The organism is Methylocella tundrae (genome assembly GCF_901905185.1).
GTDB classification, from domain to species: domain Bacteria; phylum Pseudomonadota; class Alphaproteobacteria; order Rhizobiales; family Beijerinckiaceae; genus Methylocapsa; species Methylocapsa tundrae.
The window spans coordinates 54,633-111,780 of sequence record NZ_CABFMQ020000013.1 but is presented as its reverse complement, the minus strand read 5'-3'; the positions used below and the strand labels follow the sequence as shown (position 1 = coordinate 111,780).

Genomic DNA, 57,148 nt, shown 5'->3' with positions numbered 1-57,148 from the left:
GCCCTTTGGGCGCTCAAACGCTATGCGCCGATCGCCGCCGCCGACCCGCCGGACGGCATCGTCATCGACGTTTTCGGCGCGGCGCATCTCTTTGGCGGCGAAGACGCCATGGCGAGGGATATGGTTGCGCGGATCGAAGCTTCTGGCGTCGCCGTCCGCGCCGCGTTCGCCGACAGCTGGGGCGCCGCTCATGCGCTGGCGCGTTTTTCCGCGCGTCCAATCCTCGTCGTCGCGCCGGGCGAGAGCGGCAAGGCGATCCTCGATCTGCCGATTGCCGCCCTCCGCCTGCCGAAGGATATCGTGGACGGCCTTCGCGTCCTCGGTTTTGAGGCGATTGGGGAATTGGCGGCAAAACCCCGGGGCCCGCTCGCCCTGCGCTTTGGTCCCGAACTCGGCCGCCGCCTTGATCAGGCCTTGGGACGGCTTAGCGAACCGATCGATCCAGCGCGGCCGCCGGAGCTTATCGAGGTTCATCGCGCCTTTGCCGAGCCGATCGCCGCAGTGGAAACGCTTCGCCGCTATGTGGGCAAGCTCGTCAGCGCGCTTTGCGAGGCGCTGGAGGCCAAAGGGCTCGGAGCGCGGCGCCTCGATCTGGTCTTTCATCGCGTCGACGCGCGCGTCAAAGCCGTCCGCATCGGAACGGCGCTGCCCATTCGCGACGTAAAGCGTCTGACCCGCATGCTCTGCGACAAGATCGAGACTGTCGATCCCGGTTTCGGAATCGAGTTCATGAGCCTCGCCGCCTCCGTCGCCGAGCCCCTGGGCGCCAGACAGCTGATCTCGTCGCTGACGGAGGAACCGGAGGCCGATGTCTCGGGCCTGATCGACACGCTCGCCAATCGCGTCGGCGGAGGCCGCCTCTATCGGTTTGCCCCGGTCGCCAGCGATGTCCCGGAACGCTCGATCCAGCGGATCGCGCCCTTGGCTCCCGATGCCGGGGAGGCATGGCCAGGCCATTGGCCGCGGCCTTCGCGCCTGCTGCCGGCGCCGGAGCCGATCGACGCCATTGCGCTGCTTCCCGATCATCCGCCGGTCAGCTTCACCTGGCGCGGCGTCCGCCGCCGCGTCAAACGCGCCGACGGCCCGGAGCGCGTCTTCGGCGAATGGTGGAAACGCGACGCCGAGCTGGCGGCGGTGCGCGATTATTTTCAGGTCGAGGACGAGGCGGGCGAGCGCTACTGGATCTACCGCGCCGGCGACGGCGAGGACGCCTCGACCGGTTCGCAGCGCTGGTTCCTGCATGGAGTGTTCGGATGAGCGCCCCCCGCTATGTCGAACTGCAATGTACGTCGCATTTCAGTTTTCTGCGCGGCGCGAGCTCCTGCGACGAATTATTCGCGGAGGCGGCGAAGCTCGGCATCGAGGCGCTCGCGATCGTCGACCGAGACAGCCTGGCCGGAATCGTTCGCGCCCATGAAGCGGCGAAGGCGACCGGAGTTCGCCTGGTCGTCGGCTGCCGCCTCGATCTGACGGACGGCATGTCCGTCCTCGTCTATCCGACCGATCGACCCGCCTATGCAAAACTTTGCCGGTTGCTATCGCTCGGCAAGCGGCGCGGCGGCAAGGCGCGATGCCAGCTCGACTGGTCCGATCTCATCGCCTATGGCGAGGGCCTGATCGTCATCCTCGTTCCCGGCGAGGCCGATGACGCCTGCGCGCGACAGCTGCGCCAGCTCGCGCAAGCCTTCGGCGACCGCGCCTATATGGCGCTGACGCTGCGCCGGCGGCCGAACGATGCGCTGCGGCTCCATCATCTGTCGGAGATGGCGGCGCGGGCAGGGGTTGCGACCGTCGCCGCCAATGACGTGCTCTTCCATGTCCCGGGCCGGCGCATGCTGCAGGATGTGGTCACCTGCATCCGGCACAATTGCGCCATCGATGACGCCGGGTTCCGGCGTGAGCGTCATGCCGATCGCTATTTGAAGCCGCCACAGGAAATGGTCCGGCTCTTCAGCCGCTATCCGCAAGCCCTGGCGCGCACGCTCGAAATCACGGAGCGCTGCCGCTTCTCGCTGGCCGAACTCGCCTATCAATATCCGCAAGAGGCCGCGATCCCCGGCCTGACGCCGCAGCAGGCGCTGGAGCGACTGGTTTGGGAAGGCGCGACCGAGCGCTATCCCGAAGGCGTGCCGGACAAGGTCGTCGCCATCCTGGAGCATGAACTGCGTCTGATCGAGAAGCTGCGCTATGCGCCCTATTTCCTGACGGTGAATTCGATCGTCCGCTTCGCCCGTAGCCAGGACATTCTCTGCCAGGGCCGCGGCTCCGCCGCCAACAGCGCCGTCTGCTACGTGCTCGGCATCACCTCAATCGACCCTGAGCGCAATGACCTTTTGTTCGAGCGTTTCGTCTCGGAGGAGCGCCGCGAACCGCCGGACATCGACATCGATTTCGAGCACGAGCGGCGCGAGATCGTCATGCAATGGGTGTTTCAGACCTATGGCCGCGATCACGCCGCGCTCTGCTCGACCGTCATTCGCTATCGCGCCAAGGGCGCGCTCCGCGACGTCGGCAAGGCGCTTGGCCTGCCCGAAGACCTCATCAAGATGCTGTCGTCAGAGGTTTGGGGCTGGTCGAAGGAGGGCGTCGAGCCAAAACACGTCGAGGGGCTCAATCTCAATCCCGGCGACCGGCGCCTGCGCCTGGCTCTCGACCTCGCCCGCGAGCTGATCGGCGCCCCGCGGCATCTCTCGCAACATCCGGGCGGCTTCGTCCTCACCCACGACCGGCTCGACGAGCTCGTCCCCATCGAGCCGGCGGCCATGAAGGACAGGCAGGTGATCGAATGGGACAAGGACGACATCGATGCGCTGAAATTCATGAAGGTCGATTGCCTGGCGCTCGGCATGCTGTCCTGCATGAAGCGCGGCCTCGACCTCCTCGCCGAGCATAAAGGCGTCGCGCTCGACCTCGCCTCGATCCCGGCCGAGGATCCGAACACCTATGCGATGATCCGCAAGGCCGACACAATCGGGGTCTTCCAGATCGAAAGCCGCGCCCAGATGGCCATGCTGCCGCGCATCAAGCCGCGCACCTTCTATGATCTGGTCATCGAGGTGGCGATCGTCAGGCCCGGCCCCATCCAGGGCGACATGGTGCATCCCTATCTGCGCCGCCGCGAGGGCAGGGAAGCAGTTGTCTACTCCACGCCAGAGTTGGAGAAAGTGCTCGGCAAGACGCTCGGCGTGCCCTTGTTCCAGGAGCAGGCGATGCGGGTTGCGATCGAATGCGCCGGCTTCACCGCCACCGAAGCCGACGAGCTCCGGCGGTCGATGGCGACATTCAAATTCACCGGCGGCGTTTCGCATTTCCGCGACAAACTGGTCGGCGGCATGGTCGCCAGGGGTTATGAGCAGGCGTTCGCGGAAAAGACCTTCAGGCAGTTGGAGGGTTTTGGCAGTTACGGCTTTCCCGAAAGCCACGCGGCCTCGTTCGCGCTCATCGCCTACGCTTCGTCCTGGCTCAAATGCCATCATCCGGATGTGTTCTGCACGGCGCTGCTCAACGCGCAGCCGATGGGCTTTTACGCGCCCGCGCAAATCGTGCGCGACGCCCGCGATCACGGCGTCGAGGTTCGTCCCATCTGCGCCAACGCCTCGCGCTGGGACTGCACGCTGGAGCCGGCCGGCGAGGACCGCTTCGCCGTTCGGCTCGGCCTGCGCATGGCAAGGGGCCTTTCCAATGCCAACGCCGCTGCGATCATCGGCGTCCGAGCCGACCGCCCCTTCGCGTCAGTCGACGATCTGTGGCGGCGCGCCGGCGTTCCCGCCGCGTCCCTGGTGCAGATCGCCGAGGCCGACGCCTTCCAGCCATCTCTGAAACTCGCCCGGCGCGAGGCGCTCTGGGCGATCAAGGCGTTGCGCGACGAGCCGCTCCCTCTCTTCGCCGCGGCGTCGGCGCGCGAAGCCAACCCCTTGGCGGAACTCAATGAGCCGGCGGTGGCGCTACGTCCGATGACGGCTGGCCGCGAAGTCGTCGAGGACTACGGCCATGTCGGGCTGACGCTGCGTGCTCACCCCGTCTCATTCCTGCGCGACGACCTGCATCGAAAGAGCATAGGAACGTGCTCCGAGGTGATGCAGGCGCGCGACGGGCGCTTCGTTCAAACCGCCGGGCTTGTCCTCGTCCGGCAGATGCCAGGCTCCGCCAAAGGCGTCATGTTCATCACCATCGAAGACGAGACCGGCATCGCCAATCTCGTCATCTGGCCAAAGCTCTTCGAACAGCAACGCCGCATCATCCTCTCCGCCGGCATGCTGGCCGTCGCCGGCCGCGTTCAACGGGAAGGAGAGGTTGTGCATCTCGTCGCCAGGACTCTGACTGACCTGTCAGCAGCGCTAGCGGCCATCGGCGACCGCGATTCGGTCTTTCCGCCGCCGCACGGGCGCGGCGACGAATTCCATCGCGGCGGCCCCGGCGTCGATCCGCGCGAGCGACCGCAACCCGGAGCAAAGAGCCGCGACATTTACGTCGAGGATCGCCGCCTCGACACGATAAAGGTGAAGGCGCGGGATTTTCGCTAGGGCGCAGGCTGCGGCGCATCGACCAGCCGTCGACCGGTTCCTGGTCGAAACCGCCGGCGTCGTTCGCAAGCATATGCGCCGCTCTCTGCTATTGCAGCGAAGTCGCGGCTTTCGGGGAAGAAGCCACGCCGGCCGCCTCGTTCGTCCTGGGACCGATCAGATGCAAGCCCATCCCATGCGTCCTCAGCCAGGATTCGGCGGCGGCCACGTCTTTGGAGAGGCTTCCCACGGCCTTCCAGAACGCGGGGGAATGATTCATGTGCAAGAGGTGCGCGACCTCATGCGCCGCGAGGTAATCAAGCACGAAAGGCGGCGCCATGATGAGGCGCCAGGAGAAATTCAGTTCCCCCGACGACGTGCACGACCCCCACCGGCTGGTGGTGTCGCGCAGGGTGATGTTGCGGACGCGGACGCCAAGATGAGCCGCGTGGCGCGCGACGGCGGCCTCAAGATCGCGTCTCGCCTCGCGCACTAAAAAATCGTGGATTCGCCGCGATACGAAGCAGGCCTCGGAGTTCACGCAAATCAGAGGCTCGGCGCTCGCCCCAAAGGAGTCCTCCACGGTTTGGATCCAGACAACGCCCCGCTTCGCGGGTCGATGTTCGATCCTGTGCGGAACGCCGCGCAGCGGCGCCAATTCACCGGGCTCGAGGTGAAGCTTCTCCGGCAACCGACGCAGTCTGGAGCCAATCCACGGCGCTTGCCTTTCGGCAAAGCCTTTTGCGTCGATGAGTTTTGCGCACGCCGGAATCGTTAAGACGACATCCCGCGTCGCAGCGCGAACTCTCAATATAAAGCGGCGAGCGGCGGCGGAGCGCTTGAGTTTGACCCGATAGGTCGCACCGGCGTGGGATACGTCGAAATGCGCGACGTCGGAAACGCGGGACGAGCCCTTTCCTATCAAGCGCGCCAGATCACTCGCCACCGGATTTGGGGCGCAATCTCTTTCACGGAAGAGTCTTTCATGCGCGCTCACGCGGCCGCTCGCCATTCAGGTTCAACTTCGCCCGCTGGCCTTCGGCCACGCGCGCTAAAAGCGGCATTTACCGGGAGACAGCTGCTGTTTTGAGCTTGGATAGGGCGCGAATGCTTACGCGGACGCTAGCCGGTTTCGCCGCGCCCTTGATCATCTCGCCGGTAGCGGGATTGCGAACCAGAGTTCCAGCCCGTCGAGCCGGCACTTTGCGCAAAGACACCTTCAAAAGACCTGGCAAGGTGAACTCGCCAACACCGCGGGGATGTACCGAGCCAAGAAATACCGCTTCCAATGTCGCATAAACCGCTGCGGCGGTCTTGCGCGGAAGATCGTTCTGCGTCGCAACAAGGTTGATCAGCGCCGACTTCGTAAAGGTTTCCTTGACCGGACGAACAGGCGGCGTCCCGGTTACGCTCGCCTTACTAGTCGCCGCGGGCTTACTTGTTTTCGCCTTAGCCATAAGAGCTCTCCGTGCTTCGCGTGAATTTTCGCATGCAGAGCATGCACCAGCCGACTCTTGCTAAGGATTTAGGGTTAATTCCCAATTAACAAATTCTGCCGCTCCATGCCTTTTCGGACCGTGACCCAAAAGAGACCTTCCGACTTGTAGCAACAGCGGCTTCGCGCCCATGCAAGCCATTCAGGGCGGTGAGGGCCGCTCCCAAAACCGGTCATTCGTTCCCGTTGCCGAGCCCAGCCGATCCGGCCGCTTCGAAGCATCCTGATCGACAGCAAACCGGCGCTGTTGCACCTTTACGGAGAGAGCGGTGCGCTCCCCGCCATGCAAGCTGTAAGGCCTTCCAACTAGCGCCCGCACCACGCGCGTTCAGCGTTCGTGGAAAGCCGGCGCGCGGCGGATCAGGCGAAGGTTAAAGCGTGCGACAACGCTCTCGTCCAAACCTTCTGGAATATCCAGATGGGCATCGGTCAGTTGCGCGAGCTGGTCGCAGAGTTCGACCCGCGACAATTGCAGAAGTTCGATCAGCGATGGCAATTTCATGTTTCCTTCCTTTTCGGCCGCATTAGCGCGGTCGTCGAGGCCGGTTGCACCGGCTCTTAGGGGCGGCGCACCGCCTGCGGCCGGAACAGCGTGGAGGGGGGCGTTTACACTTGCAGCCGGCGCCCCGGGCCAGTGCGAGACGCCGAAACGAACGCCCTGCGGACGAAAGGGAAAACTGGAACCGCCCGCACGAACGGTTAGACTTCGTGACACGTGGCGCGGCGGCGGCCCCGACGGAGCTTTGACGATGGCGATCCTTGAGGAGCGCGGACTGTTCTGGTGGGCCGACGAGGCGGTCCCCGAAAAACAATTCGCGCCGGATTCCTGCGTTGCCGGGCTTCTCATCATCGACGACGACGGCCAGACGCGGCTGGAGCTGGACGGTTATTTCCCGAGCAAGCACGGGCCTATGACGCCGATGATGCGGGGCGGCCAGCTCATCGACAAAGACATCCAAGGAGTGCTTAGGACGTCGAACAAGCGCGTACTCCTCACTGGACTTATAGGCAACGGCGGCCAGTTCACCGCCAGCGGCATGTCCTACGAGCGTTATATTGCCGGGCTGTGTCTCGTGGCTGATGGATTTGCGAAGCCGCCCGCCACGCGTGCCTTTAAGGAAATCATTGTTCCGCTCACCGGCTTTGAAGAGTGGCTGCGGCTCGCCGCGATCAAGGTCACGTAATCGAAGCGTATGGTCTCGGTCAAATACAAGCGACCAAAGGATGCCGTCTATCCAACCGCCGACGGGAAGCTGTCGATTCATTTCGAGAGTGCCGAGGATTCGTCGGGACCAGTCTTTGGCATGGCGCTTTCCCTGAAACAAACGGCGTCCGCTGTGCTCCGCTTCAGGAAGCCGCTCGCCCTCAAGGACCTCATCGCGCAGTACAAGTTGCTCGAAGATTTGCTATTGATGCTGACGGGCTCTGATCACACCCTCGATTGGCCGTGGATTGCGGCGGGCAAGATCGCGCAATACCGGCTTTATTTCCCGAAGCCCGGGAGCAAGGCGGCGTCGCCGCCGCCCAAGGCGCATGAGTGCATCACCAACTTCATGCAGTTGCGCGAGCGGTTCGGCGAAATCTGGTCCGATTGGAAAAAGAAGCGCGAGGCGTTCGGTCCAGGTTTCTATCTCTATCTCGGCACGCGCCGCGGCGTGAGGCTCTATATCGAAAACCGCTTCATAAGCCTGGTCTTCGGGCTGGAGGCCTTTCACCGCAGGAAATATCCGCCAACTGGGGAGACCAAGCTCGACGAGAAAATCAAACGGATTGTAGCGCAGGTCAGCCTTGCGAAGGATCAGAAATGGTTAGCGGACGTGCTCGAGCGCGCCAAAGACCAACCGCCGCTAGGACAAAGGCTTTACGAGACGTTGCGCGAGGTGCCGCTCGGCCTCGACGAGACGCGCCTCAGGAGCTTCTGCGAGGTATGCGGAAAGCTGCGCAACGATATTTCGCATTTCGGTGGCCAGCGCCATAACGAAACGCCGTACAACGATTTTATCCTCGATCTCGAAAGCAAAGGCCAGGCGCTCGCGACCCTCTATCAGGCGTTGCTGCTTTATGAAATCGGCATCGACGCCAGGATCATCAAAGCATGGATGTTCGATGGCTTTGGTTCGCTTCCGATCAAATACCATTTTGTGAAGGCGCACCTACTGGACAAGAGTCTGCTTGATCCGCAGCAGTGACGGAAGGTGCGGTAGCGACACCTTACGCTCGTCCGCGCGATCTAGAGGGACTCCAGCCGGCCGCTGTACAGGTCGGCGAAGGTCTCAGCCATCAGTTTTTCGCGCATGTTGGTGGCGGTGCGCACAATCACGTCGAGCACGGACGCTATGTTGTCAAAACGGTAGGCCGTCGACCGTGCGCGCAGGTCAAGGAAGGCCCGGGCGTACTTTTCCTTACCGACGAGCTCTCCCTGGTAAGCCCCGATCTTGGCATTGTAACTCGACCAACGCACAGCAGCGTCAGCCGGGAGATCGAGATAGCACTCGATGGCGGCTGCTCGGCTGTTGATGTTCTCAAGATGCCGTCCGTTCGGGCCGACCGTAGTGAACGCCTTAAAGCAAGCCAGTTCGGGCAACTTGATGACAGCCAAGTTTGCCGGAAGATTGAGCTGCCGCGTCCGTTCAAAATTGGCAGCGCCTTCAGCGTCATTGTCATAAACAACGATGACGTTGTTCAGCACCCGGATGCTGATGAGGCCCTGGACGAAGCGAAACACGTTGCCGGTTCCAGTAAAGGGGTAGCCTTCCTCCATATCGACGAAATCGAAAAAGTCGGCGATGTGAGGTCTTAGGAGGCGAAACCCGTTGCCTATAATCGCCGCGTCAGAGCTTCCCTCGGTGACAATCAGAAAGCGCGACGACTGATCGACGGGCTTCACAAAATCGCTGCGCTTCGCCCAGCCTCCGTCTTCGACATCATTGAACGCCCATTGCACGTTCAGGCCGCGTGCCGTTGGATTTTCCGCAAGCAGGTGGAGGATGGTGTAGGCACTGAGGTTCTCCATGCCTTCCGCGATGCATCCGAGTTCCATTGGGCCGGGGCCACTCGCTTTAAGGCCGAGCCGCGGAAGGATTTGGCGCCGGAAGAATTTGCCGAAATCCTCGCTCCCTTCGCCATAATTCGGAGACAGCGAGCTGACATCAATGGATGCCAAGGCCTCGCGCAAATCAGAGAACGAAAACGTGGTAGCATCGAAGCCATTGAATTCGGCCAACGCCGCAAACTCGGCGTCGCATACCGAATGGGTGTGGCCGAGCAAATTGATCCGCTCGATCACCTGCGCAAGCGGCTTCGATAAGCCTTCCTTTAGCTCGGTGATCACCTCCCAATCGGGCGCGCCGTCCGCGCCCTCAATCTCTTGTCCCGCGTAATAGTAGGGAATTTGCGCCGTATCATCGGACTGAAACAGCGCGCTGTGATCGACGAAACCATTGTTCTTTCCCCAATCGACTTCAAGGCGGCCGACCGCGAGGCTGATCATCGATCCCATAACGCAATCCTCGACTCAAAGCCGTGCCGCATACTCGGCTGGCACCAGATCGTAACCCTGATCGGCGACGCCAACAACGATTTCAAAGCTGCCGGTTGTCGCATATCGCGGCGGAATTCCGCCTGCGCCTGACAGCAGGTATAGGCTCTCCACTCGCGCAGAGTCCGTCATAGGTCGAAACTGACCGCGGGGCGCTCCTGAAAACCACCGTTCGCAGGAACAAGCCGATCGGCGGCTTCCCCTGGCTCGCGCGAGAAAGCCGCCATTCCGATTCCGGCCCGCCGCTTCTGTTTCGCGCCCGTTCCGGACCTTGTCGGGCCGCAAGGATCGTCCGCCAAGCCGACGATCGCCAACTGCCCTACTCAGCTCTCCAGAACCCTTGCGCGCAAGCCAGAATGACCGGTAGCCCCTTGGCGATGAAGGTCAGGCGGTCGGCCGGCGACATTTGGCAGAGCCGGTTGGCCTGCTTCTGCTCGATCTCTGGTGCCTTAGGGTTTGCCATCACACGCGCCTTCTCGTCACTTGATGGGCTCAAACGACAGGGCGTAGGCTCCCGGGGAAATCCGTGCCTGGAAGATCGCCACATCCTTGTTCAGGGCACGCGCTGCCGCAACGAGCTCGTCGCGGTCACCCGCAGCTACACGATGGCCGAGATAGAGTTCGGCCAGTTCGGTCGCATAGTAAGAGATGAACACGGCCGGTTGCCCTTCCGGGACATAGGATGGGATGACGACGCGTAGTTCCTCCTCGTAAGCCCATTGGGTGCTTTTCACGGCCGTCAGCGAGCGGGTGAAGGCGCGCATAGTTTCTGGGGTCGGTGCAGGCATGTCCCCCACCAGTGGGTCGAATGGTTTATAAAAACTCGGCCGGATGTCACTGTAGGTGACGGGCTCGAGCAGGCACAGGAACGAGTCCCGTGCAGCATCCGGCCGGAACCCGAACACCACCCCGCGGTGCTCGTCAGCATAGTGCGACCACATAAGCAGGTTGCTGTTGCTCCGTGTAGCGCAGAAGATCCCGGAGTTCCTGAACTGGGCGACGATCGCGGCCTTCTGGATTTCGAGGGCTTCGCGCTCTGTCTTCAATTGAGGATACATCTCCTCGACGGCTGACGAGGCGAAGAGCGCAAGCAGCTCATCACGCTGTGCGACCGTTCCTGCGTTCATGGCGGCTGATGCAGCAATGGCCTCCTCTAGCGGCACGCCGATCCGCTTGGCGAATTCCGCGGGGTCACGGGACAGTATGTCGACAAAGGTCACCGCGGCCGCCTTGTAGCTGTCCTTCAGCTCGACGTCGAAAAGGTCGTCGATATAGGCGTCGAACGGGTCGTTCATCTCGGTCGGCCGGCCGATGCGAAGGGTGCGGTTGGCGATGATGAGCCGCGCCGCTGCCGGGCTCGTGTATTTGTAGACGATGTCAGGTAACTTCAGATGGGGCACACTCAAAATTACACTCCGCGTTTGTCCCAAGGGGGGCAGCGTCCGATATGACAGACGTCCGCTTCTAAGCCCTTTCCGAAGGTCTCTTATCGGCCAGCTGCTACTATTTCGCGCCCATCTTCGCCGTTCACGAGCCAAACTCGCCTTCCCGAAAACGGCCATTCGTTCGGGTTGCCTCGGAGACACGTTTTGCGCAATTTGTGCGGCCGAGCCTGAGCAGCGCTCCTGACCCTGAGCCGACACTGAGAACGTCCGGTTCCAGGCGTTTTGGCAGCTGGACCTTCCCGGACACGCAGAACGCCAGCTTTGCGGCAGCCTCCCAGAGGTTATTCTGCGAATATCCCGATAAGGGATTACAATCGATTTCTTGGCGATCTTTTGGGGATTTGGGGAAATGACCGTGAAATATACGATCTAATGCAAGAATGAAGGAATGTCAGGCGAATGCGGATAACTCGGCTAAAAAGTTAAAAACTTTCGATCGGTCCGGTCGCTTGACGTCGAGTTGGGCGAAACAAACGTTCTGATTGGGCTGCGAAGCCGTATGGCCGCCACGACTAGGATGGCGGCCAGCTCTTTAGGGTCTTTGGTGAACGCGTCATGCTGAAACGACTATCCAATCGTGGCGAAATGTATGTGCACGACCTCTTGGTACCTGCCGCCGACCGTCATAACGCGGAAATCTATCGGAAAGTGCGAATAGCCGACGTTGTTGACATCAAACATTTAACCTCAGACCCTCTCGGACGCCTTGCCCTGATGGGGCATCTCGATTTCGTCGTCACCGACCGCAATCATGATCCGCAATTCGCCATTGAATTCGACGGTGGAGGTCACGAGAGCAAAAACGACCACCTGAAAGACGAGATATGCCGGCAGTCTAAGTTAGCACTCTTCCGCCTCACGCAGAACTCCACCTGTGTCCAAATTCGAGAGGCTTCCTTTGTGGCTTACCTCGTGGATGTCTGGTTCTATGGCCAAGAGTTCGCGCGGATGCAGGCAACGGGCGAACTCGGACCCGATGAGCCGTTCATGATGTCCGCATTTCTGAGGCCCAATGCGAAAAACGTCTTTGACAGCGAATTCTATTACGTATTGAGCGCCATGGCGCGGCTGAAGCAATTGCTTAACACGGGCAATCCCGTGGAGCATTTAAATGCGGCGTCAATTTCGATGACCGGACCCGAAGGGCAATATGCGGCCTTCGCCCAACACGGCAATTTTTGCGGGAGCTATCGCATCGCTGTCCGCACAATCAGTTGGGGAGATCTGGACGCCTTCTCGGCCACGCGGGAACTCAGCGAATTCTGCCATGCGCTGGCCTATCACGATCTATGTGAAGATATCAAAGCGTGCCGATCTGAGCCTCCCCTTCCACGCCCGGTCATCGACATCCCGAAGGAAATCGCCTACCTGAAATCGAAAGGCTTTCGCTTAGTGCTCGGGTTCTGCACACCTGATGACTGGTAACGCGCACGCATTTGAACAATTGGGGCCGGTTTGTAGGGCGCGGAAGGGTCGCGCATAGAAACAATGGTCAATCATTTACTTATATGTAAGCCTGGCGTAGGGGGACAGCAACTGACGTCGCGTCATGGCGGCGTCGCGCCAATCTAGGTCATTCTCGTGCTATTTTGGCGTGATCCGAAACGGCCATTCAAAATAGCACGAAGACGATAAACTGGAGTGTTCGATGGAACTCGTGACCTTGGCACACGCAACCCTTAATAGGATCGGGTCGGCGTCCGCAACGGGAATGGTGAAACACACAGAAGTGCGCCCGGTGAGTGAGGTCCCCGACGGAAGTCCTGAAGCGTTGCGAGAGCTCGTAATGACGATCGCCGAAGAACACGGAGAGCCGCGTGAAAGCTTACAAATGATGCGGCAAGAGAACGGGTGGCACTACACCCAGCAACGCGACGCCGTCGTTTTCAACATCCAAGGGCGGAACGTGCAATACAGCACGCCTTACGCAATTTGCTACGCGCATCCGGCGTTGAAAATCGGCGAGAGGTACTTCAAGCTTGACGAAGTGAAGTGTTGACCTGCGCGCCCCAGATCGCGGGCCTGAAATCAATCATATTCGATTCCAGCCTGTCTGACGAACTCGCCCCACAGTGTTTCCGCGGCCTGCTCCGGCGTTGTCCTCTCCCGGTCGCGCCCGGACGACATCCCGTAATGGTCCATATTTAGGAAAAGCTGGTAATCGTCGTTAGTGACCCGAATCGAGCCGTTTGAGGTATTCCTCTCGGCATGAGGCTGGTTGACGTAGCTGATGTCGCCAAACCCGACGTTCCGGGACTTGCAGTTGTGGACCGTGATGTGAGCCTCACCTCGCTGGCGCTTCGCCCGGTTCACCACGGAGCAGGTGAAGGCCGTCGCGTCGATGTCCTCAAACTTGGAGCGCAAATCATCGCCGATTTGGGCTAGCTCGGCGCACGAAGCACGGAAGTAGTCCCGAATGGTAGTGAACGCCCGGTCCGCATACTCGGCGCGTTGGATGGAGTCGAAATCCTGCTTGATGCGAGGCCGTCGCGCCTGACCCGGCGACGCGATCCCGTCAGCCGGTGCGCTCGTCCCGTTCCCGGGGACCTCGATGAGGCGTCGCAAGCCAACCACCACGTTCAGATACGCGTTGTTCGGGTTGGTGAAGCCGGAAATCGGTTGACCATCCTTGGGAAGAGCTGCGAAGTCCTTGAATGGGGACGAAAGCCAATCGCAGGGCTCCAGGATGACTGGCACAATCCGCATTCGCCCTGCCGCGGCTAGCTCGAGCGCTCGGGCGAATTCCTTGTCATAGCAGTATTGAGACGCGAGATAGTCCGGGCTGACCAGCGCCAAGAAGATTTGGCTCCGCTCCAGCTGGGCGCTAATCACGCCGTCGAGTCGGTCGCCAGCCAGAATGGCATGGTCGCTCCAGGTGGGCAATGTGCCTTCTCGCTTTAGGACTGCAAGATGCTTGTGCAACCGTTCGAGCGCTTTCTCGTCGGCATGAGAATAAGATAGAAAGGCCTCTGCGACCATAATGAGACTCGCGTTGGAGGATCAAGCGCTGACTTTAGCCCATCGCCGTTTGCGGCGCACCTGACCGGCTCCGGCGGGCTTAAGGCTACGCAACAGAGGCCTATCGCCACAGTGGAACCAGGCGTCGTTCTTGGTGGAAGCCGCCTACGTCGTCGACGAACCCGCCGGTTGCAGTCGGCGCATCCGGAACGCATGCTTCCGCGATAACGGGCTAATATCACGCTTCGGGCAGCTTGGGCATGTGAGCTTCGGACCGTGGCAAACTGTAACGATGTCGGCCTTTTACCGCTCAGCGCCTGAAAGCTGTCAGTCTCTTTCCGGCCCGCTCCTGCCGTTAGGATAGCACGCCCCACAGTCCCGTCATGGCGCGAACCCGCCCGGCATACCGGACGGGTCTTTGGAAAGCCGCCGAGGCCCGCCAACGTCAATGGCTTGAAGGTCCGCGGCATCCAAGTCCCGGATCTCCACGTCGACGCGATCAAGGCGAAGGCGCGAGAATTTCGCCAGACCACCCGCTGTGCATTCAGCGCGCTGAATGTCTCGTCGGCCTGGCAAGGGTTCCGTGTCGCGCCCGCTATCCCAGGGCTACAAGCGCCAGAACCCGCCCTTCTTACTCCGCAGCTTCCGCCCGTTGATTGCTCGCTTCGGTTGACGCCGCAGGGCGCCGGCCGCGCGCTTTCGGCAGCGACCATTTGCCGTCCGTGTTTTTGGCGAGGCCCCGCTTTTTCAGCGCTTGCAGCGCAAAGGACACCGTTCGATTGTTGATGTCCCGGCCTGTAGCCTTGACGTGTTCAGCAATCTCGGCGGCGGAAAGCGCGCCATGCCGGTCGATTACCTCGGCGATCGCGCTGCCGATGGTCTGGCGCGCCTCGGCCGGCGCCTTTGCCTTCGGCTTGCCCTGGACCTTCGGTCGAAGGCTCGCCTTCGGCACGGGCTTCTGTTTCGCCTTCGGACCGGGTTTTTGTTTTATCTTTGGCTCGGGCGCCGTTCGCACCTGTCGCGCCGAACTCTTTTCAAGGGCGAGGAGTTCGCGCTCGGCGATGCGAAGATCAGCGATCTTCGTCTCCAGCTCAGCGATCTTCGTGTGGATTTGTTCGACTGCGGTGGGCATGATGCCTTTCCTTATGTTGATCGGGCGACGGCCGGCTTCCAGTTCGATTGGACTGAGATGACCAATCATGGAGATCACGAAATGGCGCGCGGCTTTTCCTGACTCAATTATCTTCCGCGCCCGGCAGGAGTTCTTCGTCAAGTGATTCGATCAGTTCGCACAATTTCTTTTTCGAATCTACAGCCTACTCCAAATCCGCGGAATTTTTTCACACCGAAGTTCAAAAAGGGCGTGAAAAGTCAGCTGCGCGATCGCGCAGCTCCCTTAACAGTCAGTCGCAAATTTCTGTAGAGGGTTTTAGCGCCAAGGCGATGAGGCCGGACTTCGGTCGGACGGCGCACCACAATGGATGTGGGGCGCGCGAGGCGCGTTGCCCGTCTTTGAGACCACGACCAGCTATCCAATCGGACGCCGCGCATCGAGCTTTCATCCGGCAGGCAGGCGCAGAAGCGCATTAACTTCGAAGCGCCGGCAAAACGCTTCAAGCTGAAGCGCCGCGCTAAACCGGAGCGCGACAGCGCGTCAAAGACCTGAACGGCGGCTGCATCGCGCGGTCGAGCGCGTTCTGTTGTCATGCCTCAGCGCTGTCTTTCGGCGCGCACTGGGCGTCAATCGGCTTTCCGTTGCGGCGACACAGCAGCTTTGTCGTCGCGCTTTTCGAACCGAACGACAACGCCGGGGGCGCGGCTGCGCGCGCTGATTCGGCTGCGGCCGGTTCCGGTCAACACGTAATGGCCACGGCTGTCGTCCCAGCGCATCAGATCGGCCTGAATGGCCCTCTCACGGAGCACCATCGTCATCGGATCTTGAACGTGAGCCGGCGCGATGTCGCCATGCGCGTCGACCTTCGTTAAGGCCTCGATCAGTCTTTTTTCCAAGGGGTCTGTCATTGCGGTTTGAACATGATAGCGCATAGCACTCTGGGCAAGGGCGCCGGCTTAAGCTCTGCAGGGGCTCAACAAGTACCCCGAACGCCCGCCAACAGGCTTGCCCCGGGCCTTCCCGCGGCTCAGACGCCAGCCTGCCACCTCAGCCTCGATAATTTCGTTGGTCTCACAATTGCGCCACGCATCCTCCGCGCGGCGGCAGGGAAAGGGAACCATATAGGTTCCGTTGTGATCCACGCACAGCAATTCGACCGGCGATCCCTCGTCCGGAAATCGGTCGACGATGAACTGCGCGATCCTGTCATTCAAAGAGGTCAAGTTCTGGCGCCTGTTGCCTGGAAGATGAAACTTAGCCCAAAGTCAGCGCGCAGCCTGGCGCAAACGCCGCTTCCATTTCTCGCCGGCGATAAGCGCCGTCTCGAAAACCCAACGCTCTTGAATCGGTCTGCGCTCGCGGCGAGGCCTTGAGACGATCGATATTTCCGGCGATGAACTCTCAGCAGGCAGTTCCTCGGCAACTCTCGCAACTTCACCTTTGGGTTGGAGGGTTCGTTTCTGGCGCCCGGCGGGAGATGATTTTTCGGCCTTCCCCGGCCCGCGACCACGGCGGATTTTTTCATCCGCGTTGCCAGATCGCACCGCGGGCGCATCCTCCGCGGCGACAAGACTCTGCAGTATGCGGCCTGCGGGGGCGTTCGGTGACGAAGTGGTCTCGGGCGAGGGGGCTGCCGAACCGCCTTTGCGAAACACCGCGTCGGCGGCTTTCAACGCAGCGCTGCGTTCATCATCATGATTGGCCTGGCGAGTCGCGAAAACGCCGAGATCCAGGAACGACGGCTTGGAGCCATCAATCTTGGCGTCGCCGATAGGGCCTGGATTAGCAGCCGGCGATTTGGTCGAACGATTCTTAAATTCCTTAATGAAGGGGCGGACGGTATGACGCACTGGACCTCTGGATGTGAAATGCCCCCCTGATGAGGAGCCAAATGGACGGTTCGGCCCCCGCGACGGCGTGGATACGATCGGTCTCGCATGAAGGAATTGCCTGTGCCTGGACGGCCACAGTTACCCGTCCGGCGAAAGCATAGCGCTTCTTTTCTGACGCGAAACGTGCATTCCCTGACGCGGAATGAACGAAAAATGCAGTCAACAGAAGCGCACCTCAAGCATCTAAGGATTTGCAAGGAAACGCAATGGTTTTTATGGGGACCAACGCAACAAATATCGCAACGCATCAAGGTCGCCTGGGAAGAATTCGGCTGAATGGTGATGTGTTTCGAAGGTTCTCCGTTCAAGTTGGGGCTCCGCGAGTTGAGTGATGAAGTTTGAGCCTCGCCGCCGCTCGCACTAAAGCATAATCGACGCCATCCTGCGGGAAGAGCCCGCTTTCTGAGTCACCTGCCTGTTGAAACCGCCGCGCCGACGTCGTTGGATATAAGCTGTCCGTCGGCTTCCCGCGAAGGCAAAGCATCTTGAAGCCCCTAGCCCCCGCCGCTCCCTCCCGTGAAACGCTCGTCGGCTCCGTCGAGCGGGTGACGTTTCACAATGAGCAAAACGGCTTCGCGGTGCTGAAGGTGAAGGCGCGCGGGCGGCGCGATCTTGTCGCCGTCGTGGGCCACGCCGCTTTCATCTCGGCCGGCGAATTCATCCACGCCGTCGGCGTCTGGTTCACCGATCGCACCCATGGCCTGCAGTTCAAGGCCGATACGCTCAAGACGACGGCGCCGACGACGGCCGAGGGCATCGAGAAATACCTCGGCTCCGGCATGGTGCGCGGCATCGGTCCGACGCTCGCTAAAAGGATCGTCGGCGCCTTTGGCGAAGCGACATTCGAAATCATCGAGGCCGCCCCCGAAAGACTGAGGGAGGTCCCCGGCATCGGCGAGTTCCGCGCCGGGAAGATAGCCGCGGGCTGGGCCGAGCAAAAAGCCGTTCGCGACATCATGGTCTTCCTGCACTCCAATGGCGTCGGCACGTCGCGGGCGGTGCGCATCTTCAAGACCTATGGCCACGACGCCATTCAGGTTATGACCGAGGATCCCTATCGGCTCGCCCGCGACATCAAAGGCATCGGCTTTCGGACGGCCGACGCGATCGCCATGAAGATGGGCATGACGAAGGAGGCACCGCAGCGCGTTCGGGCCGGGATCTCGTTCGCGCTGCAGGAGGCGACCGACGAGGGCCACTGCGGACTTCCGGTCGAGGCCCTCGTCGAGCTCGCGACCAAACTCCTCGAAGTCGACAAGACGATCGTAAGAGCGGCGCTGGATCATGAACTCTCCCATGATGAGATCATCGCGGATGCGATCGGCGGCGAGCCCTGTATCTTTCTGCGCGGCCTCTATCTCGCCGAAAAGGGCGTCGCCGAGCGGCTGCTCTCTTTGGCGCGGGGCTCCCCGCCCTGGCCGGCGATCGATGCCGGCAAGGCGATCCCATGGGTCGAGAAAAAGACCGGCAAGACGCTCGCCGCCTCGCAGCGCGCCGCGCTCGAGATGGCGCTTGGCGCCAAGGTCGCGGTCATCACCGGCGGCCCCGGCGTCGGCAAGACGACGCTGCTGGACGCCATCCTGCGCATCCTCGCCGCCAAGGGCGTCAAAATCCTGCTCGGCGCGCCGACCGGGCGCGCGGCGAAGCGAATGACGGAGCAAACCGGCATCGAGGCGAAAACCATCCATCGCTTGCTCGAGATCGATCCCATCCATGGCGGCTTCAGGCGCAACGCGGAGAATCCTCTCGCATGCGACCTGCTCGTCATCGACGAGACGAGCATGGTGGATATTTCGTTGATGTGCGCCGTGATGAAGGCGGTCCCGCCAAAAGCCGCCCTTTTGCTCGTCGGCGACGTCGACCAGCTGCCCTCGGTCGGGCCGGGCCAGATCCTCTCCGACATCATCAATTCCGGAGCCGTCCCGGTCGCTCAATTGACCGAAGTGTTTCGCCAGGCCGCGGAGAGCCGCATCATCGTCAACGCCCACCGGATCAATCGCGGCGAAATGCCTGAATGGCCAAAGCGCGGCGAAGATTCGGATTTCTGGTTCGTCGATGCCAAAGATCCCGAAGACGGCGCCGCCAAGGTCGTCGAGTTGGTGCGCGACCGCATTCCGCGCCGGTTCGGCCTCGATCCTATCCGCGACATCCAGGTCTTGTGTCCGATGCAACGCGGCGCTCTGGGCGCACGTTCGCTTAATGCCGATCTTCAGAAGGCGCTCAATCCGAACCCGCCCGCCCGCATCGAAAAGTTCGGCTCGGTCTTCGCGCCCGGCGACAAAATCATGCAGACCGAGAATGATTACGACCGCGACGTCTTCAACGGCGATCTTGGGACGGTGGTGCGCATCGACGAAAACGAAGGTCTTCTCGTCGCCGGCTTCGACGGCCGCGAGGTCAAATATCCCTTCGGCGAGCTCGATGCGCTGCTTCCCGCCTATGCGATGACGATCCACAAGTCGCAAGGCTCAGAATATCCGGCCGTCGTGATCACCCTTGCGACGCAGCATTACACGATGCTGGCCAGAAACCTGGTCTACACCGCCGTCACGCGCGGCAAGCGCCTCGTCGTCATCGTCGGCCAGCGCCGGGCAATGGCGATCGCCGTGCGAAGCGGGGCGGGGCGCCGCCGCTGGACAAAACTGGAGCAGTGGTTGAAGGCGCCGCGAAGGACGTGAGGGGAGGTTCGCCCAGCGACGAGCGCTCCGCGGCCCTGCCGCCGGCGGGCGCCGGGCGCTTCGCTGCGATGCTATCCGCAATAACGCCGCGCGATCTCGTGGACGATATGTTTTGCGACGTCGGCGCTTTAGGGGGCGAATGCCAAGAGGCGCCGCCGGATCGGGCGACCAGCCGCGCCTACCTCGGGCCGAAAACCGCCGTTCGATCGGTCTGGCCCCAACCGAAGGCTATATCGCGAAGGGTGCGCCAGAAGCTTGCATTCCATCGTTCGGGACGGCTGTCGTCAGAAAGGCGCTGCCGATCGCCCCTTAAAGCGTGGCTTTTTTGGCTCGCGGGCGATGGTCACATTGGCCGGCTCTCTGCCCCCGCCGCCTGGTCCGGCTGCCGCTCGCCTGGCTCCCTCCGAGATTAGCGGATCAGTCCGGCGCGGATGGCTTTCGTTACCACATGGATGCGATTGACCGCTTTGAGCTTGAAACGCGCCGAATCGAGATGCGACTTTATCGTCTCCGCCGAAATCCGCATCAAAGTCGCGATGTCCTCGAGCGTCTTACCTTCGGCCGACCATTCCAGCGCCTCGACTTCGCGCTTGCTGATGACGTTGAGATCGACCGAGGCGTCCTCGACATTCAGTTGAAAGGCTCGCTGGTGCACGTAGTGCGCGATATGGACCAGATCCCGCACGAGTTCGTAGCGGCGGCCGGGCCAGTCGCGGTCGGATTCGTGGGACGTTGCGAAGAAAAGCGCCCAGTGCGAGTTGGTTGGGCCGCGAACCGGGATCGTCAGCCCCTGGTGCCCGCCGCCTGCTTCTCGGGCTTCGACGAACAAGCGCCGGACTTTCTTGTCGAGCTGCGGCAGTCGCGCCCAGTCCACCGGCAAAAGGGAGCGCGCACCGAAGGTGATCGTCGGATCAACAAAGCCGATATTTTCGGCCCTATAATGATCGGTCCAGGCGCTGTCGTAGGTCGTGCTCGTGAATGGGTTGACGACTGAATGTCCTGGGAACGACGGCGAAAGATAGGCGACGTTGGCGAGCCCGTAACGGTCTCGGATGAATTGGATGAATTCGCCGATGGATTGATCGGTAAGCTCAATTTCGAGATGAAGTAGAGTCTGAATGCTGAGTCGTCGAGACCGGTCACATTGACTCCTCCACGCTCCGCCTACTTATCGCCGATCGGTCCCTGCGGCTTGCTGGCAAGACCCAAATTAGGGCGCCAGCTGATCGCAAACTCTTTTATCAAACACTATGGCGTGAGTGTGTTCTTGTGGGCTCGCGCCGATTGCCACCGGTTGCTACCGTGGACGACGACCACGCTAAATCGAAAATGTATAGATTTTAGTCAACGCGGCGCGCGCGGAAGTTGGTCTGGCGTGGAGGGCTTCTGTTCGGAGTCGAGCCTCTGGAGCACGGCGAGGAGTTCGCCAGGCGTGTCAGCGGCTTTCGGTGGAGGAAAACATTCCTGCAATCCCTCGCGGAGGAGGCTTCCCATTGCCGGCCTGGGCGGGAGTTCGTTCGGTACTCTTGCGAAACGCGACGCGGCATTGTGGATCGGTTGCCGTGGGCGCGGAAGATGGTTTCGTTGGGAAGATGACATTTGGCGGAGCACCTTGATCTCGAATGCGTTGAATCGAGGATCTTTGATGCCTGCGCGAATGCGAAACCGTGCGTCTTAATCAAGACAGTCTATCGAGCGATAGACTCTACGGATTACAAGCGACCTTTTGTCGCTGCGGTCCTGCGAATTCGCCGCGCGCTCGCGCCGCTCTGTCGCGCCGGGGGGCGGTGCCGCGGGCCGGTCGTAGGGGTTCGGTGGATCAAGGGGTTAGGCGCCGGCAATGTTGTTGAGGGCAACCTGTGCCGATGCCGTCGATCGTCATACCCGCAGGTGTTGCGCAACGCGGCGGCAGCCCACAGCTTAGCATCAAGAACAACAAATTCTATCCCCGATAAATAGGATAGGATTTGGGTCGGATAGGCGGCATCATCACCATCATGGACGTTTACGGCCTCTGTGCCGTCGGTCAGAGGTGGTCATGACAATTCTCGATTGCGTCGATCAAAGGACGCTGCTTCAGCTCGAAGCTGATCTCAGTCCGCAATCCATTGAAGGGTTTCTCGGCTTCGTTCGGGGCAGCTACGGGCTAGCGCATGTCGCGTATATTTGCCCCTCTCTTGGGTGGACGCGCGTGAGGGACCCCGCCTTGGCTTTGGCCTATAGCGACGCGTGGCTGGAGCATCTCCAGGTCCAGGGCCAGGAGAAAGGCGACGCAGCCAAACCTTCGCCACCTACCATCGCCGCGGATTGGCAGGCCTCAATGGGCTGGGCGGTGCTGCCGCGGGTGAAGACCGCGATCGCTAGAATGTTGCGCGACGCCAGGGAGGCTGGCGCGGGGCGGAACGGCCTGATCGTCCCCGTAACGGACGCCGTGAATGGGCTCGCGGCGATCTTTGTCGCCACGTCGCACGACGGGGACATCGACTGGTGCGCGCGTCGTGAAGATTTGATGAAGGCGATGGTGAGGGTTGCTCACTATGTCCATCAACGAGCGCGTCAATTGCATGTTCCAGATTGTCCCAGCGAAATTGGCGATGTTTCTCCGCGCGAAATCTCTGTGCTGAAATCCCTCGCCGAAGGGAAACGGCCGCGTGAGATCGCCATGGCGTTGAGAATCTCCATCGAGGTCGTCAAGGTTCATGCTGAGTCCGCTCGTTACAAGCTGCAGGCGCTCAATACGGCTCATGCGGTCGCTAAAGCGTTTCGCGTAGGGCTGATCAAATAATCAGGATGTACGACTTTCATACATCCATCATCGTCGGGTGTACGATGTGCACGCCCGGCGTGTACGCAATTCGCAATTTGATCGTGGGATTTAAAAAGACGGCCTGCGAGGGTAGGTGACACAGAAATCGAATCGAGCTGTTCAAGGCCCTGGTTCCTGGTGGATGCGTAGCCGCTCGTTGCATGTAGAGCTTTAGGGCGCGGATGGGGCTAACAAGCGGCCGAGGCGAACAACGCCGCCTCCGAAGAAGGACTCGTTGGAGGAAGCCGTGGTTCGGAATGGTAAGCCCCGGGGCGCTGAGGTGCGCCGAAGGCGCGCCAGGGCTCACGGTTGCTCAAAGCCTAAGACGCATCCTGGGATTGCGTGCAACAGCTGACGGTTCTTAAACGATCCGCGTTGGGTCCTCAAGGGTCGGACATTGATGACAAGCCGCCGCCGACTGAAATTCGCACGGGTATGGATGGGATCATTTGTGACGGCGGGACAGAGTGCGAGGGAACGATGTTCAGGGGAGAGTTTCGAGCTGCGGCGGTCTCGTTTAGGAGGCAATGAGATGGTTGGTGGGGAGGATGCCGCGATCGAATCGCGCCTGGAAGCGGGCGGAGAGGCGGAGTTGTTTACGTTGTTCAATTGTTTCTGGAGACAGTGGAACCAGATTAGAGTTGAGCAGGAAAGTAACATTGCCGCAACTCAAGTTGGGGCTACCGGCGACCTTGAGCATCTGCCTGCGCTTTGGCTCGATTACATGCGCGTTTGCCATGCTATCGCGGAGACGCCCGCTGTCAGCCGCATTGCTTTTGCTTCGAAGAAGGAGATCGTAGAGGGAGCATTAGGTCTGGAAGGGTGTACAGAAACTTGTTTGCTGGTGCTATTGACGTCATTTTTTGACGACGTCGACAGGTTGAACGCAAATTGCGTGCAGACGAGGTTTGTTGGAAACACAATTCAGGGGGGGATGTCGCGGTCAATCATGTCTTCGAGCTCTCTTTATGACTGGCCCCTTTTGGAGATGTGCGAGCGGTTTTGGCTGGCGTGGTCCATGATGTTAGAGATATGCGAGCGGGTTGAAGCGTATGAAGCGAGCGCGACGATGGGAGCTGCAAGAGATCTCGACGTCATCGTGGCGATGCAAATGGCGGCGTTGGAAGGTGTGGTTGGAGAAATATCCTGTGTATCTGCCGGAAGTTGGGAAGGGCTAATCGCAAAACGACGGGTTATGGCGGTCTGCTTACAATTTGAAGGCGCATTACAAACTTTGAGACGTCTTTTGAAATCTGTATTTGAGGATTGTAAGCGGCTTTTGGCGGCGACCGCGAACGACTACGGATGCTCCGGTTTAAGGAGAACTGGGTCTGGCGTCGGAGTTGAGGAATCGCAATTCTGAGGGCGTGGCCGATCGATTACTGTTTCGGTTGGGTGAGAACGAAGGCGGTTCTTCATTCGCGCGGAGCCTCTGTAGCCTGTCGGGATAGGCAAGAGGAGGTTTCATTAATGCGCAATATGGTTTCTTTCGCGGCGATCGCAGGCGTGCTCGGCATTTTCGCCCCGGCCGTTGCCGGCGAGGCTCCCCGCTGTGCGGTGAAGATCGCGCCGCAGTTTATCAAGGTTGCGGATGAGGGCGCGGCGGCGCCGAAGGCTCCTGCAGTCGGAGAGACGGAAGGCGCTGGCGTTCTCACAGCGCCGGCGGATCTCGACAAGATTTCCATTCTGAAGCACATCGCCGGTTCGGGGGCCAACATTCTCGATCTTGGATCCGCGCACGGGTTGCGCAGCATCAGCGCGCGCCGGGGCGAGCAATTCATGGTGTTGCAGATCGCCCCGGATGGAGAAGCCGCGATCTCGGGTCCGCAACTGGATCTGTCGATATCGAAGTTGCTGTCCGTCGCCGGCAGTCAGGTGACGGAGCTCGGGGAGGCGCACGGCCTGCGCGGGATCTTCTTGCGAAACGGGCAGGAGTTTCAAGTGCTCTACGCGACGCCGGATGGCCAGGCGACGATGGCCGGCGTCATGTGGGATGCGACTGGAAAGAACCTCACGCGCGAGCAGGTCGCAGGGATCGAGGGGGTCGCGCCGACGGCGGTCATCGGCAAGGATGCGGGCGCCGCTTCGGCGGAGGGCGCCAGCCACTCGGCGCTTGAAACGGTCCAGGAGACATCGTTCGGGACATTGGGAGACGACGGCGCGGCGCGGCTGTGGCTCTTCGTCGATCCGCTCTGCTCTTATTCGGTGAGAGTATTGCAGGATCTGAAGCCGTTTGTGGAGCAGCATCGCGTTCAACTGGCGATAATTCCGGTGTCGGTGCTGGATTATGAAGATCAAGGGCAAAGCACGCCGGCGGCGTTGGCCCTTTTGAGCAAAGCCTCCGGCGAGATGGCGACGGCGTGGGAGCATCAAGACTTTCGGTCTCTCGGGACCACCGAAGCCGCCGCCAGGCTCCGGACGAACATGGGCGCGGCGCAATCGATCGGCCTGCGGGGAACTCCCACAATGATCTGGCGGAAGTCTGACGGGTCGGAGGGGCGGGCGGACGGGCTGCCTTCCGATTGGAAAGACCTTATCGCGTCAATTGCGGAGGGGTCCCATGCCGCCGCTGAGCGATAAACAGAAAGATGGACCGGCCGAGGCGTCCGCGCCGGCCCGGAAAAAGAAAGGCCTCGTCGGCAATCTCTGGGGCGGAACAGTATGGCTGGTGAGCGCGCCGCTGCGGCTCCTTCCGCGGGCGGAGATCGGCCGGAACGCGGCGCTGATCCGCAATTTGTTCGAGACGGTGAAGCGGCGGCCGGGCCGCCGTGGCGGCATCGAGATTGAGGACGACCGGTCGTTCGATCTGGCGGCGACGGCGTTTTTTCAGGGCATTTCGGTAAGCCGGCTCGAGGTCTTGCTGGAGCAGCGGCGGCGCGCAACGGCGCGCCTTGCGTACATTTCGTTCGCGCTCGGCTGGCTCGCCTTCGCGGGCTGGGCGTACAGATTGGCGGGGGCGCAATGGAGCGACGCGTCAGCTGTTGTCGCGTTGGAGTTTGCGCCGGTCTGCGCGGCATTCTTTCTATTCGCCTTTAAGAATGCCCTGGAAAACTATCAGATGAGAACCCGGCGGCTTGCGACGGCGGCCGAATATTTGCGGACGCGGGAGCCGTTCTGGCCGAGATAAATTTCCCCGCTTCGAGGAAAAGGAAAGGCGGCGCTCTCCGGAGGCGCCGCCTTTTGTCGGTTGCCAGATATCGTGAGACTGGCTTCGTTGATTTGTTTCGAGTTTGCTTTTGGTCCGCCAGATACCTTGGTTGGCTTCGCCAGAAGAAATGCGACGACGCGCCAACTTTGCGAGATAAAATGCGAGTGCGCGCCAAATTGGGCAAAGGTTGCGTGCCAGCGTTCGGACGGGCATCGCTCTCCTATAAACCGGTCAAAGCCCTGATGATTTTCAGGCCAGTCGCACGATAGGTGGCAAACCAGCCTTTCGTCACTCGCATTTATAGTGGCGGATTCGCATCTTATTTGGCAACCGACACCTTTTTTCATGAGCTTGGGCGAGGCGTCAAAACGTGCCCGGAGGGGCGATCGCGCTACCGCCGCTTGCCCCGGTCGCCCAGGGGGCGTGCTCGTAATCGGGGCGGTCGGCGCCGGTCGACGGCTCGTCCGGCTTCACGATTGTTCCCTGGCGGTCATAGACCGGGGGCGTCCATGTGGCGTTGGATGAGCCATAGTCGGCATGGGGGCCATAATAGAAACTTTTGATCGGTGGCGGCGCAGGTGCGTTGTAGCTGTTGGCGGCCCGGACGTTCGGCGAGGCGCAGCCGGCGAGGATGCCCGCGCAGGCGATCAATGGGAGGGTGTGGAAGAGGTTCATGATGGGCTCCTTTGCGAAGTCCATCATGTTTGAGGCGGGCGCGAATGCGATGTTGCTTTGGCGCGCCTAGGCGGAGAGCGCTTTCACCAGGTAGCGGTAGCGCTGATATTGCTCGCCGGAGTAACCGGGGAACCGCTCTCCCCGCGACATGCTCTCAGCTTCCTTGTCGGCGAGGCGCTTGAGCTCCTGAAACTCGGGCCATTCCGCCTTGCCTGCTTTTTCAGCTTCGCGCAAGATTTGTAGCGTGCCGAGGAGGCTGTAAAGATTGCCGCGGTCTTTGGTATGAGCCTTGCGCTCCTGAGAAAGGCTATCTCTCAACTGCGCGATGGTATGGTCGCACTGCCGGATTACCGCTTCGCGGTCGGCGAGCAGCATCTTCGCCTCATCGAGTTCGGCGTCGAGGCGCTGGGAGGTTTTGCGCCAACTCACGCCCGCCGCGTAATTATGGTCCGCGGCTTCTCCCGCTTGCTGCGCCGCTGCATGGAGGCTGTCGATATAGGACTGGTCAACCTGGACGGTGCGACGTCCGAAAACGAGATCCGTAGCTCTTTGATTGAGCCGCGCTCTTTCTTCCGCCCATTGTCCGAGTTTGTACCAAACCAAATTGCTTGAGCTCGCGCCCAACATGATTTCACCCCTCCTGAGCTGGCGCGGAGCCGGATACGCCCGTCGTTGCCTGAAGCGTCGTGTCCATATGTCCTGTTTGGCTGCTCGTCGTTCCGCTGGTGGATGAGGTCCCGCCGGAAGGATTGCCGAGAAGCTTTTGCCCTGAATATCCTAGCTGATTTTGGCCGGATTGTCCCGCTTGGCTTAATTGTTTGGGGGTGACTCCTCTATTAATCGTTGCCAGGGCATCGCCCGTTCCGATGTAAGCGGCGTCGCGCTGGAATTGATCCATATCGACGCGATTGGCCGAGGAGAAGCCGATGAGCTTGGGCAGATGATGCGGGATCAGCGAAATCAGCTGGAAAGACATCAGGGCCGAGATGACATGGGTCAGCACGAAAATGGCGAGTAGGACAAATAGTCCCAGCCAGTTCGTGACCAGCCAGCCGTTGCCGAGGACGAAGCCGGCGGCGATGCCGAAGCTCATGCGGATCAGCCATGACATCGAGGTGAAGACGAAATAACCGAGGAAAAGCCCCAGCAGCATGAGGGTCGGCCGAAACAGGACGTTGAAAATCAATTCGTAGCCCGCGAGGCCGCGGCCGTGGAGCCCTTCGCCCTCGAACGTCATATGGGCGAGCATCCAGAGCGGGACGGCGACCACGGCCTCGCAGACGAGGATCAGATAGCCGGCGACGCCTGCGATCCACATAACCCAGGGGATCATCGGCAGGACGAAGGCGATCGTGAGGCCAGGGATGAGCAGCGCCAGAGCCGCGGTGAAGACCAGCGGCCCGACGAATTGCATAATAGCGTTTGCGGCGACGGTCAGCGCCGCGGCGCCCCAATTGAGGGTGAGAAGATTGAATGCGGCGGCGGCGGCCGTGCCGGTGGTGGAGGAGGCGACGGCGGCAAGGCCCAGCGCCGTCATGGCGACGAGAATCAGTTCGTTGCCGAGGGCGACGAGACCGCCGAACGGGTCGCTCCACTGGTTGCCCGTCGGCGTGATCATGCCGACGATGGCAGAGAGCAGCGCCGGCGTGAAGTTGAGGGCGCGGAAGATTTGCTCGATGGTGCTCGACCCGGCGGCGGAATTATTCTGGATGGTCGCGGTGTCGGCGTTGGCCGCGGGGGTCTGCAGCCCGTCCGTCGTTTGCGCGTAGCTTCTCAGCTTGGCGAGGAGCGAGGTCGACGCCGTGAACAGCGGCGCGATGTCGGATTTGAGCGAAGGCGAGAGACCTTCCCAGCTCGGCATATTGACGACGGGCGTTCCGCTCAGAAGCGACAAAGTCAAGCCGTTGAGCCGGGCGAATTCGAGATAATAGGCGGCGGCGGAGGTCCAGCCGAGCGCGGAGAGCTGATTTTCATTTTGAAGGAGACCGACGCTGCCGTCGCGCGCGTTTTGCGAGGACTGCAGCGCGGCGCGGAGAGAGGCCGTGATATTGGTGGCGTCGGCGGTCAACTGCTGCGTGTAGCTTTGCGTCGTGCTCGTGTACAGCGACTGCAAGGGACTGAGGGCCGTTTCGTTTTTGCTTTGCCAATAGTTGGCTGCGATGGTCTGGATGCTCGGGCGGATCGCGGTCAGGATGTTCTGCAGGATTTGCTGCTGCTGGGCGCTCATGTCGATCGAGACGCCGGCGAGATTGGCGCCGCTGTTCAGGGGCTCGGCGATCGTGATCGTGCCGCAGGTGGAGGTTCCGGTTCCGTTGCCGGGCGCCAGGGAATAGGCGTAGGTGATGGAGCCGCCATTGGATGTGGTGACAGTGGTGGCGGTCGGGGCGGGAACGAGGGTCGAGCCCGCGGCCTGATTGATCAGCGCCATGCACAATTCGTCCTGCATGAGATTGAGGACGGTGGTGCTGGTGCCCGGGATTTGCGGCGTCGCGATCACCATGGCGTCGGGGCCGATCGCCTGGACCGCATTGGCGTAGACGGCGGTCGCCATGCCGATGCCCCATTTGGCCGCCTGGACAACGGCGGCCTGGCCGGTCGAGAAGCCGGAGGCGAGGGGGAACATCATGACGCCGGCGAAGCCGAGGCGCACGAGGAATAGCGACGACATGCCGTTCGTCAGAATCTGGGAGGTTTCGGAGACGCGATGGATGTTGATGATCGTCGTGTAGCAGACGTAGGTCATGGCGATGGCCATGACGAAACCGGTGAGCTGGCCGACGATCTGGCCGACGACAGTGGCGGCGGTTCCGGTATTTGTCGGCGGGGTTCCGTTGACCGGGAAGACGCTCTGGATCATCTGCCAGGCCCAGTCATTGCCGGGATCGAGCGCGGCCCAGCTGAGATTGAAGCCTGTGTCGCCGGCGACCTGCGCCAGCGCGTCGCCCGTGATGGCGAAAAGGATCAGGGCGGAAAGAGGGAGAAGAAGGCGCGTCATGGCATCCTCGCGGAATTTGTATTCGTCGAGGATGGCATGCACTGGCGCGAATGAGAGGCGGCTTAAAGGTTGCTCGTGGCGGCCTTTAAGCGCTGAGTGCAACGCTGGGCGTTTCGTCTCTCAAGGTCGGGCGCCTGGGCCGGGCGAAAGGCGCGCGGTCGCCGTTTGGCTGGCGCGGCCGAGGGCGGCGCGAACAGCGTTGATGGCTTTTTCGAGGACTTCTTTGACCTTGTCGGCGGCTTCGTCGATCGCGCTGTTTCCGTCGTTTTTGCCCGGCAGGGAGAGAAACTTCTTCGCGATTTCACCGTCGAGATCGTCGAAGGGTTTGCGCGCTTCCGGCCGCGCCTTCAGGATTTCGCTGATTTCGGCTCTTTGATCGGCATAGATTTCGAGATCGCCGGTGGCTTTATCGTAGGCATTGCGGCTATCTGAGTCTTTTAGAGCGGTCGTAAACTCTTCGCGTAGATTCGCATATTTGCCGCCGGGTCTCATCTCGGCGAGAACTTCGTTCATGCTGACGAGTTTTGCCGCGTCGTTGATCCTGTTAAGGACCTGCGCCATTTCGAGATTTTCCAGGACCTTGTGGGATTTCAAAGCCTGCTGGCCGGTTTCTCTGACGGCGTCGAGCGTAGCGGCGTCCCGCCGCGGGTTCATCCGGGTTTCCTCGAAATTTGCGGATTTGGCGACCAGATTGGCTTGCTGGTTGTCGGATCGCACGTCTTCAGTTTGTTGGGCGTCGGTTTTGACGTCCTCGTCGGGTTTGGGCCTGCGTAACGAGGCGAGCAGCCCGCCGAGAGCTGCGCCGGGCCCGTAAAAAGCGTAGGGGGCGCGGGCACGCTGCTTCTCCGCGGCGGTGGCGCGGGATCCAGATTGAGAGGCGTTTTCGTCAGTCGCCGAAGGTGTTTCCGGAGGGGCGGCGGTGGGGACCGCCCCGAGTTTGGGCGCCGCTGTCGGCTCGGGAGCGGCGCTCGAGGGCGCGGCTGCGGTCTGCGCCGGTTGTATTTCGATTGGGCGGGGAGACGCGGCGACCGGGCGTGTCGCTTGCTCCGACGCGCGATCAGGCTCTGGGGACGAAGGCTGGCGCCCTCCCCCCACCAGAGAGGATCGGCGATCCTCCGGTCCGCCGCGATCGGGCGCGGTCTCCTCGGCCGTGCGGGCGGGCGGCGAGCGATTTTGATTGGCCGCGATCGCCAGATCAAGTTCGCCCTGAATCTGGGCCCTCTCATCATCCGGCAGGAGGGCGCCGTTGCGCAGTTCGGCCTGGAGCTGCTCGATGTGTTCAGCCGGCGAAATACCGGGCTCCCGCGCCGCGTCAGCCGGGGTTTCGACGGGCGCGGGCGCGCCCCTTTCGCCGGCGGAAGTGGGGGCAGGTCGAGAAGCCTCGGCTGTCCGCGCATCGCTTCCGGCGCCGAGATCCGGATTGATCTCTACAGTGCCCTCTGACGGGAACCCGAGGGTCGAGCGGACATTGACCACGAAGTCGGCGCGCTGATCCTCGGGAAGAAAACTCAATCTGTCGGCGAGTTCGTCCTGCAGCTGGCGCGGCGTCTTTCCTTCGGCGGCCGCGGCCGCTATTTTCGCCGTCAGCCCGATCCTGTCGGACAGGATGCGATCGGCCTCCGCGTTTTGGTTGGTTAGATGATGGGGGTCTGGTCCGGCCGGCGGCGCCGGCGGCGAGGCAGTCTGCAAACGGTCATTGTCAGCGTCGGCCATCGTGATGAAATCCTTGCAATATTACTGGCGTCAATTGGACATATTCGGCGTCGGCAGTTCGACGGTCGGCTGGTAGATGTGCTCGGTGGTTGCGGCGAGATGGGCGCCGTTGGCGCTCGCGTTCATCAGATTGACTCGATAGAGCTGCGTCAGCAGATAGTTCGTGGCGGCGAGCTCTTGCGCGATTTCGCGTTCGACGGAGGCAGGCGGCATGGCTTGAAGTTGTGCGGCCCAATTGAGGTCGCTGTAACGCCGGTTGGAGTCGAGCATGATCGCCTGGAGCCAGGAGCCTGTCGTGAGGGGGGTCAGGCCCTCGTTGGTCATCTGCTGCTGCTGCGCGGCGGTGAGCGGGACGGAGGGCGCCTGAACGCCGATTGCATAGTCGAGGACGCTGCGGGCGAGCGACATGCGGGCGTTATATTCGTGGCGCCGGGCCATTGCGTCCCTGCCGATTTCCGAGGTCAGCTGCTCGCCGCGCAGCGCGGCAGGGACGATCGGCTGGGTGAGATTGGTGACGAAGTCGTTGGCGGCGTTGACGCCGGCCTGTCCGTTCAGGGTGCCTGGTCCGAAGAGGCTTGTGGCGCGCTGGTCGGCGTTCGGCGTCTGTGAGAGGGTGCAAAGCCCGGCCGAGGCTTCCGCTTGCGAACAGTAGCGTGAGAGGTGGAGCTGGCTGATCGCCGCCACAGCCTGCGCCTGTCCGAGGTAGGCAGGCGTATTTGGTTCGGCCTCGCCGCGCGGGTCGGCGACGTTTTCGATGGAGTTGGCGACGACATAGGACTGCCCGGCGCCGACGGTGATGGTCTGCCCATTGTCGATAGCGGCGCAATGGTTGGAGTTGACCGTATGCTCGTCCCGGATTTGGGCGTTTCGGAAATCGCGGTTGACGCGCGTGCTGGCGAGCAGGTGCGCGTCGGCGATCTGCTGCACCGCGTCGATCTGGGCTTTGGAGTAATTGGCGTTTTGCGTAAATCCCTGCACGAGCAGCGTCGTTATCGATCCGTTCGTTACGTCGCCGAGGATCCCGGACATCGACGTCAAGGTGCTGCTGATAGTATTCTGGATGGCTTGTACGGCTTGTTGGATTGCTATGCTTGGCCAGTCGACGACCGCCATCTGCGAGACAGCGGGGCCGGAGCCAAAGACCAGCGCTCCGAGGATTGCGCCGGCGGCGGTGGATGCGAGAAGCTGTGTTTTTTTCATGGGTGTGCCCTCAATAGAGGCCGAGTTGGGATGTGAGAGGGTATCCGGTCGGCGCGACGGCGTTGCCGGTGACGGACAGTTTGCCGGTGTTGTTCGCGTCAATGCCGATCGAAGCGATCGCAGGCCCGCCGCCGCCGAAAGTCAGCTTGGGGCATGACAGGCCACCGCCGAGGGTGCTGCCGCCGAGGGTTCCTATCTTGAAACCCGTCAGGGTGATGCCGCATTGCTTGTTGCCCAAGGTCGACGTCCAGACATTCGTGAGCGCGGTGCAAATCTGGTTTTCGATGGCGTTGAGGAGGGTCTGGGGGTTGAGCAGGTTGACGATGACGTTGAGGCCGATGCCGCTGAAGAATTTGTTGAGACAGGTAAGATTTTTTACCGACTGCGGCTGGGCGATGTCGGTATCGTCGGCGGAGACGCGCGCGGCGGCGCCGTTGGCGGCGGATTGGTAGAGCGCTCCGCAAGCCGCGCTGCCCTGGTTGGCGGTTTGAGCGCTCGCGCCGTAGGGGATGACGGCGAGGAGTGCGGCCACGAGGATGGCCGAGCGAAGGCGTTTCATGCGGACTCTCCCTTGTGTTCGGCGGCGACCCATGTGCAGGCGCGGCAAAGCGCCTGGATGCGCCGATCGTCGAGCATGCGGCGAAGAAGTTCGCGACTAGCGAGCCTGTCGAGCGACGACTCGCGTCCGGGCGTCGTCGAGGCGGGCGTCATGAAGAGGCCGGAAAGGAGGGCTCTTGGGTCTTCATTCGGCGTTGCGAACATGCGGTGAAGCAGCGCGATCATTCGGAGGTCGTTGAGTTGACCTGCGATTTTCCGGAAGGACGCTTTGCCCGGGTCTGTCGTCAAAAAATCGGCGACGCGGTGGCGAGAGCTATTCCGTGCTGCGTCGATTGCTTCGCCAAGCGTCATGAGAGCCCTGTCGAGCTTTTGCGTCAGGTCGGAAATCGACGGCGCGTGAGAGGCCGGGCTTTGTCGCGGCTGGTTCGGCTCGTCGATCCAGTTCGCGTCTGTGGGTGGGGTATGGTCGTTCATTGGGACTCCGTAATCGTTTACGGAGCAGGATCGGGCGCGGCGGCGCGAATGCCGATAGGGGTCAGTCGCTTTGTTTGGCCTGGGCAATCGTGACGCCGCGCGCTTCAACGTGGATCCGCAGACCGAGCGGGCGGACAGCTTCGGCCAAGACGATGCTCCAACGCTTGCCGCCCTGCCAGTCGACGAGAGCGTTCTGGTCGGCGCCGGGCCCGTACAAGACTTTTATCCTGGAAGGGACAATCTGGCGCACTGCGAATGCGAGTGGGATCTGGGACCCGAAGCCGCGCGCCACCGAGGGGTTGCCGGGGTGCGGCGTGCGCCGGACTGCGTGTTTGGGCCCTGCGCGGCCGCCGATCGATGCGGTGGCGGAAGTGGTCGTGGGAGCCGATGGCGAAACTGGCGAGGCCGCCGCAGCGGGCGATGTCGGCCCAGCGGCAGTGGGGGTTCCCGGCGCCAGGGCGAAATCTGCCTGGGCCGGCCAACAAAATGTCAGAAAAATTAGCGCGATAGCAGCTCTCCTACGCATTTGCGCCTCCATTGCGAGCGGAAGCATGAGCCCGCGCGGCGCGAATGGGGCGATGAATATCGAGGCTTAGAGTTGCTTGTTGTCCGGCGCGGATCACGGGAGACAACTACGGGTTGCTGCAACCTGACTGGTTTGGTGAATTCTGTGTGAAGCATTTATTGCTGTTTTCCAGTGCAATAGCTTTTGTGACGTCGAGGGGATAAAGCGTCGGACGTGGCTGGGGGCGAATAGAAAATGGTGAAGAAACCAGAAAAAGAGATGACGACGGGCAGCGATAGAGAGCCTGTGCTCGTTGCTCTTGGCGTGCGCGTGCGAGAGTTGCGGACTGCGGCCGGTATGTCGCAGCGGAAATTCGCAGAAGCGGCCGGCGTGTCCCATCCCTATATGGTCACGGTCGAAGCAGGCGTGCCGAACGTGTCTGTCGTGCTTCTAGACAAGATGGCGAAGGTCCTTGGTGTTTCGATTGCCGCATTTTTCGAAACGGGAGATTCGGCGACCAAAAATATGGATCCGGTGCTTTCCAAGATCGCGAGTGAGCTCTATCGGGTGGCTAACGGCTTAGAGTCCCGTAGGGATGCGATAGGCGAGTTGATCGCGGAGCTGGAGAAGAGGCTGGGGAAAAGCGCGTAGGCCTTGGCGAACGCTTCATCCGAAGCAAGTTTGATATTTCTACACCTATCCACTTGACTGGTTTTAGCTATCCATTAAATTTGCTCCGGCTTAACCAATGCCGGGGCGGATCGCGTGTATCTCGAACGTGGCGATGTCAATGAAAGGAGCCTCCCGGCATCATGGCCAGAGGTTGTCCTCAACACCGTCGCGACAGCGTTCGCCTCCCTCGACGTCATCCTCGCCGGCATGGTCGCCGCCGGTCTCGGCGTCGACGCTCTCATTCTTTACCTCGGGCTCTCGCGAACGGCGTTATTCGACCGCATCGCCGCCCTCGGCCTGCCGACGCCGCACGATCGCCCAATGCGCAGGGCGGGCGGGAAATCGCCGTGGACGCCGGATGACGTCCGGCAACTGATCGCGTTGTGGATGGCTGGCGTCCATGTCCGCAGCATCGCCGAATCGCTGGGACGCTCGCGTAGCGCGATATATGGCAAGCGCCGCCGGCTTGGCCTGCCGGTGCGGGACAGGAATTCCCTACATTATAGATCGGTCGACGAGTGCCGCGCGGTGGCGGCGCGATGGGCGCCCACGCACGCCGAAGAATCGGACATTTCGGCCAACCCAGGCGCCGCCCTGTCGGGCCTCGCTGCAGAAATATACAGCGCCCAACCCGGCCCGCCGCCCGCCCGGGCTGTGCTCAGCCAGGAATTCAACCTGTGGGCGCTTGAAGGGGAAACGATCGAGGCGCCACGCGCGTCAACTCTCCTGCCGCCCACGGTTGTATGTCGCAACGAACCGTCGCCGGAAACGATTGACGCTCGCGCGCCGGCGTGGCCCCTTTTCAGCGAGTTGACGCTCTGGCAACCGCCGGTCGCTCCGACGAAGAGGAAAAAGACGAACAGGGTCCGGTTGTCGACGCGCAATTTGACGGAGCCCGAGAAAATCGAGATCGAAAATCGGGGATTGGCGGGACAACGTCCAACCTCGATCGCGCGCGAGATGGAGGTGACGTTCGGTCAGGTCACGTCCTATCTGCGTCGCGCAATGGTCGCCCGCTTCAGAGCGGCGCATGATATCGAGTTGGTTGAATATTACGATCCGGCGGTTGCGCAGGCCAATATACGAAGATTGAGATTGGCGAGAACGGATATTGTTGTTGCGGAAAAACGATTTGGCTCCTTCTGGGCGAAAAGGGGCAGCGGCGAGAAGTGGCCGGAGTGGTTCAAACGAACGAGAGCCTTCATCGACGCCGCCATGGTTTGCTGAAGTGGCGAAGAGCGAAGGCGGCCCATTCCGTTAGGCCTATCGCCAGCGCGATCATGCTTGAAACGCAAAGCCTGATCGCTCGCGCCTCATCGCAAAAGCATTGCACGTCCTTAGGGCGATGTCGTTCGCGTGGCCGCTCCGGCCGACGGATCCACGGTATTGCAAAATCATCTTTTGGAGGGGCCGTGGCGGTGAAGAAAGAGCATTGGCGCGTATTTTGGATGACGCTTTTGGTGTCGGCGCCGCTCACATGGGTTGGCGCCGGCGTATTTTATCGCGCGGAAATCGAAACGCTTCGCGACCGTATCTCTGTTTTGCATGACCATGTTTCTGTTTTGAACGATCATCTGAGATTTGTTCAACAGAATGGAGCGGCGCGATCCTCAGGAGGGTCATCGCGATGCGAGTAAACTGTTGATCGAGGCGGATGCGCTGGAACATGCGCTTAGATTGAAGGACTTGCGAAGCGCGATAGCCAGCGTCGACGGCATAGCGGCTGAACTGGCTCCGCATATTGGAGCGAGGTTAATGAAAATAGTGAGGCCTTTAGCTCTGCGGATTCGTTTTGGGTATTGCGGCCGCGGTAGCGCGGTGCCTGGGGTTGAAGATCTCTTGAGGCCTGGCGGCGATATTCACAACGCAGGCGCATTTTAGCCGGCTGCGTTCGCGCTGGGCGATGCCAGAGTGATGGCATGCAAAACCAGCACGCGGCGATCATGCGAAAATTATCCGATCCTGACTTTCAGGCCTCGCTCGTCAACAAGAGCCTTGGCCTCGTAGTGGGCCTCTCGGTCCTTCTTGCGGCGCTTGTGATGTGCCTTGCATGGATCTGGACGCATCCGCCGACGCCCAAATATTTCATCGTCGACGGCAGAAACCCGCCGCGGGCGATCACGGCGCTCGACAGTCCGATCGTCAGCGACGCGGAGCTGCTGAACTGGACGGTGCGGGCCGTGCTTGCCCCCTATAATGTGAATTATCATGATTATCCGGAAGAGCTCAACACGGCGGGTCGGCGCTTTACCGACAATGGCTGGAAGACCTTCGCGGACAGCTACATCAAGTCCGGCAATTTCGACGCGATGAAAAAGGGGATGCTGCTGTGCTTCGCGCAGGCGCAGCGGTCGGCGGTCATCACTGAATCGAAGATCGTGGGGGACGCCCTGGCCTACCGGATACAGGTGCCGATCGTTCAGACCTGCCAGAACAGCAATCAGATCAACACGCAGAATTTGATGCTGACGGCGCTCGTCTTGCGGACAAACGCGGAAGATCATCTCGACGGGCTGGCGGTCGAGCAGCTTGTCGCCGTCGTCCAGTGACAAAGGAATTTCAAAGATGAGGCTGGCAAAAGTCATTATTGGGTGCGCCGCGCTGTTCGGTTGCCCCTGCATCTGCACGGCCCAACAGACGGTCTCAAGAGTGACCCCGGCTGGGTCGTCCGGCGCCAGCCAGGAGGCGATCCCTTTGACGCCGGGCATGATCCGGGATCTCGGCAAGCGGTTTGGCGATAACAAGAGAGCCCAGGAAGAGGTGATGACGGAAGTCGCCTCGCCGGCGAGCAGGCGCGTGAACGTCGCTTTTACGCCGGGGCAGGCGACGTCGATCATTCAGGTCGTCAAGGGCTATCCGACGGCGGTCTCGTTCTTCGACAAGACGGGCGCGCCGTGGCCGATTGAATGGGACACCAACTCCAATCCGGCCGGGGTCGCCGGCGGAACGAATTGCAACGCCAGTCAGACGGCGGGAGGGCCGGCGGTCGCGGCGGTCGGCTTTTACGTCTGCACGCCTGTCTCGGGCAGCAATGTGCTGGAGATCACGCCGAGCTCTCTGGAACCGCGCGGCGGCCTCCTGGTGACGCTCAAGGGCGCGCCGAAGCCGATCTCCTTTCTCCTGATCGGCGGCGGCCAGACCTATGACGCCGATCTCAGCGTTGAGGTGTCGGAGTGGGGGCCGAACGCGAAGGGGCCGCCGGCGCAGCCGATGGCGCCGGATACGGCCTCGCCGTTTCTGACGTCGATGCTGGCCGGCGTTGCGCCGGCCGAGGCGACGCCTTTGTCGGTCAGCGGCGTGTCGCCGGATGATCTAATGGCCTGGCGGGTCGGCGACCGCGTCGTCATCCGCACGCGCTACACCCTGATCTCGCCGGAATGGATGGCGTCGGAAAATGGCGAGGGCGGGCTGACGGTTTATTCGGTGCCTCCGACGCCAGTCGTGCTGTTGTCGAAGGACGGACAGACCGTATCAGCTTCACTTTCGGAGAATTAAGATGTCGTTTTTGCCGACAAAGACCGGCCTGTTCGCGCGGTTCAGGACGGGGATTTTCAGTGGGGCCGGCCGGGGCGGCCCGGGGCGTCTGATGGCGATCGTCGGGATCGCCGCCGTGATGGTGCTCCTGCTGGTTGCGATCTCCATGATTAACCACCGGGGCACCGTCGAGTCGAAGGTCGCCAGGATGAAGACGATGACGCTGCTGCCGGGCGGCACGCACAGCACGCCGACGCAGGAGGCGCTGCTGGCGCGTCATTCGCAAGCGGAGGCGCTGAAGGCCGAAAAGGAGCAAAAGTCGTATACGCCGCCGATGCCGGGAAGCGTGCCGCTCGTGACGTCTCCGGTCAAAGAGATCGGGGCGGATGCGCCGCTTCCAGCTCCTGTGCAGGTGGCGCGCCTCGAGGAGGTGCATACTGTGGCTCCAAATCCGCCCGCTTATGTGGCGCCGGAGAAGCCCCAGCCGGGCTTGATCGAGAAGGTGAGCGATCCGGCGCCGCAAGACGTTGAGCAGGCGGAGAGGATGGCGTCGAACGATATCTTCAATGCTTATGAGGTTCGGGCGCCGCGCACCGACATCGTGCTGACGACCGCGGCCGTCAAGGCGATGGAGGCGGCGGGATCGCGCGACCTCGATACGACCGGCCGGACTGTCGCGACGCCGGCGGTCGCGGCGCAGACGCCCGTTCTGGTTCCGGCGGGCCGGGGCGTCTATGCGCATACCGTCGTCTCGGTGAATTCCGATACGGGCGGTCCGATTATCCTCGAGGCGGACACTGGCCCGCTGGCGGGCGACCGGATGCTCGGAAGCTTCACGAAGAGCGCGGGGGACCGGCTTGTCGTGCGGGTGACGACGGTGGAGCATCGCGGCAAGTCCATCGATGTCGCCGGGTTAGTCGTCGCGCCTGACTCGATGGAGACTTCGGTGGCGAGCGCGATCGACGAGCACTACGCCGAGCGCTTTATTTTTCCGGCGGCGGCGGCTTTCGTCGAAGGCGTCGGTCAGGCGATGCAGATGGCGAATGCGACGACGACGGTGTCGCCGTTCGGCGGCTCGACGACGCAATATGGGCAACTCAATTTCAAGCAGCAATTGGGGGTGGGCGCGGGAGCGGCCGCACAGAGCATTGGGACGACGCTGCAGCAGTCGGTGCCGAAAGGCCCGACGATCATCCTTGGCTCGAATGTCGGGGTTGGCGTGATGTTTCTCTCGGATGTTCACGCGCCGAAATAGCCTGGCGCGGGGGCGTTCGCGACTTATGATCGTCAAAGTCGCGCGGGAGGCAACAAGTCGGAAAAATCGCGGCCAACGGTCATTGATTTGATCGTTGGCTTTTTCATGCGCCGTTCGCGCGCCGCTGCCTGATGCTGTGGCCTTCAATCAGAGGAGCGGGCCATGACATTGCAATTGGCGAAAGAGCACGTGGGCGCGGGAGCGGCGCTGGCCGAGACGAAGGCGATCGCCCTTCCGGGCGAGGGCGAGGATGAGCCGATGGCGCTGACGGCCCCGCCAGAGGATTGGCGCCCCGCCGTCGAAGGCGGCGGCGCGCAGTCTTTGCGGGAGCGGGTGAACCGGGCGGGCGCCGCCGTGTGGGCGAGTTTTGGCAGGTCGAGCGCCGCGCCGTCCGGGGCATCGGATGGGACGGACGACGGCGCGGCGGCGGCCGCGGTAGAGAACGATGGGGATCGCGGGCCCGGGGCAGCAGGAGCACCGGCGGAGCCGGCATGGAAGAAGCGGGCCGCGTTGTTCGCGGGGGCGTCGTTGATCGCGCTGCTCGTCTTCGGCGCCTTCGTTCTTGCGCCCATTCTCGTGTCTGGTCGTCAGACGGGCCGGAGCCAGGTGGCCGAAACAGGGGTCGGGGCGGCCAATCCGGCGCCGCAGCCGCTGATCGCGCCGTCGGCGGATCTCGCCAGGGTCGGGCGGCCGGAAGGCTCCGGGGAGGCCGTGAGCAAGCCGGCGCCGGCGGGAAGCGGGCCAGACCAGCTCGACGAAATTCTCGCGTTGAAGGCGCCCGAAAAGGGCGTGACGCCGGCCCCGGCGTCGACGGCGCCGACCTCGGCGACGCCCGCGCCTCGAAACGTCGCGAGCCCGGCGACGACAACGCCGGGGCGGGCGGTGAGCGAAGAGAACGAGGCGCGCGCCGATCTGCACCGCGCCGGCGACAAGGTCGCGGGCTCGCCGAAGGAAAGCGAGCCGGAGAAGCCTGTCGCTGAGGCGGCCAAATCGTCCGCCGCGGCGCAGCCGGCGCATGAACCGTCGTCCACCGCGGCGGATCGTCCCTCGGCGCCTGCCGTCGATGTGCGCGTCGCATCGGTCGGGAGGGAGGAGGGGGCTCGGACGGCCGCGTCTGATCCGGCGGCGGCGAAGGCGGCGGCTGCTGACGACGGGAAAAACGAAAGAACGGCTCTCGCGCTGGTGACTGAGCTTGGCGCGCTGCTGCATGACGTTCGCGCCGAAGTCGCAGGGCTCAAAGGGGCGCAGCACGCGTCGGCGGAGGCGACCGAGGCGAGATTGAGCGATTTCGAGCGGCGTCTTTCGCTGGGCGAGGCGCGCCGGGCCATCGACAGCGCGAAGGCGGTCGGGAGCGACCCCGCGGATGAGACCGCTTCGATCGCCCCCAACGCGTCTTTGCCGGCGTCGAAACCGGCCGGAGCGCCAGGGAAAGCGCAGAAAGCGAATGGCGCGAAGACGACTGTCGCGACCGCGCCGGAGCCGGACGCGCGCAAGCGCTATCGCGTGCAGGCGGCCTCGCCGACGCTTGCGATGCTCGCTGAAATCGACCGGACCGGCGACGATGGAGCTCCGTTGCAGATTGGCATCGGGGCTCACGTCCCTGGCTATGGCAAGGTCAAGAGCATCGCCCAGCGGGGAACGTCGTGGGTCGTTGAGACGGAGAGCGGGTCCATTCAGTAGGAGACAATCCGATGCAGGGTCTCGTCAATATTGCGAGCGCACTCGGCTATGCGATGTCGGTTTTGCTGCCGACATTTCTATATCTGGCTGCGCTTGCATGCTTCCTGTTCGCCGGTTGGGGCTTCTGGATGCAGGCGCATCCGTCGAACCCGTTTCGGGGGCGTCCATGGATCCCGTTCCTGTCGCTTCTGCTCTGCGGGGCTTTCGCCTCATTCGACAAGGTTCTGAACATGGCGAATCAGAGCGCCGGCTCAGCCATCCAGGTGTCTGTTGGGGCGCTGACGAGTTACACGCCGCCCGGCACCGCAGGCAACGTTCTTGGCAACGCGCCGGGCGATACGATCGTCAATGTGGTGCAGCTGTTCCTGTCGTTTTTCCAGTCGTTCGGAGCGATGGCCTGTTTCTTCGCGATCGTCGCCTGGCGATCGGTCATCAACGGCCGAAGCAACCGGAGCCAGAGCGGCTGCGTCGTGCAATTCGTCTTCGGCATTATGCTGATCAACATCCTCACCGTCACGCAGTGGCTGGTGTCGATGTTTCAAACGGCGTGAAATTCCGCGTTGGCGTTCGCGCCGCGCGCCTCGAAGCTGGGTTTCGAGGGGGAGGTCCCTCGTTCTGTGAACCCAATCTCGAGGAGAGACTTGTGAAACTCGTTCTTACCGAAAAAAAGCTCCGCCGTCGTTCGGTGGCAAAAATCAAGTCGGTTGCGGCTCTTTGCCTCGGCGTCGTCGCGCTCGCCGGCGCTGGCGTTACGACCGCCTTGGCGCAGACGATCGGCGCGCAGCTCGGCACCACGGCGCAGGAGTTCTCGACCGCCGGCGGCACGCTGGCGAGCACGTCCATGTATGTCGCCGCTTTGATCTGCTTCATCGCCGGCGCGTGGTATCTCTGGCAGTCGCGGCAGCCGGAGAATCGCGAATCGGGCAAGGTGGCGGCCGGCATCGCCGGGCTGGTCCTTACCGGGCTTTTCGTCACCGGCGGCGCCTGGATCAACAAGGCCGCGAACACCACCACCGGCGGCAACGCGACGATCACCAATCAGGCTGGCGTCGTGACGTTCCAGTGATCGTGATGCGCCTTCTGCCCCTGACCCTTTCGATGCATGCCTCTTCGTTTAATTCCGAGGCGGCTCCATCGCGGGTCTGGGGCGGGAGCGACCATGGCTCCTGCCAGTTCTGCGGTCTCAAAGCCGCTGGCTGGCAGGAGCCGTTTCATCTGAACGGCGATCACGCTGACGACGCCAAAGACAATATCGTTTCGGCCTGCGCGCTGTGCCATCTCGCGCAGCATCTCGAACGCGAGACGATCGACGATGAGGCCGTGCTGATCTGGCTGCCGGAAATGACGCAAGGCGCGCTCAATGCGTTCGCGCACGGCATTCACGCGAGTCTCATCGCCCATGGCCATCCCTCGCATCTCAGCCGGCGTCCATCCTCGCGAGACGTCGATGTGCTGGCGGCGTTTTCGGCGTCGATGGCTTTGCGGGCGCGCTCCGATCAGGCGGCGGCGCGTCTTGGGACTGCGTCGCCGCGCCAGCTGGGGCAGGCCCTGTTGCGGCTGAAACCTGATGTATACGCGCGGCGGCGGGCGTTGCTCGCCAGCTTGCGGCTTCTGCCGCTCGGAAGATATTTTCGCGGCGGCGAGGACATTTATCCGGGCTTGATCGCGCAGTTGCAGGCCCCGCGCGCCGGCGCGGCGATGAGCGGGATGGCGGACACTATGGAGGGATCATCATGCTGAGCAGCATCGCGCGCGGACTGGCCAGCATCTCGCTGGCGCTGAAGCAGCCCCTCGCCGGCTATTGCGACGTCGAGACCTCGCATGGCGACGCGCTGGTGACAAAGCAGGGCGACTATCTGAGCTTTCTTCGGGTTGGCGGCATGAAGCGGATGGCGACGCGGGCCGACATCGAGCGCCTTGCGGCGGCGATGCGGATCGATCTTTCCGGAACGCTCGAAAACAAGGGCCATGCGATCGTCGGCTGGTATCTGTCCGATCCCGATCTCGCCGCGCGCGAGATCGAGCGGGTCAATATGGAGTCCTGCCGCGAGGTCGCGAGCCAGCTGGGGATCGACCTCGCCGACATCCTCGACGAGCGCATGCGGCTGTGGTCCGGCAAGATGCGCTGGGAGGCGTCCTATCTCATTCTCTGGACGCGGCGCGCCGTGCTGACCAAGGAAGAAGTCAAGCAGATGAAGGAGGAAAGGGATCTCGCAGCGAAACAGTGCCCCGCGATCGGCGACGCCCAGCAGTTCTTTCTTCGCAGCGAATTGATCGCGGCGCATCATTCCGGTTTCGTCGCCCGCGTGATCGCCGCCCTGCGCGGCCTTGAGATCAGTGCGGAAGAACTGTCGGCGCGGCAATCGCTGACGGTGATCCGGGAGGGCATGTACCGCGAGACGACGGCATCGTCCTGGCGGGCCATTCTGGTCGGCGACAGGCTGATGCCGCGCCTGCCCGAGGAGGACGTCAAGCGGCCGAACAAGGAGGGGCTGCTCTGGCCGTCCCTTCGCGGCCAGCTCTTTCATGCCGACGCCGTGACGCATGGCGGCCAGCGCGTCGAGATCGGCGAGTATGAATATACGAGCGTCGATATCGCGATCGGCCCGGAGGATCCGCGTCCCTTCGTCGAGCTGGCGAGCTGGCTGGGGCAGGACAGGGTTCCCTGGCGCGGTTCCTTCATTCTCGAAGGCGGCGGGCGCGCCGGCATGACTTTCAAGGAGATCGGCGCCTCCTTCCTGTCGATCTTCCCGGCCAACCGCGATCTGCAGCGTGCTTTCGCGGCGCTGCGCCACGCGCGCGAGCAGGACAATCATATCAGCGTCAAATTGCGCGCCTCGTTCGCGACCTGGGCCGCGGTCGGAGAGGCCCGTTTGTTGCGCCGGCGGGCGTCGACGCTGTCCCAGCGCATCGAAGGTTGGGGCAATTGCAAGGCCGTGCGGATCGCCGGCGACCCGCTCGAAGGCGTCCTGAGCAGCGTGCCGGGGCTCTCGCTGGCGTCGACCGCCAATCCGGCGCTGGCTCTGCTCGGCGACGCGCTCGCAATGCTGCCGTGGAATCACACGGTCTCGCCGTGGGAGCGGGGAAGCGTCCTGTTCCGTCTGCCGAATGGAGCGATCTGGCCCTACGATCCGTCGGGCGGATCAAAACGGCCGCTGGTGATCGACATCTTCGTGGCGCCGCCGGGGTCGGGCAAATCGGTGCTGGCGAATTCCGTCAATATCGGGCTTTGCCTCAGCTCGGCCGTGCTCGGCGGGACGGGCGCGAAACTGCCCTTGATCGGCAAGGTCGACATCGGCTCCTCGGCGGAGGGGTTCGTGCGTCTGATCCAGGAGGCGCTGGGTCCGGAGCGCCGGCACGAGGCGATCTATGCGACGATGCAGTTTGCGCCGGGCTATGAGTTCAACGTGTTCGATCTGCAGGTCGGCTGCGAATATCCCTTGCCGCTCGAACGCGCATTCCTGCAGAATTTCCTGGCCCTGATCACCCTGCCGCCCGACGTAAGCACTCCTTTCGAAGGCATGGCGCAGATGATCGGCCTTGTGATCGACGAGGCCTATCGCCAGTGCACCGACGTGCCCGGCGCTTCGCCGAAACGCTACCGGCGCGGCGTCGAACCACTGGTCGACGCCGCGCTCGACAGACTGCAAATCAAGCTGCATCCGGAAGACCCCATCTGGCGCGATGTCGTGACGGCTTTATGCGCCGCGGGGGAATATCGGCTCGCGGAAATCGCGCAGCGGCATGTGGTTCCCCTGCTGCAGGATCTGATCACCGCGGCGCGGTCGGATCAGGTGATGGACATGTTCCAGAACATCAAGATCGCGGTGACGGCCGAGCAGGCGCTGCAGCTGTTCGAGCGCTACATCTATGACGCGATCCGCAAATATCCGACGCTGAACAGTCCGACGCGGCTCGATTTCGGCTCGGCGCGCATCATCGTGCTGGATCTGCAGGAAGTGGCGCCTACGGGGTCGGCCGCGTCGAACCGCCAGACCGAAATGATGTATCTCCTCGCCCGCCATGTGCTCGCACGGAACTTCTTCCTGAAGCCGGATTATTTGCGCTATGTGCCGGAGCCGGTGCGCGCCTATCACGCCCGCCGCTTCCAGGAGACCTACGAGACGGTGAAGCGGCTCGATTATGACGAATGGCACCGAACCCTTGGCAGCCCGCAGGTGCGCGCCCAGGCGGAGCTCGACGCGCGCGAGGGGCGCAAGCACAATATCCAGCTCGGCTTTTCGAGCCAGCGGCTGTCCGACATGGGCGACTCGCTGATCAGCCAGTCGACCGGCCGCTTCGTGCTGCGCGCCGGCGACGAGAAGGAGGCGGAGGAAATCATCACGCGCTTCAATCTGTCGGAGGCGAGCGCGTCGGTGGTGCGCAACGGGCTGCACGGGCCGGGCCCGAACGGGGCGCCGTTTCTCGCCATCCTGCAGGTCGAGAACGCCCGCTACGAGCAATTGCTGGTGAATACGCTCGGGCCGATCGAACTCTGGGCGCTGTCGACGACGCCGGGCGACACGGCTTTGCGCAACCGCCTCTATGACAGGGTTGGATTTAGTGAGGCGCTGCGGCGCCTGTCGAAGATTTTTCCGGGAGGCTCGGCCCTGAAGGAGATTGAGCGGCGAAAATCGGAGCGCCTGCGCGGCGGCGAGCTCGACGCGCGGGCGGAGATGGGCGTGATCGACCAGCTGACGGACGAATTGATCAACGGCCGCGGCATCGCGCTCAGTCTGCGCCCCTGCGAAGATGAAGCGGGTGGGCTCGCCATAGCGGCGCAATAGTTGCGCCTGCGCGGTCTCGATGGTCGGAAGGCGATTTGAGGAGAAGCTGAATTGGCGGTCTACGTCGATAATGTCCAGCATCGCTTCGGTCGCATGATCATGTGCCATCTCTGGGCGGACTCGCAAGACGAGTTGTTCGCTATGGTCGACAGGATCGGCGTGGCGAGCAAGTGGTTTCAGCATCCCCCGAAAGCCAGCTGGGAGCACTTCGACATCGGTCTTTCGAAAAAGGCGCTTGCGATCGCCGCGGGCGCTGTCGAAACTGACAGGTTTGGCCCGCTGGAGCATGTCGCGCGCCGCGCCGGCGATCAGGCGAAATGCGACCAGATTGCGAGGCTTCGGGCGGCGCGCGGAAGGACCCCTGGCGCCCTGGTCGGTTCGGGCTGAGCGCGCCGCCGCCGTTTAATCGCGAGAGCCGTTATTTTCCGCGCCGCGTTCGCGCCGCCGCTTCTTATCGTGAGAATCGAACGATGGGAGCTCAGCATGAGAGAGACTTTCAAAAGCGACAGGACGCGGCGATCGGGCAGTTTCGCCTTTGCTATGTCCGCCGGCGTGATGCTCGCCGGCGCGATGCTGGCGGGTTGCGCGAGCGTTGACGTACCGACGACGGTCGATGTGACCGGCATGCCGAACGCCGAGATCGCGTTGCAAAAGAGCATGAGCGAGGTCGACGCCGAGATGGACCGCATCGGACGCATGCAGCCGCGAAGCGTTTCGGCCGGCATGCCGACGGTCGTGCCCGGCGAACTCGACAGGATCGTCAGTTTCGAATGGAACGGCCCCCTGGATGGCGCCGTGGAGGCCCTTGCGAAGACCATCGGCTACAGGGTTGCGATCAGCGCGCCGCCCGGTGCTCAACCGCTGGTCATCGGGGTCAGAAAAGCGCCGCAGCGCGTCTATGACATCCTCGAACAGATCGGCGACGACGCCGGCAGTCAGGCGACGGTGCGCGTTGATCCGCAGCATCAAACAGTCGAGGTGATTCATCATGTCTAGGCGGTTCTGGCTCGCCGGCGCCGCGGTCGCGGCCGGCCTTCTCCTTCGCGTCGGTCCGTCGTGGTCGGAAAATGGCGTCGTGATTTATCCCGTGCCGCCGGCGCCGCCGCCGGCGGTCGTCGACGAGGCCGCGCATGACCTCGGCAATCCGTTGAACAAGCCGATCACCGGGGCGGCGGAAGTCCCGACTGTGGCCGGCGGCGAGAGGCCGCCCTCGCTCGAAGCGCTGCAGGCGGTGCGCGCTGGCGCGGGGGGCCCGGCCTCGGGCCTCGACCCGGGCCGGGAGGAAACGCTGCATCAGGCGGGCCTCACCTATGGCGCGCAAGGGGGGCTCGCGGCGCGCGCCTTCGCTCTCAATGAGATGCTGCGCCGCTACGAGGCGATGCTGGACAGCACGTATGACTTCAGCCCTCTCGTGCTGCACCATGGCGGCAGCCAGATTTTGATGCGCCCGCCGGTCATGTCGCAGGCGCAGATGGCCTTCGCCCTTGGCGATGCCGGGCAAGTGGCGCGCGAGACGGCCTGCGTCTATTCGATCACGCGAGGGGCCCAGCTCGCCTCGGCGCCGCCGAACTGGCGCTCCTATCTCGTGCGCGATTGGGGCTGGCCGCGCCGGCCGGCCGACGCGGTGTTGCCGCGGACCGAACAGGAGGCCGCGGTGTGGAACAAATTCGTCGCCGAGGGCTGGGCGCAGGGCGAGAAACAGGGCGTCGAGATCTTCCTCTCCGATCTTGGGCGGCTGCAACGCGATATCGTCGGCATGGCGCGCTATCGCGTCCTGCTACGCGCAGGCGTCGTCGAAAATCCGAAAGTCGTTTTCGAGAACAGCGCCGTGAACGGCGGCGGCGCGGAGCTGCGCGCGGGCGACAGCATCGTCCGCATCACCGAGCAAAAAGGCTTGCGGGCGAACAAGGACGTCTGGCCGCGCGCGACGCGCGACTGCCCGAAATAGGCCGGCTCGAAGGGGTTGGTCATGCTCGATCTGTCGGATATCGGCGCGGCGAAGCCCTCGGACAAGCTCGTTTGGCGGGACGAGGGCGAGCGCTGGGTGTCGCAGCCGCGCCAGCATGCGCCGGGCCTCGATTCCTTCATGGCCTGGGCGCACGGACTCGGCGCCGAGGAGATCAAGTTCAAAACCTGGAGCCAGGCGCAGTTCACGCTCTACGACGACAATTACCGCATTCCGCGGCTGCCGCTGGACGAGGCGGAGGCGTCGCTGATCGTCAACCATCTTTACGGCGCGGACGGAATGGCGCGGCTTCAGGGCGGTCACGATTTCGATGTCATGTATGTGATCGGCCTCAGCCGCACGGAGACGCTGCGCTTTCGCGTCAACGCCACTTCGACCGTGACCAGCCGCGGCGACGGCGTCGACGTGTCGATCCGGCCGGTCAAGGATTTGCCGCCGCCGCTCGAAGTCCAGAACGTCGAGCCGGAGATTCTGGAGTCCTATCATCCGCGCGAAGGCCTCGTCATGGTCTCGGGCGCGACGGGATCGGGAAAGTCGACGCTGATCGGCGGCATGACGGTGGCGAAGCTGCTCGACCCGAACAAGCATCGCAACATTCTCGAATGCGCCGCGCCGATCGAGTTTCTGCTGGACCGCGTGAAAAGCCCGCATTCGTCGATCAGCCAAAGCGAAATACCGCGCAATCTGAAGTCGTTCGAGGCGTTCATGCGCGGCGCGATGCGGCGCCATCCGACCGACATCATCGTCGGCGAGTGCCGCGACGGCGTGACCATGAAGGAGACGATCAACGCCGCGATCTCGGGCCATTCGACGATCACGACGACGCACGCCAAGAATGTCGCGGCGACGATGCAGCGCATCGCCGTTCTGTGTCCGCTCGAGGAGCGCGAGAGTCTGACTGTCGCGGCGGCGCAGTCGCTGCATCTCATCGTCAATCAGCGCCTCGTCAAATCGACCGACGGCAAGAGAACCGCGCTTCGGGAGTTTCTGGCATTCGACGAAAAATTGCGCGCGCGGCTGACCGACGCGCCGGTCGATCAATGGCCGCGGGTGACGCGGGAGGCGGTCGAGACGCAGGGGCAATCCTACGAGAGGGCGATCGAGATCGCCCTGCGCGAGGAGAGAATCACCAAAGAGGCCGCCGACGATGTGCGGCGCGAGCTGAAATGAGGATCAAAGATGTGGCGTGATACGGGGCGTCCGGTGAAAGTGCTTATTCTCGATGCGCGGGCGTGTCTCCCGCTGCTCGTCTTTGTCGTCTACTGGTCGTGGACGACGTTCTACATCGCGGCGACCGGGATCGTCTTCTTCTCCGTCATCAGCTGGGCCGGGCTGACGGTTCCGGCGACGTTGCGGACCCTGCGGCGGCTGTTCATCGGCCCGTTGCGGCCGGCGGTCCCCTCCTGGAAGCGGCGGAGGCTTGCGTGACTCGGCCGCTCGATCTCCAATATGTTTCGGATGTTTTGCAGACGCTGCTGGTCCAGTCCGGCCGTCCGATAATTCTCGAGGACAAGGCGAATGGCGCGTCGGTGATCGTGCCGCCCGACAGCGCCGCCGCGATCGACGGGTTGCTGCCGATATTTCTGTCGGCCGGCGAGGCGCTGTGGTGCGACGCCACCGGACAGTCCTTCGGACTTTTGCTGGAGAAGGATCTCGGCGCCTATTTCAGCTGGCGCGTCAAGGAGATCGGCGCCGGCAAATTCAGCGCCCTGCTGCTCGCCGTAATGGAGGCGATCTCTCAGGCGACGACGGAGCAGGGCATCATGGCAGCAGAGCTCGGCCGCGTCTTCGACGACGCCGTCGCGCGCATCCAGGCGAAAGAGCGGAGATCGCGATGAGGCGTCTTCTTCTGGCGGCTCTCGTGATGGTGCTCATGGAGGCGGCGATCGGGAGCCCGCCGGCGCGCGCCGCCGACGATGCGTCGGGCGGAAGTTTTGTCGGCGCATGCCTGCTGGCGGCGGCGAACCTGTATCAGCTGCCGCCGGGGGTCCTTGTCATTTTGTTGAATGTCGAAGCCGGAAGTCTCGGCAAGGTCAGCCAGAATGCGAACAAGACCGTCGACATCGGACCGATGCAGGTCAACGATAGCTGGATCGGAAAGATCGCCGCGCATTGGCGGGCCTCCGCTGAGGCGACCTTTTATGCCCTGCGCGATAATTTTTGCGCCAACATCGAGGGCGGCGCCTGGATCCTGCGTCAGGCGATTGACGAAGCGCATGGCGATTTCTGGGAGGGCGTGGCGCTTTATCATTCGCACACCGAAAAATACAAAACCGATTATCTCCAGAAGGTGCTGGCGCATGCGATTCGGTTGAGCCGCCAGGCGGCGGCGGAAATGGCGGAGTCCAACGCGATGGACGGGAGGTAGGCCATGGCGTCCTCGCCATCCTCGATGTCGCGCGGGCGCGACGAATACACCGGATTTTATCTCATCGTCATCCTGGCCGGCCTCGCGGCTCTGGCCTGGGCGGCGTGGTATTTCCATCACGGCGAGATCAGCCGCGTCGCGATGCAGGCCGCGCATTGGCAGATGCGGATCATCCATCAATTCACGGATCGATTCGACAGAGCCGATGCGCAGGTTCTGGCGGCGAACCCGGATCTGGTGACCTTTGCGCAGCTCATCCATCTGCTGCGGGAAATCGGCCGGTTTTTTCTTATTCCGGCGATGGGCCTGGTTCTCGTCCTGGCCGCGGTCTGTTTCCGGCGGGCGGCGCCCGCGCGCTTTACGCGGGCTCTCGATCTCGAAGGGCTGATCGCGGAGCAGACCAAAGCCTTTCGAAGCATCGCCGCCTTCGTCGGGCGGCGGCTGGCCTTGTCGCCGCTGCGCAAGGGCGCGCCGCGTCCCGCCGACGCCGCCCTCACCGCGCCGGAATGGATCGCCGTTTGGGCCACGGGAGAAGACGGGGCGTTCGACGAAGCCGCCGCGCGCATCGAACTCACGCGCCAGCTCGCCGAGGCCTGGCGCGGCCCCGAACGCGCGCGGCCGCATGTGCGCTGCATCCTCGCCGCGATCGCGCTGCACGGCGCGCGCAAGCGCGGCGAAGCCCTCGCTCTTCTCGGCGAGATGTCCGAATCGCTGGGGACGTCGAAGCGGGAGGGGCGAGCGGGCCCGGACGAGGCTCTCGCGTTTCCGGCGCATGTCGTCGCCGCCGCGGATCGCTGGCTCGGGGACAAGGACGTCGCAACGCCGGTTCTCGAAACGATGACGGCGCATTTCTTCACGACGCCGGGATTGATGAGCGCCCTGAACGCGGCGCGGCTCAGAGGCGGCGTGTTGGCGCCGGCGCAATTCGCTTTTCTGAAGCTCGTCGATCGCCGCCTCTGGTACGCCCTGCATTCGCTGGGATTCGAGATCGACGGTCCGCGCGCGCATCCGCATCCGAGCCAGAGGGTCGAAGCGATCGGGGCGCGGGACCATTGGGCGGCGGAATGGCTCGTGGGGAGGCCCCTGGCCTCGCCCTCGATCGATCGGGCGGTGGCGGCGATCCGGGGGGCCGCCGGGAAGTCCTGACGCGAAGCCGAAATCGCCTTTCGGCCCGCCCCTCGATCGACGGCCATGCGCCGCGCTATTCATGACCTTCCGTTTCGCGTTCGCGCCGCGCCGCGCAATCCTCTGCCAAGAATAGCAGGAGGATGATCGATGACCGAGGGAAACATGTGCGTCGGCGAGTCTTGCGCCGAGGACAAGGAGCGGATCGCAATTCATCTCGACGTGCATCTGCATTTGATGATCGATCCGCTCCGGACGCGCGCCACCTATCCTCAATTTGAAACTGTCGTCGATGATATTGAGGCGCCGCTCCCGCGCCAGAGCTCGAGCGCGGAGGCGGGGCGGAAGAGCGGCTTTCTCGGGAAGAGCGCGATCGCGGCGATCGTAGGGCTCGTTATCGTCTTCGCCTACAAAGCCGGGGGCGCCGGCGCCGCCTTTCCGCCGGCCGGGCCCGTGATCGCCCCCGCAACCCGAAGCGCCGCCGCGGGCGACTCCGCTCCGGCCTCAAAGCCGGTAGCGGCGGAGCTGCCGCGAGAGCTTCTGGAAGCCCCGCGGGTTACTCCCGCGCCCGGTGCGCCTAGCGCAGGCGCACCGGCAGCGCCGTCTGCCTTCGGCCTCAACTAAGCCGCGCCGCGTTCGCGGGAGGCCCCATGATCCGAAGGGATATCGTAGGTCCGCAGGACCGGTATGAGCGCGTCGGGGCGCAACGTCTGCGCGACATCCGTCCCCTCACGACGCGCCTTTGGGACGCGTTGATGAGCGAGGCGTCGGGATTGTTCCTGTCCGGCGCCGCGATCGCGATGTTCGTCGAACCGGCTTTGGTCGATGTTCTCGCGCCCGGCTCCATGCTTTACGCGGCCGTGGTGCTGACGCGGCGCGTGACGCTGCCGATGCGCCTGCCGCAAAGCGCGCGCATGAAAGACTGGAATTATCCCGACCCGTCCGACCGGCGTCCGCGCATGGCCGCCGGCGCGATTTATCTGGGGCGGGATCTCGATCGCCGGGAATTGTGGATTTCCCCGGATGACGCGCGCCAGCACGCGACGGTTCCAGGGACGACCGGCGCCGGCAAGACGACCGCGATCGTCAGCTTCCTCGCCAATGCGCTGAGCCATGCGAGCGGGTTCGTGCTGGTCGACGGCAAGGCGGACAACAAGCTTTACGGGGAGGTGTTGGCTCTCGCGCGGCGGTTCGGCCGGGAGGACGATGTGCTCTGCCTCAACTTCATGGTGGCGAGCGGGGCCAAGGAGAGCAATACGTTCAACCCCTTCGCGGTCGGCAACGCCGATGCGATCGGCGAAATGCTGACCAGCCAATTGGGCGAGTCGGCCAGCGGCGACTCCAATCAGGTCTTTCGCGACCGCGCCGTGGCCCTCGTCGGCACCATGGCGCCGGTTCTCGTTTGGATGCGCGACAACAAGGGCGTCGCGCTGAACATCGACACCATTCGCATGTCGTTCGAGCTGCGCGGCATCTGGAAGATCGCGATGAAGAAGCAGTTCGAGCTGCGCGATCCGGCGACGGGAGAGGTCCGCGATATCGATGTGCCGGGAATTCCGGAGGATATCATCTATCCGCTCAAGGCTTATCTCGGCGAGCTGCCGGCCTACGACATGACGCTGGACTGGAACCAGCAGAAAACCGAGGAGCCCTCGCGGCAGCATGGCTACGCCGTCTTTTATTTTACCCGGACCTTCGAGCTGCTCGGGGTGTCGCTTGGCCATATCTTCAAGGTCGAGCAAAGCGACGTCGACATGCGCGACGTCGTCCTGAACCGGCGCATCCTGGTGGTCAATCTGCCGGCACTGGAGAGCTCGGACGACAGGCTGGCGGCTCTCGGCAAGATCGTGGTCGCGTCGTTGCGCGGCATGATGGCGCAAATGCTGGGATCGCGGCTCGAGGGCGATTATGGGGACATTGTCGCCAACAAGCCGGGCATGGGCGCCGCGCCGTTCCATGTGGTGCTGGACGAGGTCGCCTATTACGCGACGAGCGGCATGGACCGGATGCTGGCGATGGGGCGCGGCCTGAACTTCATGTTCTGGCTTGGTTTCCAGGAGGTGTCGGGGATTTGGGCGCGGCTCGGGGAGAAGACGCAATCGCTGCTCGGCAACGCCAATCTCACCGTGGCGATGCGCCAGCAGGACGCGAACAGGACCCGGCAATGGATCGAAGAGACCGCCGGCACGACCTATGTGTCGCAGGCGACGAGCTATCAGGGCGGCAGCGGCGGCGAATATTCGGAGGCGCAGCACGCCGATCTCCGCGAAGTGTCGCGGGTCGACTGGAGCGACTTGCAGAGGCTGATCGAAGGTGAGGCGATCATCCTGTTCGGCGGGCGCCGGATCTACGCGAAATTGTTTTATGCGGCGGTCGATACGTCGGGGCCGTTGCGGCTCAACCGGCCGCTGCCGATGGCGTCCCCCGATCCCATCGTGATCATGGCGGAATGCGAGAAGATCGACGCCTTGATCGGCGCGATTGAGCAAGGCCTGGCGGACGCTGGATCGCGCGCGCCGCGCTCGGCCACGCTGGGCGCGATGCTCGACGCCTTCGCCGGCGCGGCGGCCCGCGGCGAAAACGCGGAGGCGTGCGTCGCCGCCGCGATCAAGGCGGCCGGCGCCGTCCTCTTCGCTCTGCCGACGGCGCCGGGAGAGAAGCTGACGCCGTTTTCGCGCATGCTGGAATTTGGATTGGGGGAGGCGCGCGGGGCGCCCGCCGATGACGCGCCACCCACCGGCCCGGTTGATGCGAAGGTGTTGGCGACGCTGGTCGAGATCGAAACATCGGCAGGCGCTTCGGAAGAGGAAGCGCGGGCCGCCGCGCTTAGCGTGGCGGCAGGCAGAGAGTCGGTGCTGAGATCGCTTGAAGCGACGCGCGCTGGACCAGAGAACGAGACGAAGCTTTTGGAAGAAATCGAGGCCCTGATCGTCGGCGTAGAGAGCGCGAAAACCGCGCCGGGGCCTGAGCATGTGATTGAGGAAGCGGGGCGCACAATGAAGAGCGCCGGAATTTCGAGGTGATTTTGATGGGTGAGGCTCCCGATCTTCTGTCTCCGTTTGTCGCGGCGTTCGGTCCCTATGTCGGAACGGCGGCGTGCATCTTCGCCCTGGGATTTCTGGCGATCTGCGTGGCCAGCGCGTTGTCCAGCGGCGGAATGCGGAGCCTCTACTGTCGCGGAAGATTTCTGAGCCCGAACGAAAAATGCTTCTTCAGCGCCCTCCGTCGCGCTCTTGGAGATGGCTATCTAGTCTGTCCGCAAGTGCGGCTGGCGGAGATCGTCGATGTCAATCCGAGGGTCGGCGGGGCGAAAAGACAGGCCGCCCTCTACAGGGTCGCCGGGAAGAGCATCGATTTCGTCGTCTGCTCGTCGCTGACCTTCGAACTCCTCGCGGCGATCGAGGTCGATGATCGGTCGCATTTCCGCCAGGAGCGGCGGGAGAGGGACGCCTTCGTCAACAGCCTGTTCGGAGAGATCGGGTTGCCTCTCGTGCGGGTGGCGGCGAAGCGGGACTATTCGGCGGCAGTCCTGCGTGAGGCGCTGGAGGCGGCCGGCATCTTCTCGAGAATCGGAGCGAGCCTATGAGATACGCGTTGTTCGGGATCGTCGCGGGCCTCGCGATGTTTGCTCTCGTCTCGGGTAACGGTCATGGGCTGGCGGCGTCGATTCTGCGTGGCTTCGGCTGGGGCATCGGCCGGGAGGTCGCCCACGACCTTGTTCGCCAAGTGTTGAGGTGACGCGCCATGGGTCAGTCCGTTACGCGATCTCTGGAGCGGACGTTCAGCCCGGTTAGCCGCCGACGGCTCCGCGCCCGTCCCGGTCATCCAGCAATCTTAGCCGACGCCCCAGAAGCGGACATGCCCGTACGCCGCTTTGCCGGCGGGGCTAGGTGGATGGCACGTTCACGTCGTTCGGGTCCGGCTATTTCAGCGTCTTGATCGATGCGGGGGGTCGCGCAGGAGAAGTTTGCCGACCTGACAGGCGGAGCTAGATTACTCGACTGTAAGTCCTGCCTGACAGCACCCCTCTGACTTGATCGAGAGTCCTGGCGTTGGCGAGATTGCGGATTTCCTCGACTGATATACCCTGTTCGCCAAGGGTCCGAATATGCCGAATCTGCTGTTCAGTGAGACGGCCAACGCCGGTGCAGACGAATGATGAGGCCCATTCCGGATTCTGCCAGCGTTCCGCCACCCAGGGTGCCGGCAAGCCGGCACGGCTATGCTTGGTGATCCACTCATCGAGGAGCTTGTCCCGCTGGTCGGGGCGCACTGTAGTGTGGCGGCCGAGCATACCGTGCTTGGCCATGTAGGCGATGCCGGCGTTGCCGCCCGGGATCATGTTGAGGAGCATTGGGTCTCCCCAGGCGGCTGCAACCAAGTCCTCCTCCCAGCCGTAAAGCTCATCAATGCTGTCGGCGACATGGACCACGTCGTGTCCGATAAAAGTCACTTTGCCGCCAGCAACCTCCTCGCGAAACACCTTATGAAATTTGAGCCGCGACCCGGTATTGATAGCCCGGGCGTGTTCGGCCCAGCGTTCTTGCCACGATCGCTGAGTGATTCCGTAATAAAAGTAGTTGGCGGCCCCTTCATCCTCCGCATCGCCGAAGGTATGACAGTAGACGGTGTAGGGCTTAGGCCCAACGATGGGCAGACCTAGGCGCGGCTTGATGAGAAAATGTGCCGGCACGACAAACACGTTGCGGACGCCAAGATACGTCCCAGCGGCCTGATCAAAACGGGATGCCTCCATTATTAGCGTCGGATTGGACGTCAAGAAGTCGGGAACGGGTTCGTTGCTGCGGACGCGGGCCCGCTCGTGCCGCTTGATGTCATCTTGGGTCACTCTACGCTGTAGCCATCGCGGCAGGACCTTGGCGATGCGCGACCCGTCCGGATGGATTTCGATCAACATCTCGATGGTAGGGATAGGATCGCCAAGCGGCACCTGCAACTTTTCCCCACGCAGAATGCTGGCGACGATTTGCATCGGCTGAACTTGGAACACCCGGCCGGTCTCGCGCTGCCAGGCGAGCTCGCGGCCGAGCCACTCCCGATACAGAAAATCAAACGTCCCGTGGTACGGGAGTAGTTCCGGAGGCGCCAAGTGACGGAACCAGCGTGGATTGATGATCCACTTGTCCTCTGGATTCTCTTTCGGCGGGCCGTTCCCTTTGAGCATATTCGGTCCCATCGTCTGTCTTCGGGCAGGCTCATACGCCAACAGTGAGTCTATCCGGCCAATTGATACACGTCGACAGTGATGCCAACGGGGCCAAGCCAGCGAGGTTCTGGCGGCGAGACACCGGCGTCATTCCCGCGATCATTGATCGACGCAAACTCACGCGGCAAATCTCGGCTACCGGGCATACGTCAGCTTTGAATTGACAGCAACGGCCATCACGGCGATCGACGATGGCCTGCTTTCTCCGTCGTTCACTCCGAAGCAGACGGGCCGGATTCGGCCCAGCTACGCCATAGACAGAATGGCTGCTTTCCATATTGCAGGCCCGGCGAGCGGACTGGCTAAAAACCCCCTTCTTGGAAATCCCGCGGACAGAAATATCTGCTTCGTTTCATGAACAGTCATTGGCGTCGGATGACTCGCTCTGGTGCGGCCAAATAGATCCCCATCCTTTAGGTGCGCGGCGCGGGTTATCTCATGCGGCCGTATAATAACGCAGGAGCTTCAATCCCTCCGCGGAGGACCAATCCGCCTCCCCGACGAGATATCCGGCAATCCGGCCATAGCGATCGACAAGATAGGAGATCGGCATCCCATAAAGGACGAAAGGAGCGGTCCCTTCGCCATCGACGTTTCTTGCAAGCCGTCCCTCGGGGTCGAGGTAGATCGGCAATTGCTCGATCTGGAGGCGCCTCAAAAAGCGCTTCACGACGTCCGGTCCGGAAGAGTCGATCGATACCGCAACGATTTCGAGTGGCTCCGTTGGGACGATCTCGCTAAGCCGCTGAAGCAGCGGAAGCTCGCGGGCGCAAGACGGACACCATGTCGCCCAAAAGTTTACGAGAATCGCCTTGCTACGAAACAACGAGAGATCGACCAGCTTGCCATCGATTCGCTGGATGCGAGTTGGCGACAGAGCGACGGCGGGTTCGATGAG

General features: G+C 62.6%; 53 protein-coding genes (2 of these 53 only partly in view). 33 read left to right on the top strand and 20 right to left on the bottom strand.

Annotation, left to right across the window (positions count from 1 at the left end; genetic code table 11):
• Window positions 1-1,257: the 3' portion of a DUF6504 family protein gene (locus MPC4_RS03525; RefSeq protein WP_174511303.1), read on the top strand. It extends 267 nt beyond the left edge of the window; only the last 1,257 of its 1,524 coding nucleotides appear in the window; its start codon lies off the left edge, out of view; the stop codon is at window positions 1,255-1,257.
• Window positions 1,254-4,523 carry an error-prone DNA polymerase gene (locus MPC4_RS03520; RefSeq protein ID WP_174511302.1) on the top strand — a complete coding sequence of 1,090 codons (3,270 nt, stop codon included), beginning with the start codon at window positions 1,254-1,256 and terminating at the stop codon, window positions 4,521-4,523. Before MPC4_RS03525 ends, MPC4_RS03520 begins: the two co-directional genes overlap by 4 nt.
• 88 nt (window positions 4,524-4,611) lie before the next feature.
• Here MPC4_RS03520 and MPC4_RS03515 read toward each other — a convergent pair whose 3' ends face one another.
• The 3 genes from MPC4_RS03515 to MPC4_RS03505 all read right to left on the bottom strand — a co-directional run bounded on the left by MPC4_RS03515 (window position 4,612) and on the right by MPC4_RS03505 (window position 6,493).
• Window positions 4,612-5,499, bottom strand: a complete 888-nt coding sequence (locus tag MPC4_RS03515) for a M48 family metallopeptidase (protein ID WP_244628822.1) — start codon at window positions 5,497-5,499, stop codon at window positions 4,612-4,614.
• Between the two features lie 67 nt (window positions 5,500-5,566).
• Complete coding sequence (locus tag MPC4_RS03510; protein WP_174511300.1) at window positions 5,567-5,959, bottom strand: HU family DNA-binding protein; 393 nt, start codon at window positions 5,957-5,959, stop codon at window positions 5,567-5,569.
• Between the two features lie 366 nt (window positions 5,960-6,325).
• The gene (locus tag MPC4_RS03505; RefSeq protein WP_174511299.1) at window positions 6,326-6,493 is read right to left on the bottom strand and encodes a hypothetical protein; all 168 of its coding nucleotides are present in this window, start codon (window positions 6,491-6,493) and stop codon (window positions 6,326-6,328) included.
• Between the two features lie 253 nt (window positions 6,494-6,746).
• Here MPC4_RS03505 and MPC4_RS21665 point away from each other — a divergent pair, with 253 nt between their 5' ends.
• Both MPC4_RS21665 and MPC4_RS21660 read left to right on the top strand, forming a co-directional pair.
• Window positions 6,747-7,181 carry an ApeA N-terminal domain 1-containing protein gene (locus tag MPC4_RS21665; protein WP_174511298.1) on the top strand — a complete coding sequence of 145 codons (435 nt, stop codon included), beginning with the start codon at window positions 6,747-6,749 and terminating at the stop codon, window positions 7,179-7,181.
• A gap of 9 nt (window positions 7,182-7,190) precedes the next feature.
• On the top strand, window positions 7,191-8,186 hold the full coding sequence (locus MPC4_RS21660; RefSeq protein ID WP_174511297.1) for a HEPN domain-containing protein: 996 nt from the start codon (window positions 7,191-7,193) through the stop codon (window positions 8,184-8,186).
• Window positions 8,187-8,227: 41 nt separating this feature from the next.
• On the opposite strand, the gene MPC4_RS03490 is transcribed toward MPC4_RS21660, so the two are convergent.
• The 3 genes from MPC4_RS03490 to MPC4_RS03480 form a co-directional block, all read right to left on the bottom strand.
• Complete coding sequence (locus MPC4_RS03490) at window positions 8,228-9,496, bottom strand: HEPN/Toprim-associated domain-containing protein (protein ID WP_174511296.1); 1,269 nt, start codon at window positions 9,494-9,496, stop codon at window positions 8,228-8,230.
• Between the two features lie 358 nt (window positions 9,497-9,854).
• Window positions 9,855-9,998, bottom strand: coding sequence for a hypothetical protein (locus MPC4_RS03485; RefSeq protein WP_166796091.1), 144 nt, complete (start codon window positions 9,996-9,998; stop codon window positions 9,855-9,857).
• A gap of 16 nt (window positions 9,999-10,014) precedes the next feature.
• Window positions 10,015-10,935: a DUF2971 domain-containing protein gene (locus MPC4_RS03480; protein ID WP_244606082.1), complete on the bottom strand. Its 921-nt coding sequence runs from the start codon at window positions 10,933-10,935 to the stop codon at window positions 10,015-10,017.
• A 600-nt stretch (window positions 10,936-11,535) separates the two neighbouring features.
• Here MPC4_RS03480 and MPC4_RS03475 point away from each other — a divergent pair.
• Both MPC4_RS03475 and MPC4_RS03470 read left to right on the top strand, forming a co-directional pair.
• Entirely contained in the window at window positions 11,536-12,405 is an 870-nt protein-coding gene (locus MPC4_RS03475; protein ID WP_134493461.1) for a DUF2726 domain-containing protein, read from the top strand.
• A 223-nt stretch (window positions 12,406-12,628) separates the two neighbouring features.
• The gene (locus MPC4_RS03470) at window positions 12,629-12,979 is read left to right on the top strand and encodes a hypothetical protein (protein WP_174511295.1); all 351 of its coding nucleotides are present in this window, start codon (window positions 12,629-12,631) and stop codon (window positions 12,977-12,979) included.
• A gap of 29 nt (window positions 12,980-13,008) precedes the next feature.
• On the opposite strand, the gene MPC4_RS03465 is transcribed toward MPC4_RS03470, so the two are convergent.
• The 3 genes from MPC4_RS03465 to MPC4_RS03455 all read right to left on the bottom strand — a co-directional run bounded on the left by MPC4_RS03465 (window position 13,009) and on the right by MPC4_RS03455 (window position 15,948).
• Window positions 13,009-13,959, bottom strand: coding sequence for a toll/interleukin-1 receptor domain-containing protein (locus MPC4_RS03465; RefSeq protein ID WP_134493457.1), 951 nt, complete (start codon window positions 13,957-13,959; stop codon window positions 13,009-13,011).
• A gap of 610 nt (window positions 13,960-14,569) precedes the next feature.
• Entirely contained in the window at window positions 14,570-15,070 is a 501-nt protein-coding gene (locus tag MPC4_RS03460) for a winged-helix domain-containing protein (RefSeq protein ID WP_174511294.1), read from the bottom strand.
• A 608-nt stretch (window positions 15,071-15,678) separates the two neighbouring features.
• Window positions 15,679-15,948 carry a hypothetical protein gene (locus tag MPC4_RS03455; protein ID WP_244628821.1) on the bottom strand — a complete coding sequence of 90 codons (270 nt, stop codon included), beginning with the start codon at window positions 15,946-15,948 and terminating at the stop codon, window positions 15,679-15,681.
• 1,481 nt (window positions 15,949-17,429) lie between these two features.
• Between MPC4_RS03455 and recD2 the strand changes: the two genes are divergently transcribed.
• Complete coding sequence (recD2, locus tag MPC4_RS03450) at window positions 17,430-19,622, top strand: SF1B family DNA helicase RecD2 (protein WP_174511292.1); 2,193 nt, start codon at window positions 17,430-17,432, stop codon at window positions 19,620-19,622.
• 409 nt (window positions 19,623-20,031) lie between these two features.
• On the opposite strand, the gene MPC4_RS03445 is transcribed toward recD2, so the two are convergent.
• Window positions 20,032-20,697 (bottom strand): helix-turn-helix transcriptional regulator, encoded by a 666-nt coding sequence (locus MPC4_RS03445; protein ID WP_342343605.1) that lies wholly within the window; start codon window positions 20,695-20,697, stop codon window positions 20,032-20,034.
• A gap of 963 nt (window positions 20,698-21,660) precedes the next feature.
• Between MPC4_RS03445 and MPC4_RS03440 the strand changes: the two genes are divergently transcribed.
• From MPC4_RS03440 to MPC4_RS03425, 4 genes are all read left to right on the top strand, one after another.
• Complete coding sequence (locus tag MPC4_RS03440) at window positions 21,661-22,407, top strand: helix-turn-helix transcriptional regulator (protein WP_174511291.1); 747 nt, start codon at window positions 21,661-21,663, stop codon at window positions 22,405-22,407.
• Window positions 22,408-22,960: 553 nt separating this feature from the next.
• Window positions 22,961-23,791, top strand: coding sequence for a hypothetical protein (locus tag MPC4_RS03435; RefSeq protein WP_174511290.1), 831 nt, complete (start codon window positions 22,961-22,963; stop codon window positions 23,789-23,791).
• A 107-nt stretch (window positions 23,792-23,898) separates the two neighbouring features.
• Entirely contained in the window at window positions 23,899-25,008 is a 1,110-nt protein-coding gene (locus MPC4_RS03430; RefSeq protein ID WP_210253588.1) for a hypothetical protein, read from the top strand.
• Window positions 24,989-25,555: a hypothetical protein gene (locus MPC4_RS03425; protein ID WP_174511289.1), complete on the top strand. Its 567-nt coding sequence runs from the start codon at window positions 24,989-24,991 to the stop codon at window positions 25,553-25,555. The genes MPC4_RS03430 and MPC4_RS03425 overlap by 20 nt, the downstream gene beginning before the upstream one ends.
• Before the next feature lie 384 nt (window positions 25,556-25,939).
• Here MPC4_RS03425 and MPC4_RS03420 read toward each other — a convergent pair whose 3' ends face one another.
• From MPC4_RS03420 to MPC4_RS03385, 8 genes are all read right to left on the bottom strand, one after another.
• Window positions 25,940-26,251: a hypothetical protein gene (locus tag MPC4_RS03420; protein WP_174511288.1), complete on the bottom strand. Its 312-nt coding sequence runs from the start codon at window positions 26,249-26,251 to the stop codon at window positions 25,940-25,942.
• 66 nt (window positions 26,252-26,317) lie between these two features.
• Window positions 26,318-26,878: a hypothetical protein gene (locus MPC4_RS03415; RefSeq protein ID WP_174511287.1), complete on the bottom strand. Its 561-nt coding sequence runs from the start codon at window positions 26,876-26,878 to the stop codon at window positions 26,318-26,320.
• Between the two features lie 4 nt (window positions 26,879-26,882).
• Entirely contained in the window at window positions 26,883-29,246 is a 2,364-nt protein-coding gene (locus MPC4_RS03410; protein WP_174511286.1) for a DotA/TraY family protein, read from the bottom strand.
• Between the two features lie 120 nt (window positions 29,247-29,366).
• On the bottom strand, window positions 29,367-30,959 hold the full coding sequence (locus MPC4_RS03405) for a hypothetical protein (protein ID WP_174511285.1): 1,593 nt from the start codon (window positions 30,957-30,959) through the stop codon (window positions 29,367-29,369).
• A 30-nt stretch (window positions 30,960-30,989) separates the two neighbouring features.
• Window positions 30,990-32,159 (bottom strand): hypothetical protein, encoded by a 1,170-nt coding sequence (locus MPC4_RS03400; RefSeq protein WP_174511284.1) that lies wholly within the window; start codon window positions 32,157-32,159, stop codon window positions 30,990-30,992.
• 10 nt (window positions 32,160-32,169) lie between these two features.
• Window positions 32,170-32,718: a hypothetical protein gene (locus MPC4_RS03395; protein ID WP_174511283.1), complete on the bottom strand. Its 549-nt coding sequence runs from the start codon at window positions 32,716-32,718 to the stop codon at window positions 32,170-32,172.
• A complete protein-coding gene (locus MPC4_RS03390; RefSeq protein WP_174511282.1) occupies window positions 32,715-33,191 on the bottom strand; it encodes a hypothetical protein in 477 nt (158 codons plus the stop codon). The genes MPC4_RS03395 and MPC4_RS03390 overlap by 4 nt, the downstream gene beginning before the upstream one ends.
• Window positions 33,192-33,252: 61 nt before the next feature.
• On the bottom strand, window positions 33,253-33,408 hold the full coding sequence (locus MPC4_RS03385) for a hypothetical protein (protein ID WP_210253587.1): 156 nt from the start codon (window positions 33,406-33,408) through the stop codon (window positions 33,253-33,255).
• Between the two features lie 543 nt (window positions 33,409-33,951).
• Here MPC4_RS03385 and MPC4_RS03380 point away from each other — a divergent pair.
• The 22 genes from MPC4_RS03380 (at window position 33,952) to MPC4_RS03275 (ending at window position 54,761) form a co-directional block, all read left to right on the top strand.
• Complete coding sequence (locus MPC4_RS03380) at window positions 33,952-34,347, top strand: helix-turn-helix domain-containing protein (RefSeq protein ID WP_210253586.1); 396 nt, start codon at window positions 33,952-33,954, stop codon at window positions 34,345-34,347.
• Window positions 34,348-34,461: 114 nt separating this feature from the next.
• Window positions 34,462-35,595: a GcrA family cell cycle regulator gene (locus MPC4_RS03375; protein WP_174511280.1), complete on the top strand. Its 1,134-nt coding sequence runs from the start codon at window positions 34,462-34,464 to the stop codon at window positions 35,593-35,595.
• 692 nt (window positions 35,596-36,287) lie between these two features.
• Window positions 36,288-36,917, top strand: coding sequence for a DotI/IcmL/TraM family protein (locus tag MPC4_RS03370; protein ID WP_174511279.1), 630 nt, complete (start codon window positions 36,288-36,290; stop codon window positions 36,915-36,917).
• 16 nt (window positions 36,918-36,933) lie between these two features.
• Window positions 36,934-37,863, top strand: coding sequence for a DotH/IcmK family type IV secretion protein (locus MPC4_RS03365; RefSeq protein ID WP_174511278.1), 930 nt, complete (start codon window positions 36,934-36,936; stop codon window positions 37,861-37,863).
• Between the two features lies 1 nt (window position 37,864).
• A complete protein-coding gene (locus tag MPC4_RS03360) occupies window positions 37,865-39,097 on the top strand; it encodes a DotG/IcmE/VirB10 family type IV secretion system protein (protein ID WP_174511277.1) in 1,233 nt (410 codons plus the stop codon).
• Window positions 39,098-39,259: 162 nt separating this feature from the next.
• Window positions 39,260-40,777, top strand: a complete 1,518-nt coding sequence (locus MPC4_RS03355) for a hypothetical protein (RefSeq protein WP_174511276.1) — start codon at window positions 39,260-39,262, stop codon at window positions 40,775-40,777.
• Window positions 40,778-40,788: 11 nt separating this feature from the next.
• Window positions 40,789-41,328 (top strand): hypothetical protein, encoded by a 540-nt coding sequence (locus MPC4_RS03350; protein ID WP_174511275.1) that lies wholly within the window; start codon window positions 40,789-40,791, stop codon window positions 41,326-41,328.
• 92 nt (window positions 41,329-41,420) lie between these two features.
• The gene (locus tag MPC4_RS03345) at window positions 41,421-41,843 is read left to right on the top strand and encodes a hypothetical protein (protein WP_174511274.1); all 423 of its coding nucleotides are present in this window, start codon (window positions 41,421-41,423) and stop codon (window positions 41,841-41,843) included.
• Between the two features lie 5 nt (window positions 41,844-41,848).
• Window positions 41,849-42,517, top strand: coding sequence for an HNH endonuclease signature motif containing protein (locus tag MPC4_RS03340; protein ID WP_174511273.1), 669 nt, complete (start codon window positions 41,849-41,851; stop codon window positions 42,515-42,517).
• Complete coding sequence (locus tag MPC4_RS03335; protein ID WP_174511272.1) at window positions 42,511-45,564, top strand: ATP-binding protein; 3,054 nt, start codon at window positions 42,511-42,513, stop codon at window positions 45,562-45,564. Before MPC4_RS03340 ends, MPC4_RS03335 begins: the two co-directional genes overlap by 7 nt.
• Window positions 45,565-45,615: 51 nt before the next feature.
• Complete coding sequence (locus tag MPC4_RS03330; protein WP_174511271.1) at window positions 45,616-45,951, top strand: DUF4031 domain-containing protein; 336 nt, start codon at window positions 45,616-45,618, stop codon at window positions 45,949-45,951.
• A 96-nt stretch (window positions 45,952-46,047) separates the two neighbouring features.
• Window positions 46,048-46,560 (top strand): DotD/TraH family lipoprotein, encoded by a 513-nt coding sequence (locus tag MPC4_RS03325; protein WP_174511270.1) that lies wholly within the window; start codon window positions 46,048-46,050, stop codon window positions 46,558-46,560.
• Complete coding sequence (locus tag MPC4_RS03320; protein ID WP_174511269.1) at window positions 46,553-47,512, top strand: type IV secretion system DotC family protein; 960 nt, start codon at window positions 46,553-46,555, stop codon at window positions 47,510-47,512. The genes MPC4_RS03325 and MPC4_RS03320 overlap by 8 nt, the downstream gene beginning before the upstream one ends.
• 21 nt (window positions 47,513-47,533) lie before the next feature.
• The gene (locus MPC4_RS03315; RefSeq protein WP_174511268.1) at window positions 47,534-48,700 is read left to right on the top strand and encodes a type IV pilus twitching motility protein PilT; all 1,167 of its coding nucleotides are present in this window, start codon (window positions 47,534-47,536) and stop codon (window positions 48,698-48,700) included.
• Window positions 48,701-48,709: 9 nt separating this feature from the next.
• Window positions 48,710-48,958 (top strand): IcmT/TraK family protein, encoded by a 249-nt coding sequence (icmT, locus tag MPC4_RS03310; protein WP_174511267.1) that lies wholly within the window; start codon window positions 48,710-48,712, stop codon window positions 48,956-48,958.
• On the top strand, window positions 48,955-49,368 hold the full coding sequence (locus MPC4_RS03305) for a hypothetical protein (protein ID WP_174511266.1): 414 nt from the start codon (window positions 48,955-48,957) through the stop codon (window positions 49,366-49,368). The genes icmT and MPC4_RS03305 overlap by 4 nt, the downstream gene beginning before the upstream one ends.
• Complete coding sequence (locus MPC4_RS03300; protein ID WP_174511265.1) at window positions 49,365-49,898, top strand: lytic transglycosylase domain-containing protein; 534 nt, start codon at window positions 49,365-49,367, stop codon at window positions 49,896-49,898. Before MPC4_RS03305 ends, MPC4_RS03300 begins: the two co-directional genes overlap by 4 nt.
• Window positions 49,899-49,901: 3 nt before the next feature.
• Window positions 49,902-51,044 (top strand): secretion/conjugation apparatus DotM-related subunit, encoded by a 1,143-nt coding sequence (locus tag MPC4_RS03295; protein WP_244628820.1) that lies wholly within the window; start codon window positions 49,902-49,904, stop codon window positions 51,042-51,044.
• Between the two features lie 129 nt (window positions 51,045-51,173).
• Window positions 51,174-51,647 (top strand): hypothetical protein, encoded by a 474-nt coding sequence (locus MPC4_RS03290; RefSeq protein ID WP_174511264.1) that lies wholly within the window; start codon window positions 51,174-51,176, stop codon window positions 51,645-51,647.
• A 26-nt stretch (window positions 51,648-51,673) separates the two neighbouring features.
• Window positions 51,674-54,046 carry a type IV secretory system conjugative DNA transfer family protein gene (locus MPC4_RS03285; RefSeq protein WP_174511263.1) on the top strand — a complete coding sequence of 791 codons (2,373 nt, stop codon included), beginning with the start codon at window positions 51,674-51,676 and terminating at the stop codon, window positions 54,044-54,046.
• Window positions 54,047-54,051: 5 nt separating this feature from the next.
• A complete protein-coding gene (locus MPC4_RS03280) occupies window positions 54,052-54,609 on the top strand; it encodes a DUF2726 domain-containing protein (protein WP_174511262.1) in 558 nt (185 codons plus the stop codon).
• Window positions 54,606-54,761: a hypothetical protein gene (locus tag MPC4_RS03275; protein ID WP_174511261.1), complete on the top strand. Its 156-nt coding sequence runs from the start codon at window positions 54,606-54,608 to the stop codon at window positions 54,759-54,761. Before MPC4_RS03280 ends, MPC4_RS03275 begins: the two co-directional genes overlap by 4 nt.
• A 250-nt stretch (window positions 54,762-55,011) precedes the next feature.
• On the opposite strand, the gene MPC4_RS03270 is transcribed toward MPC4_RS03275, so the two are convergent.
• Window positions 55,012-56,208, bottom strand: coding sequence for a GIY-YIG nuclease family protein (locus MPC4_RS03270; RefSeq protein ID WP_174511260.1), 1,197 nt, complete (start codon window positions 56,206-56,208; stop codon window positions 55,012-55,014).
• Window positions 56,209-56,686: 478 nt separating this feature from the next.
• Window positions 56,687-57,148, bottom strand: the 3' portion of a protein-coding gene (locus tag MPC4_RS03265) for a TlpA disulfide reductase family protein (protein WP_174511259.1). The gene runs 78 nt beyond the window's last position; only the last 462 of its 540 coding nucleotides appear in the window; the start codon falls outside the window, past its right edge — the gene reads right to left on this strand; it ends in the stop codon at window positions 56,687-56,689.

Coding starts and splice junctions, on each gene's coding strand:
- MPC4_RS03520 (WP_174511302.1), top strand. CDS start 1,254: ATGAGCGCCCCCCGCTATGTCGAACTGCAATGTACGTCGCATTTCAGT.
- MPC4_RS03510 (WP_174511300.1), bottom strand. CDS start 5,959: ATGGCTAAGGCGAAAACAAGTAAGCCCGCGGCGACTAGTAAGGCGAGC.
- MPC4_RS21665 (WP_174511298.1), top strand. CDS start 6,747: ATGGCGATCCTTGAGGAGCGCGGACTGTTCTGGTGGGCCGACGAGGCG.
- MPC4_RS21660 (WP_174511297.1), top strand. CDS start 7,191: ATGGTCTCGGTCAAATACAAGCGACCAAAGGATGCCGTCTATCCAACC.
- MPC4_RS03490 (WP_174511296.1), bottom strand. CDS start 9,496: ATGGGATCGATGATCAGCCTCGCGGTCGGCCGCCTTGAAGTCGATTGG.
- MPC4_RS03485 (WP_166796091.1), bottom strand. CDS start 9,998: ATGGCAAACCCTAAGGCACCAGAGATCGAGCAGAAGCAGGCCAACCGG.
- MPC4_RS03475 (WP_134493461.1), top strand. CDS start 11,536: ATGCTGAAACGACTATCCAATCGTGGCGAAATGTATGTGCACGACCTC.
- MPC4_RS03470 (WP_174511295.1), top strand. CDS start 12,629: ATGGAACTCGTGACCTTGGCACACGCAACCCTTAATAGGATCGGGTCG.
- MPC4_RS03465 (WP_134493457.1), bottom strand. CDS start 13,959: ATGGTCGCAGAGGCCTTTCTATCTTATTCTCATGCCGACGAGAAAGCG.
- MPC4_RS03460 (WP_174511294.1), bottom strand. CDS start 15,070: ATGCCCACCGCAGTCGAACAAATCCACACGAAGATCGCTGAGCTGGAG.
- MPC4_RS03440 (WP_174511291.1), top strand. CDS start 21,661: ATGACAATTCTCGATTGCGTCGATCAAAGGACGCTGCTTCAGCTCGAA.
- MPC4_RS03435 (WP_174511290.1), top strand. CDS start 22,961: ATGGTTGGTGGGGAGGATGCCGCGATCGAATCGCGCCTGGAAGCGGGC.
- MPC4_RS03430 (WP_210253588.1), top strand. CDS start 23,899: ATGCGCAATATGGTTTCTTTCGCGGCGATCGCAGGCGTGCTCGGCATT.
- MPC4_RS03425 (WP_174511289.1), top strand. CDS start 24,989: ATGCCGCCGCTGAGCGATAAACAGAAAGATGGACCGGCCGAGGCGTCC.
- MPC4_RS03420 (WP_174511288.1), bottom strand. CDS start 26,251: ATGAACCTCTTCCACACCCTCCCATTGATCGCCTGCGCGGGCATCCTC.
- MPC4_RS03415 (WP_174511287.1), bottom strand. CDS start 26,878: ATGTTGGGCGCGAGCTCAAGCAATTTGGTTTGGTACAAACTCGGACAA.
- MPC4_RS03410 (WP_174511286.1), bottom strand. CDS start 29,246: ATGACGCGCCTTCTTCTCCCTCTTTCCGCCCTGATCCTTTTCGCCATC.
- MPC4_RS03405 (WP_174511285.1), bottom strand. CDS start 30,959: ATGGCCGACGCTGACAATGACCGTTTGCAGACTGCCTCGCCGCCGGCG.
- MPC4_RS03400 (WP_174511284.1), bottom strand. CDS start 32,159: ATGAAAAAAACACAGCTTCTCGCATCCACCGCCGCCGGCGCAATCCTC.
- MPC4_RS03395 (WP_174511283.1), bottom strand. CDS start 32,718: ATGAAACGCCTTCGCTCGGCCATCCTCGTGGCCGCACTCCTCGCCGTC.
- MPC4_RS03390 (WP_174511282.1), bottom strand. CDS start 33,191: ATGAACGACCATACCCCACCCACAGACGCGAACTGGATCGACGAGCCG.
- MPC4_RS03380 (WP_210253586.1), top strand. CDS start 33,952: ATGGTGAAGAAACCAGAAAAAGAGATGACGACGGGCAGCGATAGAGAG.
- MPC4_RS03370 (WP_174511279.1), top strand. CDS start 36,288: ATGCAAAACCAGCACGCGGCGATCATGCGAAAATTATCCGATCCTGAC.
- MPC4_RS03365 (WP_174511278.1), top strand. CDS start 36,934: ATGAGGCTGGCAAAAGTCATTATTGGGTGCGCCGCGCTGTTCGGTTGC.
- MPC4_RS03360 (WP_174511277.1), top strand. CDS start 37,865: ATGTCGTTTTTGCCGACAAAGACCGGCCTGTTCGCGCGGTTCAGGACG.
- MPC4_RS03355 (WP_174511276.1), top strand. CDS start 39,260: ATGACATTGCAATTGGCGAAAGAGCACGTGGGCGCGGGAGCGGCGCTG.
- MPC4_RS03350 (WP_174511275.1), top strand. CDS start 40,789: ATGCAGGGTCTCGTCAATATTGCGAGCGCACTCGGCTATGCGATGTCG.
- MPC4_RS03340 (WP_174511273.1), top strand. CDS start 41,849: ATGCGCCTTCTGCCCCTGACCCTTTCGATGCATGCCTCTTCGTTTAAT.
- MPC4_RS03335 (WP_174511272.1), top strand. CDS start 42,511: ATGCTGAGCAGCATCGCGCGCGGACTGGCCAGCATCTCGCTGGCGCTG.
- MPC4_RS03325 (WP_174511270.1), top strand. CDS start 46,048: ATGAGAGAGACTTTCAAAAGCGACAGGACGCGGCGATCGGGCAGTTTC.
- MPC4_RS03320 (WP_174511269.1), top strand. CDS start 46,553: ATGTCTAGGCGGTTCTGGCTCGCCGGCGCCGCGGTCGCGGCCGGCCTT.
- MPC4_RS03315 (WP_174511268.1), top strand. CDS start 47,534: ATGCTCGATCTGTCGGATATCGGCGCGGCGAAGCCCTCGGACAAGCTC.
- icmT (WP_174511267.1), top strand. CDS start 48,710: ATGTGGCGTGATACGGGGCGTCCGGTGAAAGTGCTTATTCTCGATGCG.
- MPC4_RS03300 (WP_174511265.1), top strand. CDS start 49,365: ATGAGGCGTCTTCTTCTGGCGGCTCTCGTGATGGTGCTCATGGAGGCG.
- MPC4_RS03295 (WP_244628820.1), top strand. CDS start 49,902: ATGGCGTCCTCGCCATCCTCGATGTCGCGCGGGCGCGACGAATACACC.
- MPC4_RS03290 (WP_174511264.1), top strand. CDS start 51,174: ATGACCGAGGGAAACATGTGCGTCGGCGAGTCTTGCGCCGAGGACAAG.
- MPC4_RS03285 (WP_174511263.1), top strand. CDS start 51,674: ATGATCCGAAGGGATATCGTAGGTCCGCAGGACCGGTATGAGCGCGTC.
- MPC4_RS03280 (WP_174511262.1), top strand. CDS start 54,052: ATGGGTGAGGCTCCCGATCTTCTGTCTCCGTTTGTCGCGGCGTTCGGT.
- MPC4_RS03275 (WP_174511261.1), top strand. CDS start 54,606: ATGAGATACGCGTTGTTCGGGATCGTCGCGGGCCTCGCGATGTTTGCT.
- MPC4_RS03270 (WP_174511260.1), bottom strand. CDS start 56,208: ATGCTCAAAGGGAACGGCCCGCCGAAAGAGAATCCAGAGGACAAGTGG.